Genomic DNA, 55,681 nt, shown 5'->3' on the forward strand with positions numbered 1-55,681 from the left:
ACCGTGGCCCTCCCGCCCGCGCCCCCCGCGCCGCCCCTGCCGGAGACGGCGGACACGCTGGAGGTGGTGGACGGGGACACCGGCGAGTTCGTGCCCATCCTCGCCAGCGACCCGGAGCCCCTGCTGTGGGTCACGTCCGGTGGTGGGCTGGTCTGGCGCCAGAAGGGGACGGCCTCCCCGTGGACGCCTGGCGCCTATGTGATGGAGGACTTCGCCAGTCCCCGCGTCCAGCTGCGCGCCGCCAGCGGGGGTTCGTGGCTGTTCGAGCCCCTGGGCGGAGGGTCCAGCGCCGTCAACTTCCGGCTGGAGTGGCGCACCGGCGCCGAACCGCTGCCCGCGGGGACGCTGCGCCCGCTCAGCCGCGGCGCGACGTGCGAGCCGTCCTTTCCGGATGTCTGTCCATGGACGGATGGCCTGCTCACGCCGGTGGACTTCTGGGAGAAGGAGACCGACCCCCGCTTCCACAGCGTCGTCATCACCCTGCCCCAGCCGGGCCTGCCCCGCCGCGCGGTGGTGCGCGGGCTGAACTACGCGCAAGGCTGGGGTGGCAAGGATTGGCTCGTCCTGGAGGGCAGTGCGGACGGTGAACAGTGGCAACCGCTGGCGCGCGTCATGCTTCGGGACATGAGCTCGCTGGAGATGTCCCTGCGCGATGCGCGGTTCGGCTTCTTCCTCGAGGCGCTCGGCGACGAATCCCCCTATGGAGACGGGCCGATCCGTCTGGGCGTCCTGGAGCCGGCCTTCCAGGACGTGCCCCTGTCCAGCGTGGGGCCCGTGCGCTTCGTGCGGCTCTCCGTGGAATCCCTTAGCTACGACGGCACCAGCCCACCTGCTGAGTTCTATACCCTCTCCGAGGTGTCCATCTTTGAATAGTCTTTGCGGGAGTCAATCCAACCCATGGAGATTGCTTGGGTGGGATGAAGCCTGGGAGTCCTGCCCAATCAAATAAATCAAGAAATAAAGGGCGAACCGTTCTTCTCGTGTAGCACCGCTCATTCGTGCCCGAGGAGGGCCCCATGATTGCGCTGACCTGGACGTATGGGCAGCTCCTCAAGGGACTGACGGAGCGGGTGCGCCGGGTGTTGCTGGTGCAGGTGCTCATCCTGGCGCCGAGCTTCGGGGTGCTGGAGCTGAACCCGGTAGGTCCTTCGCACCACGGGCTTTCACTGACACGTCTGGCGCTGTGGGGCTGCGCCGTGGGGCTGTTGTGGACCCTGCACCGGTATGCCTTTGGACGCTCACGGGTGGCGTCGTGGCGGCGCGTGCTGTGGGTGACGGGGCTGTGCTGGCTGGGCCAGTGGATGGGGGGCTACGTCGCGGTGGAGGCGCTGCCGCGCTCGCTCCAGCAGTGGTCGGCGGCACGGTGGATCCACGTGGGCTTCAGCGTGATGTTCTTCTGGGCGGCGACCGCGCTGCTCTACCGGCTGGCCGCTCCGGTCCCCGAACCTGACGTTGTTCCCGCCGCTCCCGACGCGGCATCCGCCAAGAAGGGCTTCACGCGCGCGGGCCGTCCAGCGGGAGCCTGAGCCTCGCCCGGCAGCCCTTGCCGCCGGTGCGGTTCTCCAGGCGCAAACCGCCTCCGTGCGCTTCGGCGATCTGCCGGCTGAGCGCCAGACCGATGCCATTGCCCTGCGGCTTGGTGGTGAAGAAGGGCACGAAGAGGTTCGCGGTGTCCGCGAGGCCGGGGCCTTCGTCCTCCACCCAGACCTCCACGGCGCCGGGCGTGTGCACCGCCCAGGAAACCCAGACACCGCCCTGGCCGCCGTCCTCCGACAGGACCGCGTCCACGGCGTTGCGCACCAGGTTGATGAGCAGTTGTTCCAGCTGATCTCCATCTCCGGACACGGTGAGGACGGGGCCGGGGCGCACGGCGACGGGACGGCGCGGCTCCAGGGCCACCACGCGCCGCACCCAGGGCTCCACTTCGACGGGCCCCAGGGTGGGCGGGGGCAGGCGCGCGAGCCGTGCGTGCGCTGACATGAAGCGTGAGAGGGCTTCCGCGCGGCGGGCGATGATGCCCAGGCCGTGACGGGTGTCCTCCTCCCAGTCAGCGGGGCGCGGCACCTGGGCGACGGTGTCCCGGAGGGCGTCCGCGATGGATTGGATGGGAGTGAGGGAGTTGTTGATTTCGTGGCTGAGCACGCGGACCAGCCGGCGCCAGGCCTCGCGTTCCTCCTCGCGCAATGCCAGACGCAGGTCGGTGAGCACGATGAGCTGGTGAGGCTGGCCGCCCTCGCGGAAGGTGCCTCGCCACAGCTCGTAGGGGCCGCCGTCCTGTTGCGCGAAGACGCGGGTGAGGCGGCGGGGGGCGGGGCCTTCCAGCAGTTCGCCCCAGCCGAGGGTTTCCGCGCGCTGGCCCAGGAGCTGTGCGCGCGGCAGGCCCACGAGCCGGGCGCCCGCGCGATTCACCAGCTTGAGGGTGCCGGTGGCGTCGAAGGCGAGCACCGCGACATCAATGGCTTCCATCACCTGGCCCAGCAGCGCGCCGGCCTCCAGTGCACCCAGGCGCTGTTCGCGCAGGGTGTCGCCCAGGGCGTTGACCTCCAGCAGCACCTCACCCAGTGGGTCGCCCGCGCGTCCGCCCCGGCCGCGCACGGAGTAGTCGCCTTCACGCAGGGCGGCCAGCAAGCCCGCGACGGTGTGCAGGGGCCGCACGACGCGCTCGCGGACCGCGAGGCAGGCTGCGGCGTGGACGCCCACCACGAGGACGGACAGCGTCCAGCGCACCTTCGCGGTGAAGTCCCCCGTCCAGAGGAGCGCGAGCGACACGAGGACCGCGGGCAGTCCCGCGAGGACCGCGAGCCACATCACGCGCAGGTCGTGCGGCACGGGCGTCTTCTGTTCGTGCGCGTGCTCTGTGCCGCGCGGGGCGTGCGGCACCGAGGTGCTCTGTTCGTGCGCGTGCGCCGTGACGCGAGGGTCGTGCGGCGCCGGCGCCTGCTGTGCCTCCGCGTGCTCCGTGACGCTCGGGTCGTGCGGCGCCGGGGGACTGCGTTTCACCGTGCGCCCTTGATGCCGTAGTACTGGAGCCGCCGGTAGAGCGCGCTGCGCGACAGGCCCAGCGCCTTCGCCGCTTCGCTCACGTTGCCGTCATGCCTGCCGAGGGCGCGCTCGATGAGGTAGCGCTCCACCTCTTCCAGCGTCATCTCCTCCAGGCGCGTGGTCCCCCCACTCGCGGGCCCCATCCGCTTGAGCAGCAGGTCCTCCGCCTCCACCCGGTCCCCCACCGCCATCAGCAGCGCGCGCTCCACCGCGTGCTCCAGCTCTCGCACGTTGCCCGGCCAGGGATACGCGATGAGCGCCTCCAGGGCTCCCGGCGCCAGGTGGATGTTGGGACGTCCGTAGCGCTGGCCCTGCGCCGCCAGGAAGTGCGCCGCGAGCAACGGGATGTCTTCTCGCCGCTCCCTCAACGGCGGCAGCTGCACCTCCACCGTGTTGAGCCGGTAGAGCAGGTCCTCGCGGAACCGTCCCTCCACCACCGCCCGGCCCAGGTCCACGTTCGTCGCGCTCACCACGCGCACGTCCACGCGCCGCGTCCGCGATGAGCCCACCGGGTGCAACTCCCCCGTCTGGAGCACCCGCAGCAGCTTCGCCTGCTGCGCGAGCGGCATGTTTCCAATCTCATCCAGGAAGAGCGTGCCGCCGTCCGCCAGTTCGAAGCAGCCGATGCGGTCCGCCTTCGCGTCCGTGAAGGCTCCCTTCACGTGGCCGAAGAGCTCGCTCTCGAAGACACCCTCGGACAGGCCGCCGGAGTTCACCGCGACGAAGGGCCGGTCCGCGCGGGGGCTCGCCGCATGGAGGAGCCGCGCCACCACCTCCTTGCCCGTGCCGTGCTCCCCCGTCACCAGCACCGGCGCGGAGGACGGCGCCACCCGCTCGATGAGCCTGCGCACCGGCTGCATCGCCCGCGACTCGCCCACCAACGGAGAGCGTCCTCCCTGCTCGCGGCGCAGGTGCTGGTTCTCCTCCTCCAGCCGCCGGCTGCGCTGCAACGCGCGGGACAATTCCAACTGTGTGCGCAGCGTGGCCAACAGGCGCGTGTTGTCCCAGGGCTTCTGCACGTAGTCGCGCGCGCCCAGGCGCATCGCCTCCACCGCGCCCTCCACGCTGCCCCACGCCGTCATCACCACCACGGGCAGCAGGGCATCCCGCGCTCGCAGCGCGCCCAGCAGGTCCAGGCCCTCGCGCCCGGACGTCGTGTCGCGCGCGTAGTTGAGGTCCATCAACACCAGCTCCACGTCCTCCGCGTCCAGCGTGGCCTTCACGCCCGAGGGAGACTGCGCGCTCACCACGGTGTAGCCGTCGCGCTTGAGCAAGAGCCGCAACGCCTCCAGCACGTCCGGCTGGTCGTCGGCGACGAGGATGCGGGTGGGACGCGGAGGGGAGGCGGTGGGCTGGGACACGGAGGACACCACGGCGCGGAACTGTGCCAGAAAGGAGGGACGTCAGTCGGCCCGGAGCGCGATGATGGGGTCCACGCGCGTCGCCCGTCGAGCGGGCAGCCACGACGCCCCCAGCGCCACCCCGGTCAGCAGCAGCGCGACCCCGCCGAACGTCCACGGGTCGTCCACCGACACGCCATACAGCAGCGCCCCCAACAACCGCGCCAGTCCCAATGACAGGCACAGCCCCACCGCCACGCCCGTGAGCGACAGCCGCAGGCCCTGCGCCAGCACCAGCCGGAGCACGTCGCCTCGCGCCGCGCCCAATGCCATGCGGATGCCCAGCTCCCGCGTGCGCTGGGTCACCGAGAAGGCGATGACGCCCGACAACCCCAGCGCCGCGAGCAGCAACGCGACGCCCGCGAACAGGCCCATCACCAGCGCGGACAACCGCCGGGGCCCCGTGGCCTGGTTCATCCGCTGCGTGAGCGGAGACACGTCGAACAGCGGCAGGTCCGCGTCCACCGCGCGCACCTCCGCCTCCACCTGCGCGCGCAGCGCCTCCGGGTCACCCGACTTCACGCGCACCGCCAGACCCATGTACACGGACGGCAGCTGCGGCAGCGAGTAGTACGCGGCCGGGCGCGCCGGCACGTCCAGGCCCCACTCGCGCAGGTCGTCCACGATGCCCACCACCGTGGCCCACTGCATGTCCTGGCCGTGCAACTTCACCCGGTGCCCCAGGGCGTCGCCCTTGGGCCAGAAGAGGTTCGCGAAGGAGCGGTTGATGACCACCGCCCAGGGCGCATCCGGCCCGTCCGAGTCCTCCAGCAGCCGGCCCTGCCGCAGGTGGACGCGCAACGCGTGCAGGTAGCCGGGGGTGGCGGCGCGGAACTCCACCGCCTTCCACAGCTCGCCCTGCTGGCGCGGTCGTCCGTCGATGTCGAAGCTGTTGTCCATGGAGCCCCCCAGCGGGAGGACGTTCGTGAGCCCCGCGGACTCCACGCCCGGCAACACCTGGAGCCGTGGCAGCAGGGCCTGCTGGAAGGCCGCCTGTTTCGCCCGGTCCGGGTACTGCACCCGGGGCAGCGCGAGCGCTCCCGTCAGCACGCCGTCCGACACGAAGCCCGCGTCCACCCGCTGGAGCGCGAGGAAGCTCTTCACGAACAGGCCCGCCCCCACCAGCAACACCAGCGCGAGCGACACCTGCGCCACCACCAGCGCGGCGCGAATCCGGCCCGTGCGGTGGCTCCCCGTGGCGCGTGCGCCCTCGCGCATCGCCGCGTGCAGGTCCACGCGGCTGGCCTGGAGCGCGGGCACCAGCCCGAAGAGCACGCCCGTGAGCACCGACACCGCCAGCGTGAAGAGCACGGAGGCCACGTCCAGCTTCACGCCCTGGGCGCGCGGCAGGCTCTCACCCACCGTGGCCACCAGCGCGTCCGTACCCCACAGCGCGAGCAGCAGCCCCACCGCGCCCGCCACCAGCGACAGCACCAGGCTCTCCGTGAGGAACTGCGCCACCAGCCGCATCCGGCCCGCGCCCAGCGCCGCGCGGATGGAGACCTCCCGGCCCCGGGACACCGCCCGCGCGAGCAGCAGGTTGGCCACGCTGGAGCACGCCACCAGCAGCACGAACCCCACCGCGCCCCAGAGCAGCCACAGCGTCTCGCGGACGCCGCCCACCACCTGGTCCTCCAGAGACTTCACGCTCATGGACCACCCCGCCTGCCGGTACTGGTCCACCAGGTCCGGAGTACGCGCGTTGCCCAGGCGCACCAGGTCCGCTCGCGCCGCGTCCAGCGTCATGCCCGGCTTGAGCCGCGCCATCACGCTGAGGAAGCGGTTGCCGCGCCGGGACTCCTCCTGCTGCTGCGGCGTGGGCGCGAAGGGCAACACCGCCTCCGTGTCCTCCGGGTAGACGCCGCCCGGCGGCAGCACCCCCACCACCGTGTGCGGCACCCCGTCCAGCCGCAGCACGCGCCCCAGCACCTCCGGGTCCTTCGCGAAGTGAGTGCGCCACGCGGCGTCCGTGAGCACGACGACCTGGTCCTTGCCCGGCGTCTCCTCTTCTTGCGTGAAGCCCCGGCCGAGCACCGGCGCGACGCCCAGCGTGGGCAGGAAGGACGCCGTGGCGATGACGACGCGCAGGCGCCGGGGAGACTCCCCACCCGTGAGCGTCATGTCGTCGGGCCGGAAGGCCGCCAGCGACGCGAAGGCCTTCGCGTGCGTGAGCATGTCCCGGTACTCCGGAATCGAGTTCGACACCTCCTTGAGTCCGAAGGCGTCGAAGTTCGGGGCCAGCAGCACCAGCCGCTCCGGCTGGGCGAACGGCGGCGGCGTGAGCAGCACGCCCTTCACCACGCTGAACACGGCGCTGTTCGCGCCGATGCCCAACGCCAGCGTCAGCACCGCCACGGCCACGAAGCCGGGGGCGCTCTTCAGGGAGCGCCACGCGTAACGCAAATCGCCGAGCAGGTGTTCCATGGTCATGTTCCCCGTGTCAGCGAAGCTGTTCGTCCTGCACGACGCGGCCGTCGAACAGGCTCACCGTGCGCGTGGCGATGCGCGCGTGCGCCGGGTCGTGCGTCACCATGCACAGCGTGGAGCCCGCCTTGTGCAGGTCGGACAGCAGCTGCATCACCGCCTCGCCGTTCTTCGAGTCCAGGTTGCCCGTGGGCTCGTCCGCCAGGAGGATGAGGGGGTCTCCCGCCACGGCGCGCGCCACCGCCACGCGCTGCTGCTGGCCGCCGGACAGCTGCCCCGGCAGGTGCCTCGCCCGGTGCGCCATGCCCACGCGCTCCAGGGCCCGCTCCACGCGCTGCTTGCGCTCCTGCGCGGGCAGCCCCCGGTAGGTGAGCGGCAGCTCCACGTTCTCGAAGACGGTGAGGTCGCCGATGAGGTTGAAGCTCTGGAAGATGAAGCCGATGTGCTGGTTGCGCACCTTCGCCCGGTCCGTGGGCGACAGCTCCAGCACGCTCCGGCCATCCAGCAGGTAGCTGCCGCGCGTGGCGGTGTCCAGGAGGCCCAGCACCGCGAGCAGCGTGGACTTGCCGGAGCCGGACGGGCCCACGATGGCCACCCATTCGTTCTGCCGGATGGTGAGCTGGATGTTGGAGAGGGCGTGCGTCTCCACCTCCTCCGTCTCGAACACCTTGGTGAGCCCGTCGAGCTGGAGCAGGGCCCGGCCCGGCACCGCGCCAGGCACCGCGCCCTTCGCCTCGCTGTCGTTCGTCATCGTCGTCATCATCGCAGCCTCACGCGCTCCACCGCATCCCACGCGGTCATGTCCGACAGCACCACCTGATCGCCTTCTGAAAGTCCCTGCACGACCTCCACCGCGTTCACCGAGCCGCGGCCCAGCTTCACGGGGATGCGCACCGCCTCGTCGCCGCCGGGCATCAGCCGGAAGAGCGCCAGCGTGCTCTCCGCCTGCGCTCCCGCCGGACGGCCCACGGACAGCACGTCGTCCAGCCGCTCCAGCTCCACGGTGCCCTCCACGGTGAGGTCCGGCCGGGCGCCCTTGGGCAGCGCGTCCGGCAGTGACACCTCCACGCGCACCGTGCCCTGGCTGGCCGCGGGGGCCACGCGCGCCACGATGCCCTCCACGATGCCGTTGCGCGTGTCCACCTGCGCCTTCAGGCCCGGGAGGATGTCGCGCGCCTGCGTCTCCGCGATTCTCAGCTCCGCCTTGAGCCGCTCCGGCTTCACCACCTTGGCCAGGAGCACGCCGGGCGTCACCCACTGGCCCAATTCCAAAGGCAGCTCCTGGAGCACGCCGTCCTCGCCCGCGAGCACCTTCATGGACTCCACCTGCTGGCGGCGGAAGCGCGCCACGGCCTTCAGCCGCTCCACCTGTTCCTGTTGTGAAGCCAGACGCTGGCGCAGGCTCTGGGACATGACGTCCAGGCGCTGGCGCTCCAATTCCAGACGCTGGCCGGCCTCCTGCGCCTTGTCCTGGGCCTGGCGCGTCTCCAGGTCGCCGGCGAAGGACTTCTGGAACAGCGCCGTGTTGGCCTGGGAGCGGCGGGTGGCGTCGGCGGCCTCGGCGGTGAGGGCGGCCACGGTGGCCTGCTGGGACAGCCGCTGCGTCTGGAGCACCTCGCGCAGCTCCAGGAAGTCGCCTTCGGCGCTCGCGAGCTGGCGTTCGGCCTCCAGGGCCTGGAGCTGCACGTCCGGGTTGGACAGCTCCAGGAGCAGCGTGCCGGCGGTGACGGTGGCGCCGGGCCGGACGTGGATGCGCTCCACGCGGCCGGCGGTGTCGGCGGTGAGCCAGCGGATGGACTCCGGCACCAGCGAACCGGTGCCCTTCACCTGGCGCACCAGCGGGCCGCGCTTCACGGTGTCCAGCCACACCGAAGCCTTGTCCACCGTGGGCGCCGCGGGGCGCAGCCGGGACAGGCCCACCGTCACCGCCACGAGCAGGGCGAGGCCCAGGGCGGCCAGGAGATAGGGTTTGCGGCGCGGGGTGCGGGCCTTCGGGATGTCCACGTCCCGGGCCATAGCGAGCCGTGTGCCAGCGCTTCGAGCCGGGGCAAGCGCCCGGAAACACGGGGATGGCGGCGGGAAGGCTGGCCGCGTTGACCGCTTGCGCGAAGGGCGCGTCCCAGGAACGGACACCGCGAAGAAGTGTGCTGGTGTTGAATAGAAACAGCGTCAGGCCGTCTGCCTGCCCGATTCAATTCCCACACAACTTCAAGGAACACCCCGATGCGCTCCACCGCTCTCCGGATGCGCGCCAGCATGCTGCTGGCCGCGACCCTGCTGCCGTTCTCCGCCCTGGCCGACACCGTGTACCTGCAGCTCAAGGACGTGGGCAGCGACGTGGATGCAGCGGGCCTGGCCGCGGCCACCGTGGCGGAGCGGACGCGCTACGGCATCGAGGAGGCGCTGAAGACGTCCTCCACGCAGGCCATCCTGATGGATCCGCAGCACGAGGGCGCGCCGGACCTGACGCTGAGCGCGAAGGTGACGCGCGCCGGGGAGAAGTACCGGCTGACGTATCTGCTGAGCACGACGCATGAGCCCGTGCGCACCAAGACGCTGTCGTACGAGTTCGTCAATCCCAGTCTGAGCGACCGGGGCTCGGTGGCGATGGCGCAGGCGCTGCTGAGCGAGGCCCAGAAGCTGGAGACCGCGAGCCAGGAGACGCCCGTGGCGGCGGCCGGGACGGAGGAGGTGCCCCTGGTCCAGGCGGACGCACCCGCGGCGGAGGGGCCCGGCCAGGACTCGACGGGGCGCGAGCTGGAGAGCGAGGCACCGCGCCGGGGCGGTGGCCGGACGAACCTGGACCTGGGTCTGGCGCTGGGCTTCAACAGCCCGTCGGGCATCTTCGGCGGTGAGCTGGAGTTCCGGGTGGTGCCCAAGCTGGGGCTCAACCTGAGCGCCGGCACGGGCGCCTGGGGCTTCCGCGTGGGGCCGCTGGCGCGCCTGTATCCGCTGGGCGAGGCGCGCACGAGCCCCTTCCTGGAGGCGGGCATGAGCTTCAACATGGGCACGAAGTCGACGAGCACGCTCACCTTCGACGGCGAAACGGAGGAGTTCACGACGGAGAAGCTGCTCACGCCGGTGGCGACGCTGGCGGTGGGCATGCGTCAGTCGATGGGCCCCATGTACCTGGGGCTGCGCGTGGGTTGGGGCTTCCGCCTGCGTGAGGACAACTGGCGCACGTCGGACGGCCGCGACCCGAACCTCTTCGATGCGCTCGATATCGGCACCAGCCAGCACGGCGGCTTCCTGTGCAGCGTCACGCTGGGCGTGTCGGTGTTCTAAGGCGCCCACGGCCTTCAGGGCACGGGCGCCCCGTCCTCCAGCAGCCGCTCGCGGACCGTGTCCCCGGAGCGGCAGTAGCGCAGCGCCCAGTAGAACATCGCCCACGACTTGCCCGCCGGCATGGGCCACTCGTCGAGCATCTGCAGGCCCAGGTGCATCCACTGCGCCAGGGTCTCCGAGGCCGCGCTGTTGCCGTGGGCCAGGCCCTCGTGGAGGACGTACTGCCAGGTCCCGGACTCCATCACCGTGTCCGCGTGGACGCGGTAGGCGAACGCGTGGGTGGACTCCAGCTCGACGCGCAGGTGCTGGTGGATGGGGATGTGAGGCTCACCCGCGGCGGCGTAGGGACCGGAGGCGTCCCACCCCCACAGGTGCTTCTCCTTGTCCGACGTCGGCAGCCAGCGCCAGTGCATGTGCAGGCAGTCGTGGATGCAGAAGGGCGCCATGGCGATGCTGTCCAGGTGGAACCCGGGCTTGCCGTAGCGCTCCCGGATGCTCTGGGGGGCCTTCATGGGCGGCGCGATGTGGATGTTGTCGAAGTAGCCCTGGCGGCGATTCATCGGCTGCGGGTACGCGACGTACTCGCGGCCATTCCAGAGGCGGGACACGAAGCCGGGCTTGCCCGGGTCCTGGGACAGGTCCGGCGAGGCCATGAGGTAGCTGGTGCCCGCCGGCACGTTCGTGCGCACGCGCGAGAACATGGAGCTCCACAGCGGCGGGCCGGACAGGTTCGCGAGGTTCTGCCAGGACACAAGGCCCACGTTCGAGTCCGACCAGAACCCGGTGGCCATCTCATGCACCATCAGGTCCGGATCGTTCGGGTCCCCGGGCGACCCCGGCCCGGGGGCCGGCGGCGTGGTCGGAGGGATGTCCATGGCGTGCATGACGTGGCCGTCGTGCGCGCCGTTGCCGTCATGCGCGCCGTGGCCGTCATGCGGACCGTGGCCGTCGTGCGGCGCGTGGGGGTCATGGGGCTCACCCGTGGGAGGCGTGGGACCGGTCCCCGGGTGGGCCATTCCGGACACGGGCGGACGGCGGATGCTGATGGCCGCGGCCATGCGCTCCAGCGGCCGGTTGCAGATGAACATCAGGTGGGGCCGGAAGCGCGAGGTGGCCGCCAGGCCATGGGGTGTGTAGTCGTTGCGTTCGGTGCAGCAGACGAACTCCGCGCAGACGAGCACGCGCAGCGGGATGAGCTGGAGCGTGCCCGTCTCCGTGCGCTTCACCTTCATCTCGCCGGGCGCGGGGGGCGTCGCGCACGGTTCGGGCATGAAGTCATCGCGCTCCAGCACGTCGCGCGGAATGGGCTCCAGGGTGACGGTGCCGGGCGCGGCGCGCAGGTTCACCTGGAAGCCGAAGACGAGCAGCATGCTCCGGTCGATGTCGGCGGGGATCCAGTAGGAGGACTGGCCCTGGGTGATGGAGCCGCGGGACGCTTCGTACCGGCGCAGGAGGAATTCCTCCGTCAGCTCCAGCTTCAGCGCCGCGCCCCGGTGGACGAGCTCGATGGGGTGCCAGACCAGCTCATCCAGGACGGGGAGGGTCTGCGCGGGGAACCAGGGCGTCTCGCGCAGGCGGTGGGTGACGTGCGTCACGCGGTCGGCCTGTTTCGCGGCGTGGGTCCAGCCCCAGAAGGCGCCGGTGCCAGACGTGGAGCCCCCGGCACCGCGTGAGGCGCCCTTGTCGAAGGACTGGAACTTCGCACCGGGAGCCGCGGTGAGCAGCATCGTGGCCTTCAACAGCGTGTCGAGGTTCGGCATGGGGTCGGAGAGGTGTCGTGCGGGGAGAGGAGGTCAGACCCGGTCCGGAACGGTATCGACGGTCCAGGTGCCCGGGATCGCGGCGGACTGGGGCGCCCGGTCGTCCAGGACCTCGAGCAGCGTGTAGACGTCCTTGGTGCTGGCGCGGGGGATGAAGATGTCGCCGGCCTCGTCGGATTCGAACTCGCGCGTCGCGCCGTCCGGGCAGAGGACGCGCACGCGGCAGTGCGGAATGGGGTTCTGGTCCAGCGTGTCGTCCGCCAGGTGGAACACCGGGACGTCAGGCGTGAGGCGCAGGAGGCCGGACAGGCGGACCTCGCAGCGGGAGTCGCAGCAGGAGAACGGGGAGCCGATGAGCGACTTCTCGAACGCGTCCAGCCGGACCTGGCCGGGCGTCTTGGGAAGGGTCAGGGACAGCATGGCGTCGACGTTGAACTCTTCGTTGACGTGCCCCTGGGCGGGCTTGGGCGGTGAGGTATCCCAGACATCGATGCGGTGCTTCAGCGTGAACGGGCCCATCGAACCCATCCGGAGGTAGGCCTCGTGCTTCTCCTCCGTGGTCAGCTCCAGGTTCACGTCGGAGGGTTGGGTGACACCGCCGAAGGTGGAGCGGCCTCCCCGGCGGATGGTCTCGCCGCCGCCGCCCTGGAACTCGAGCTCGTTGAAGATCCGCGCCTGGACGCGGAGGGTCACCTTCTCGTTCCGGAAGTAGGGCCTGTCGCCGTGCGCGGCCACCAACTGGAACGTCCCGACCGCGGACAGCGTGACGTCGTGGGTGGTGTAGCCGTGGATGGCGGGCATCGTCTCCTCGCGCGACCGGTGCGAGGCGCTCAGGTGCACGCGGCAATACAGCGCGGGGACGTTGAACCAGGGACTGGTCATGGAGACAGGACTCGGATGTTCGGGCGCGGAGCGGCGTGAAACGTATCACACGCATGCGACCTACTGACGGGGCACGGGAGCCGGTGAGCCCGCGTCCTGCCAGGAGAGCGGCAGGAACGGCGAGGGCCCGTCGTTCAGCGCGTCCGGGGACGCACTGCCGGGCTCTCCCAGCGTGGAAGGCACACCGGCATCCGCATGCGCTGAGACATCGGGCTGGCCGTCGATAAGCCGCCGGAGGATCCGGCCGTCCCGGTGGATGGCGTAGCTCGCCCCTGAATCCAGCGCGGGCTGCGTGCGGCCACATGCCCTTGGGTCTTCGTCGATCCGGATGAAGATGAGGTCTCCCTGACGGACGACCCGGTACTGCTGGGACTCCCAGCGGCTTCCACAGGACACGGTGGTGTCCTGGGATGGAAGCAGATCCCGGGTGGCGACGGTGAGCGCCCGCAGCGTGTCGCCATCCAGCTCGTACACCGTGCCTTCTGTCCCTAGCGGGACAGCGGGCTGAGAGAAGAACGCTGGAAAGAGGATGGAGGGGTCCTCTTCCACTTTCGTGGGAGGGGGTGAGGAGGCCCTCAAGCAGCCCGTCAACACGAGCACGGAGGTCAGGATGGAATGAGTCCTCTTCATGAAGCGCTCCTGGCTGCTACTTCTGGTCGATCCGGTAGTGCATCTCATCCTGCCAGGTGACCGTACCCAGCACTTCCTGGCGCCATCCAGTCCTGGCTCCTCCAGTCCACCTCTTCAGTTCGCCCGTCACCGGGATGTACTGGAAGAAACCGTCGCACGAGGGATGGTCCAGATCATCGGAGTTCGAAAAGAACGCGACGATCGACAGAGGAACCTTCTTCCCGCCTATCTCCATGACCCATCCATGCACACGCCCCATGGAGACGATCATCCGGAGGTCTCCATCCGAGAGATGCCCCTCGTAAGGATGGTTGTGCAGGGCGAAGACGTACTTGAGGCTTCCTGCCGGAAACCGGGCATCGTCGACAGTCTCGGGCAGCAGACAGCTCTTCCGGCGGTCCAGATCATCCAGGGCTGACTGGTCCGTCAGCATGCTCATCTCGTACTTGCCGGCTGGCGTGTAATACAGCCAGGCGCAGTACTCCTTCGACACGCGCCAGCGGACATCGAAGTCCTGGGCGCCCTTGCGTCCCGCGGTCGCGTGGGGCCTGGAAAGAATCACGGGGCACGCGGCCATCAACGCGTCGGAGAAGGTATTGAACGGACCGAAGCCAGGCATCGGTCCCGGAAGACTGGCCAGCCTTTCGCCGGGTCTGCCCCGGACGACGCCGGGCGTGGGCTGTGGCGCGGAACACGACAGGCTCATGAGCAGCCCTGTGACCCGCAGCAACCGCCGACGTACGGACATGCGCCCAGCGTATCCCGTCCCGGGTAGGCTCGCGCGCCATGCCGGCCTCCCTGCTCGAAGTGTTCCTGGACCACGCCCGTCACGAGCCCGCGCGGCCGCTGCTCTCCTTCGAGGGCAAGCGCTACACGCGCGGCCAGCTGGCGGAAGCCGTCACCGCGTTCGCTCGCGGCCTCAAGGCCCGGGGACTGGCTCCGGGTGACCGCGTCGCCCTCTTCCTGGAGAACAGCGACGCGTTCGTCATCACGTGGCTGGGTGTGCAGGCGGCGGGCTGCGTCGCCGTGCTCGTCAACACCGCGTACCGCCAGGTGGAGCTGGCCCACATCCTCTCCGACGCGGAGGTGAAGGTCTGTGTCACCGGCACCTCCGGCGCCTCGGAGCTCGCGCCGCTGCGCGACCAGCTTCCATCGCTGCAATGGCTCATCACCGTGGAGCCGCCTCCACCGGGGCTCCCCGCGTCACTGCCCACCGTGGCCTTCGACGCCATCATGGAGCAGGGCACCACCTCCACCGCGTCCCTGCCCCTGCCGCGCGCGGAGGACCTCGCGGTGCTGGGCTACACGTCTGGCACCACCGGCCGCTCCAAGGGCGCCATGCTCCAGCACCGGCAGCTGCTCGCCAACGTGCGCGCCGTCACCGAGGCGTGGCGCTGGACCGACGCGGATCGGCTCCTGCTCACCCTGCCGCTCTTCCACACCCACGGCCTCATGGTGGGCCTGCACGGCACGCTCTTCACCGGCGCCAGCGCGGACCTGCGCCGCCGCTTCGTCGCGTCCGACGCGCTCACCGCCCTGCGCGACGATGCGTCCCTCACCCTCTTCTTCGGCGTGCCCACCATGTACGGCCGCCTGCTGGAGGAATCCCGCCGCACCGGCGTGACGCCGCGCCGCTTGCGCCTCTGGGTCTCCGGCTCCGCCCCCCTGAGCCCCCAGCTGTGCCTGGACATCGAGGCGCGCTTCGGCGCCCGCATCCTGGAGCGCTACGGGATGACGGAGACGCTCATGAACACCACCCAGCCCTACGACGGCGAACGCCGCCCCGGCACCGTGGGCATGCCCTTCCCCGGCCAGGAGGCCCGCGTCGTGGACGTGCGCTCGCGCCAGCCCCTGCCCCGTGGAGAGACGGGCGAAATCGAGGTCCGCGGCCCCCACGTCTTCACCGGCTACTGGCGCCGCCCGGACGCCACCGCCGAAGCCTTCGACGCCGACGGATGGTTCCGCACCGGCGACCTGGGCGAGTGGGACCCCGACGGATTCCTGCGCATCACCGGCCGGGCCCGGGAGCTCATCATCAGCGGTGGCTTCAACATCTACCCCCGCGAAGTCGAAGAGGTCCTCACCGCGCACCCCGCCGTCGCCGAGGCCGCCGTGCTGGGCCTGCCCGACCCGGACTTCGGCGAACAGGTCGTCGCCGTCATCGTCCCCCACCCCGGCGCCCCCACCGACGCCCAGGCCCTGGTGGACTGGTGCCGCGAGCGGTTGGCCGCCTTCAAGAAGCCCCGCCGCGTCGTCTTCACCGACGCCCTGCCCCGCAACGCCCTGGGAAAGGTGCAGAAACACGTCCTCAAGGAGCGCCTGTCGGCCTCCTAGGGACACATCCACCGCCATCCGCTCAACAGAAACCACACTGTCCCCTGGCCGAAATGGCGGGCAGCCCTACCTTGTCCGGCAACAGAAACCGGAGCCACCGAGTGAAGTCCCATCCCGCCCACATCCCATGCGACATGCCCCTGGCCTCCTGGCCGGCGGGGATGCCGTGCGACGTGCGCGCGGTCGAGGTGGCCCCCGCATGAAGCGGTTGCTCATCGTCGACGACGAGCTCGCCATCGTGGAGGCGCTCGAGGACATCCTGTCCCTGGAGGGCTACGACATCGTCACCGCCTACAACGGCGACGAGGGCCTCCAGCGGCTCCTGGCCTCCAAGCCGGACCTGGTGCTCCTGGATTTGATGATGCCGGTGATGGACGGCGGAGAGCTCTTGCGCCGCATCCGCGCCCACCCGGACCTGCAGGACCTGCCCGTGGTGGTGATGAGCGCGGGCCGCCTCACGGACGAGGAGCGCCGCGCCAGTTCACACTTCCTGGCCAAGCCCTTCGAACTGGACGACCTCTTGGGCACCATCGCGAAGCAGCTGCCCGCCGAAGAGGCCCGCGCGTAGCGCGCCTCCCCGTTCAGCCCGGCGTCGCGCGGAAGAGGATGTCCCGGTAGTACTGCAGCTCGCTGATGCTGGAGCGCAGGTCCGCGAGCGCGGTGTGCCCGCTGGGCGGCTTGCGCGGCTCCACCAGCGCCGGGTACCAGGCGCGCACCAGCACCTTGAGGCTCGTCACATCCACCATGCGGTAGTGCAGGTAGCGGTCCAGCATGGGCATGTGGTCGATGAGGAAGCGCCGGTCCGTGTGGATGGAGTTGCCCGCGAGGATGCCCTCGCCCAGCTCGCAGTACTCCGCGATGAAGGACGTCACGTCGCGCTCCGCCACGCGCAGGGACGTGTTCGACGCGCGCACCTTCTCCAGCAGGCCGTTCTTCGTGTGCATCTCGCGCACGACGGGCTCCATGCGCTGGAGCATCTCCTCCGGCTGCCAGATGACGCGCTCGAACTCCCCCAGAGGGCGCAGGTCCGGGCCGGTGACGATGACGCCCACCTCGATGATGCCGCAGGTCTCAGGGTCCAGACCCGTCATCTCCAGGTCGAGCCACACAAGGCGGGGTTCACGGGAAGGCATGTCCGAAGGATCCTGGTCGCGAAGAGAAGAAACGTCCCTATAGCAGCCCAGGGCCCCGGTGCACTCACTCCGTGGATGAATCGTCCCGCCGCGTCCGCACGTCCACCTTGGATTCGAGCGTGCGGTGCACCGGGCACAGGTCCGCGATGCGCAGCAGCTGGGCCCGCTGCTCCTCCGTCAGGGGACCCTCCAGCCGGACGAGCCGCTCCAGCCGGTCCACGCGCCCCACCCGCGACTCGCACTCCGCGCCGTCCTTCGCGTGCACCTTGTCGTGCGACAGGCGCACCCGCACCCGGGTGAGGGGCCAACCCTGACGGTCCGCGTACATGCGCACCGTCATGGACGTGCACGCGCCCAGCGCCGCCGCCAGCAGCCCGTACGGCGTGGGCCCTGAGTCCTGTCCGCCCAGCGTCAGCGGTTCATCCGCGCGCAGCCAGTGCGGCCCCACGCGGATGTCCTGGGCCAGCCCGCCCTCGGATGCCTCGCGCACCTCCACCTGCCCCTCCGGCAGGGGCTCCGTGCGCTCGCGCAGCGGCGCCACGTGCCGCACGGCCCACGGGCCCAGCACGTCCGCCGCGTAGCCCGCGTCCGCCTGCCGGGAGAGGAAGTGGTCCGCCCCGTCCAGCATCACGAGGCTCGCGGGCCGCCGCCGCGCACGTCACCAGCCGGCGCGCGTTGTCCAGGCCCACGTGGCGGTCCTCCGGCGCGTGCATCACCAGCAGCGCGCCCGGGAACGCGCCCAGCGCCTTCGACACCGCGCTGGCGTCGATGGCGGTGAGGAAGTCGCGCTTCAGCTTCAGCCGGCCGGGCTCCAGCCGCAGCTCCCCTTCCCCCGCCTCCCGCTCACGCGGGGACAGGAGCGCGAGCACGTCCTTCGCGCCCGCGGGGGTGTTCACCAGCGCGACGGCCGCCACGTTGGGCAGCCGGGGCAGCGCCGCCGCCACCGCCGTGCCGCCCAGGCTGTGCCCCACGAACAGGCGGGGCACGGGCGCTCGCATGGAGAGCCACGCCGACGCGGCCACCACCGTGTCCACGCTGGGCAGGGTGTCCGGGGGCGCGGCCGCCGTGGCGCTGGCGGGGACCTCCGTGAAGTCCAGGCGCAGCACGGCGAACCCCCGTGACACCAGCGCGCGCGCCAGCCGCTCCGGCCCGGGCGAGTGGCCCAGGCACGCGAAGCACGACACCAGCACCGCGGAGGCCGCGGGGACGCCCGGAGGCAGCTCCAACCGCCCCGCGCCGCCGGGGAAGGAGACCGCCCGCGCGGGCATCTAGAAGTCCACCAGCGCCTCGGCGGTCCACACGCCTTCCGGCCCCTGGCGCACGGAGACCTGGGTGAACGACGCGCCCGTCACCGCCACGCTGGTGCCATGGCGCGCCTGCCCCGCGCGCTCGCCGAAGCCGTGGCCGAAGAGGTTCAGTCCGTCCAGGCGCACCACGAAGCACTGGAAGCGCAGGCGCCGTCCGGCCATCGCGCCCACCACCTCCCGCAGCCAGTCCGCGAGCAGCTGGTCATGGTCCACCGACTGGCAGTCCACCTCCAGCTCCTCGTGCGCCTCCACGCTCCGGGGGTCCGTCACCAGCGCGCACAGCCCCAGCGCCGCCATCTCGAAGGCCTGCTCCATGGAGCGGCCCACGCCCCGCACCCCGAGCAGCTCGTCGCGCGTGAAGTGTTCCCAGTGCGTCCGGGGCCTGCGGTCTTCCGCATGCACGGTTTCCACGTCCATACCTCCTCCTCGGGTCCTCGTCGGTCCCTGTTCGTTCCCTCGCGCCCGTCGCGCGGTCCGTCAGAACCACCACCCGCCCGCCACGTCGGGCGCCACGCCCGCGGCCCGCTTCGGTCCGGCCTCCCGGGCGCGCAGGAGCCAGCGCCGCAGCTCGTCCTGGGTCAGCGCGGGGAAGGTGTCGTAGGCCTCGGAGACCTCGCGCAGCGTGGGGTCCAGCGTCAGCGTGTGCACCGCGTCCGCGCGGCCCCGGATGAGCTCCAGCGCCCTGGGCGTCGCCACGCCCACCGCGACGACGCGCTGACGCGCGCCCTGCTGCTTCAGCGCCAGCAGCGCCGCGGCCACGGTGGCCCCCGTCACCATCCCGTCATCCACCAGCAGCACCGTGCACCCGCGGATCCGCGGCGTGAGGCCGCCTCGCAGCTGCCGGGCCTGCCGCTCCACGTCGTCCACCTCGTCATGCACGAAGCGCTGGAGCGCTTCCCCCGGCAGCTTCGCCTGGCGCGCGGCCTGGGGGTCCAGGTACAGCCCGCCGCCTTCCGTCACCGCGCCCAGCGTGAGCCGGCCCCCCGGCACGTGCATCCGGCGCGCGACCCACAGGTCCAGGGGCTTCTCCAGCGCCCGGGCCACCTCGTACGCCACGCGCAGCCCCCCGCGCGTCAGCCCCAGGACGCACACGTCCCCGGCGCGGTAGGGCGTCAGCACCCCCGCGAGCTTCTGCCCCGCCTCCGCCCTGTCCCGGAAACGCATTGGAAAGCCTCCACCTCCGGAAGGTGTTGTTGCTTCCAGAACGCGGCGGCGGAGGCGCGGACAGTGGCTCTCCTGGCGGGATGCCCGGGAGGCCAGGGCACCGCGAGCAGATCCCGCGCTAGGGTGCGGTCCATGACGCCATTCGCCCTCGTCGTCGGCAGTGCCAGTCCCCACCTCGGCCGCGCGCTCGCCCAGGCGTCCGGCACGGAGCCGGTGGGAGTGAAGCGGGAGCGCTTCCCGGATGGGGAACTGCACATCGAGGTGCCCCCCGAGGAGGTGCGAGGCCGCCGCGTCGTCGTCCTCCAGTCCTCCACCCCGCCCGTGGGGGAGAACCTGCTGGAGCTGCTCCTGCTCGCGGACGCGTGCTGGCGGGCGGGCGCGGCCTCGCTGGAGGCGGTGATTCCCTACGTGGGCTACGCGCGCCAGGACCGGCGGGCCCGGGCGGGCGAGCCCCTGGGCGGACGTCTGGTGGCCGACATGGTGTCCCATGGCCGCTTCTCCCGGGTGTTCACCGTGGACCTGCACAACCCGGCGTTGGAGGGCTGCTTCGGCGCCCCGCTGGAGCACCTGTCCGCGCTGCCGCTGCTGGCGGACGCGCTGCGCCCCCACGTCACCGACAAGACCGTGGTGGTGGCGCCGGACCTGGGCGCGGTGAAGCGGGCGGAGGCGCTGGCGAAGCTGCTCGGCCGCCCGTGGGCGGTGGTGCACAAGGCGCGGCTGAGCGGCAACGACGTGGAGACGCTGGGCCTGCTGGGCCAGGTGCGCGGCATGCGCCCCATCCTGGTGGACGACATGGTGTCCACCGGCGGCACGCTGGCGGCGGCGGCGAAGGAGCTGAAGGGCGAAGGCTGCGTGGACGACTTCATCCTCGCCACCACGCACGCCCTGCTGGTGGGCCCCGCGCTGGAGCGCCTGCAGGGCGTGCCGGTGAAGCGGCTGGTCAGCACGGACAGTGTGGAGCCCCGCCTGGAGCTGCCCTTTCCCCACCAGGTGGTGACGCTGGCCCCGCTGCTCTTGCGCGCACTGCGGCCCGACGCGCGTTAGTCTGCCCGGCCATGTCCGACACGCTTCTGACGCAGCTCGACGCCGGGGTCTTCACCGTCACCTTCAACCGGCCGGAGAAGAAGAACGCCTTCACCCACGCCATGTACGAGGCCGCCACCGCCGCCCTCCTGGAGGCGGACCGCCGCGACGACGTCCGCGTGGTGCTCCTGTCCGGCGCGGGCGGCGCGTTCACGGCGGGCAACGACATTGGCGACTTCCTGGAGCACCCGCCCACGGGTGAGGACAGCGCGGTGTTCCAGTACCTGCGCGCCCTGGCTGGCCTCTCCAAGCCCGTGCTCGCGGCGGTGGAGGGCGCGGCGGTGGGAATCGGCACCACGATGCTCCTGCACTGCGACTACGTGGTGGCCGGGGAGAAGGCGCGCTTCAGCATGCCCTTCGTCAACCTGGGCCTGTGCGCGGAAGGCGCCAGCAGCCTGCTCTTGCCGCGCATGGCGGGCTTCGCGCTGGCGTCGGAGCTCTTGCTGTTCGGCGACCCGTTCGACGCGGCCACCGCGCTGCGCGCCGGCATCATCAACAAGGCCGTCCCCGAAGCGCAGCTGAAGGAGGTGGCCACCGAGCGCGCCCGCGCCCTGGCCCAGCGTCCCGCCCAGGCGCTGAAGGTGACCAAGGCGCTCATCCGCGGCCCCCTGCGCGAGCAGGTGGACGCCGCCCTCAAGCGCGAGGGCGCCGAGTTCGTCCAGCGCCTGGCCTCCGACGAGGCGAAGGAAGCCTTCATGTCCTTCATGTCGCGCGGCCGGAAGTAGTCCCCAGCCCCTTCGCGACGAAGGCCTCACCCCCGGGTCCGCGTGCATGTCACGCGGACCCGGTGCCGCTTCAAGCGCCTAGCGCGGAGCGGGCGGCGCCTGCGGCGTCTTCGCCGGCTTGCCGGACAGGAAGGCCCCGATGCTCGCGCCCTGGGCCTCCTTCAGCGCGACGCACTGGTCCACGATCTCCAGCACCTGCCGCAGCACGCGCTCGGAGCCGGGCACCTTGTCCGTGCGCGGCTCGAAGAAGGCGGCCACCTCCTGGCGCTTGCCCGCGTCGCAGTAGCCGGAGGCCATGTACGGGAGGCGGGAGCCCATGCCCTCCGGCATCAGGCCCGGCTTGTCGCCGGTGCCCACCAGCGCGTCGAAGTGCGTCTTCACGAACTCCACCGCGGTGTCACGGGTGCGCGGGTCGCGCGACGCGCCGAAGAGCAGCCACAGGTTCTCCCGCATGTCCTGCTTCGGGTCGAGCAGCAGCTCCAGGTTCGCCTTCACGAGCTTCGGGTCCGTCACGTGGGACAGGCCGCCCAGCAGCTGCTGGCGCTGGTAGCGGTCCTTCTCCCCGCGCAGGGCCTCCATCAGCTTCGCGTGCAGGGCCGCGTCTCCGTGCTCCACCGCGATGGCGAGCACCGCGCCCACCACGTCCGGGGCCACCGCCTTGCGGTCCTTGAGCCACTGGTCCGCCAGCGTGCGCGCCTCGGCGACGAGCTTCGGGTCGTTGCCCTCGTTGCCGGCGAGCTCCAGCAGGTTCGGGCGGAGCAGGCGCACGTCCTCGCTCTCACCCGTGCGCGGCTTGAAGCCCAGCTTGCGCGCGCGCGGCCCGAAGGTGTCACGGACGTAGCGGGCGCGGTCCGCGTCCTGCGCCTCCGTGAGCAGCCGCGACGACACCAGGTCCATCAGCTCCAGGCCCGCCTCCAGCACCTGCCGGTCCGGGTCCTCCGCCACGCCCGTGAGCAGCGGCAGCGCGTCCGCCGCGGGCAGCAGGCCCGCCTGCGCGAGCGCCAGCGAATCCCCCAGCAGCACCACGCGCTCCGCGCGCGACAGCTTCGTCAGGCCGGACTTCATCAGCTTCGCGCGCGTGTCGTCGGCCAGACGCAGGCGGTAGTAGCCCGCGCCGTCCGCGTTGGGGAAGACCCACGCCGGGCACGCCTTCGCCTCCGGCAGCGCGACCTCCGCCTTCTCCTCCGTCATCAGCGTGCACGCGGTGGCGTCCTTGCCGGCGCCCGGGTACTTCACGCACACCGGCACCTTCCACGACTGCGCGCCCGGCGCATTGGAGCCCAGGCGCATGTAGCGCTGCTGGGTGAGGGCCACGCGCGGCTTGCCGCCGTCGCACAGCAGGGTCGCGGTGATGAAGGGCGCGCCCGTCTGGTCCAGGAAGCTGTTCATCACCTGGGCCACGTCCTTGCCGGACTCGGCGGACAGCGCGGCCAGGAAGTCCTTCGCGGTGGCGTTCTTGCCCGCGTGCGCGCGGATGTAGCGCTGGATGCCCTTCTGGAAGACGTCGCGGCCCAGCCACGTCTCCGCCATGGCCAGCACCGCGCTGCCCTTGCCGTAGGTGATGCCGTCGAAGGCGTTCTGGATGTCGCCCGCGTTCTGGATGGGCTGGCGGATGAAGCGCGCGGCCACCAGGCTGTCCGACTCCAGCGCGCCGTTGCGGTCCTGCACGCGCTCCACCGGCGCGTCCCACGTGGGCTGCCAGGACTCCACGATGCGCGGGGTCATCCACGAGGCGAAGGACTCGTTGAGCCACAGGTCGTCCCACCACGCCATGGTGACCAGGTCGCCGAACCACTGGTGCGCCAGCTCGTGCACCTGCGTGTTCGCGAACGCGCGCTGGCGCCACAAGGCGTCCTCCTCCGGCTTCGCCAGGATGAGGCGCGAGTTGAACGTCACGAGGCCCGGGTTCTCCATGGCGCCGCCCATCAGCGGCACCGCGAGCACGTCCAGCTTCTCGTACGCGTACGGGATGCCGAAGTACGCCTCCAGGCGCTCCAGGATGTCCGGCGTCACCTTCGCGGCCCACGCGCCTTCGCTGGCCCGGCCGCGCGGCGTGATGATGCGCGTCTTCACCTGCTTCTGCCCCGCGTCGCGCGCGGGCAGGAAGTCGAACGGGCCCACGCCAAAGGCGATGAGGTAGCTGGGCAGCGGCTGCGTGGGCGCGAAGCGGTAGATGTGCCAGCCGTCCGCGCCCTTCTCGTCCGCGAGCTGCGGCGTGTTGGTGACGGCCACGTTGCCTTCGGGCACGTGGAAGGTGAGCTGCCACGGCACCTTGAAGCCGGGCTCGTCGAAGGACGGGAAGGCGCGGCGGGCGCCCAGCGGCTCGAACTGCGTGTAGATGTACCAGTCACCGCCCTCGTTGACGCGGAAGGCGCCGGACGTCTCGCGCTCGGACGCGGTGCCCGTGTACGTGAGGTGCAGCTTCGCGCCGCCCACGACCACGGGCTTCTCCAGCGTCAGGCCCAGGAAGTCCTCTCCGGCGGAGGAGGCCTTGAGCGTCTGCGTGACGCCCGCCTGCTCCAGCGTGGCCTCCTTCACGATGAGGCCCTTGCCGTGCATCCACACGACGTTCGTGGCCTTGGCCACCTCCAGCATGACGTCGACGGTGCCTTCGAAGGACTCGGCCTTCGGATCCATCTTCAACACGATGGAGTACTTCGTGGGCCGCACGGCATCCGGCAGCCGCAGCGTGGGAGGAGTGGGCGCGGCGGCGGCCTGAACGGCAGGCCGCGGTTCAACGGCACCCGGAGCGGGAGCGTTGCCCTGTCGGGCACCGCATGCCGCAAGGAAGGTTGCGGTGGCCAGGGCCACCGGACGGAGCAGGTTGGGCATGGCCGCGCAGTGTGGACCAGAGCAGCCTGCCAAGGTAGCGACGTGCGAGTGACGCGTGGCCTTGCTGTCAGGTCCTGTTCGCGATGGAGTGCGCCGCCGTGTCCGCTCCCCTCTCCTCGCATCCGCTGCCATCGCAAACGAACACCCCTCCCGAGGGGAAGAAGCCGCCGGAGCACCTGCGCCGCATCATCGGTTCGCCGCCGGGCCCCATCGTGGCGTTCCTGACGCGTGGCGTCTGGGCGCTGCTCACCGCGCTGTCCCCTTCCGCGCGGGATGCGCTGGCGCGCTTCGTGGCGAGCCTGGCCTACACGCTGGGCATCCGCCGCAAGGTGGCGTTGGACAACCTGGCGCAGGCGATGCCGGAGAAGAGCGAGCAGGAGCGCCACGACATCGCGCGCGGCGCGTACCTCACCATGGCGCGCGTGGTGGTGGAGTCCCTGCCGTCCGGGGACCGCATGACGCCGGACTGGGACCAGCAGGGCATCGACGGCGAGGAGGCGTGGGCGGCGCTCAAGGCGCACGTGGCCACGGGCAAGGGCGCGCTGCTGGTGACGGCGCACTTCGGCAACTGGGAGCTGGTGGGCCAGATGCTGATCCGCTGGGGCGTGCCGCTCAACGCGCTGGTGCGTCCGCTCAAGGGCGCGCTGAACACGCGCATCGCGGTGAACCGGCTGGGCGCGGGCGCGGGGCTCATCTACCCGAAGGGCGCCATTCAAGAGATTACCGACGCGGTGAACCGGGGCGAGTCCGCGTACATGCTGCTGGACCAGGCGCTGCCCGCGAAGTCCGCGGTGTTCGTGCCGTTCTTCGGCCGGCTCGCGTCCACGACGCCCGCGATGGCGGTGGCCGCGGAGCGCACGGGCGTGCCGGTGTTCGTGGTGATGGGCGTGCGGCCCCCGGGCCCGGGCGCGCGCTACAAGCTGGAGGTGGAAGGCCCCATCCTCCCGCCACAGCCCGGCGAGTGCGCGGACCCCATCACCGAGCACACCGCGCGAGTGACGGCGGCCCTGGAGCGCGCCATCCGCCGGCATCCGGAGCAGTGGCTGTGGCTGCACCGCCGCTGGAAGGTGCAGCCCCCGGCGGTCGTGACGGCGCCGTCGCCAGGCCTCACCGAAGGCCCCAAGTAGCGAGCTACTCCACCACCACGCGGCGCAGGTGCGCGCCCAGGCGTGTCACCAATTCGTAGTGGATGGTCTGCGCCCAGCCGGCCAGGGACTCGGCGGACACGGACTCCTCTCCGTCGCGTCCCAGGAGCGTGGCCGTCACGGGACGCTCGTCGGACGTGGCGCGCGTCACGTCCACCATCAGGTGGTTCATCATCACGCGGCCCAGCACCGCGCACCGCCGCCCGTTCACCAGCACGTGCGCCTTGCCGGACGCGAGGCGCGGGTAGCCGTCGTAGTAGCCCACCGGCAGCACCGCGAGGCGCGTGGGTTCCGGGCAGCGGTACGTGCAGCCGTAGCCCACGTAGGCGCCCGCCGGCAGCCACTTCACCACCTGGCTCTTGCACCGCCACGACAGCACCGGCTTGAGCACCGGCAGCTCGCCCAGCACCAGCCGCGCCGACAGCCGCGTCTCCGGTGAAGGCCACAGGCCGTACAGCGAGATGCCCACCCGCGCCGCCTCGTAGCGCGCCCGGGGCAGCACCAGCGCCGCGGCGCTCGCGGCGATGTGCCGCTGCAACGGCTTCGCGGGCTTCAGCTGCGCGGTCAGGTGTCCCAGCGCCGTCTCGAACGCGTCCAGCTGCGCCAGCGCGTACCCCTGCTCCGTCACGTCCTCCGTGTTGGCGAAGTGGCTGAGCACGCCCACCGGCTCGAACACGTCCGGCGCGTCCGCCAGGAACTGTGTCTCGCGCGGGAGCTGATCCAACGTGAAGCCCTCGCGGCCCAGCCCCGTGTCGATGTGCACGTGCACGCGCAGGGGGCGCGTCAGCTTCGCCGCGCGCAAGGAAGGCACCGCGTCCGCCCAGGAGCGGTCCGCCACCACCACGTCGATGCCCTCGCGCGCCAGCACGACGGCCTCCTCCGGGGCCACCGCGCCCAGCACCACCACCTGCCGCGCGGGCAGCCCGTGCGCGGATTCGTGCGCGCGCACCGTGAGCGCGTCCTGCGGGGCGATGAAGTAGAGGACGTCCACGCCCGCGTGCACCAGGGGCAGCACCTGCTGAAGCCCGTGGCCGTAGGCGTTGCCCTTGAGCACCGCGCCCAGCGCCCGGGGCGTGGGACCGGAGGACTCCAGCGCGCGGAACGCCGCCACGTTGTGCCTGATGTGGGACGCGCTCACCTCCAGCCACGAGGAGTACACCGCGTCACCGGGCCCGGCTCCGAGCCCCACACCGACTTGCTCCACGTTCACACCTCCGCACCAGCCAACGTCCTCCCCGCCTCTACCAGCAAAGCGCAGGCCATGGGCGGCCGTGGCCGGAGGGCCACGGAGGGCCGGACGCCGGCTGGATGCCGCTCGGGCGGACGAGGGCGGACGGGGGCGCCCCACACGGCCAGGCGGGCGTGCGCGGGTGGACACGCGCGGCGTGGGAGCGTGTCCCGGGGGACACCTGACGGGTGGGAGTTCCGGCGCGACATGAAGGGTGACCCGGCGTCGCGACAGGGGCCGGTGGTAATGTCCCCTATCGTGGCAGCCCCGGAATTGCCCCTAGCCCAGGCCTTCATGACCGCCCGAGGAAGGACGGAGCCCGCAGGCACCGTCCCCGCCCTCCAGGAGCGGCTGGCCCAGGCTCTGGATGCGGCCCGGCAATCCTGGCCGGGCATCCCGCTGGAGGGCCCGCGCTTCGCGGCGCACCTGGCGCGGCTGGTGCCCGCGGACGGCCACGAGGAGGCCTGGGGCAAGCTGCACATGGCGGACGTGTACCTGGCGCGGGCGGCGGCGGACGGGCTGCCCGCGGCGCTGACCACGTTCGAGGAGCGCCTGATGCCGGAGGTGGACGCGGCGGTGGCGCGGCTGAAGCTGCCCCCGGCCGGGCTGGACGAGGTCCGTCAGGCGCTGCGGCAGCGGATGCTGGTGGGCAGCGCGGAGGCCCCGGCGCGGCTGGCGGCGTACCCCGGCACGGGGCCGCTGGCGGGCTGGGTGCGCGCGGCGGCGCTGTGGCTGGCCCTGGACTGGCAGCGGCAGCGCTCGGGGCAGGCGCAGTCGGAGGACGGCGACCTGTCCATGCTGGTGGCGCCAGGGGACGACCCGGAGCTGGCGTACCTCAAGCAGACCTACCGCGCGGAGTTCACCGCGTCGTTCCAGGCGGCGCTGGCGGCCCTGTCCGTGCGGCAGCGCAACTTCCTGCGGCTGAAGTACCTGGACGGGCTGGGCATCGACCAGCTGGGAGCGCTGTACGGCGTGCACCGCTCCACGGCGGCGCGGTGGGTGGTGGGCGCGCAGGAGGAGCTGCTGGATGGGACGCGGCAGCGGCTGACGGAGCGGCTGCGGCTGACGCGCTCGCAGCTGGACAGCGTGCTGCGGCTCATCTCCAGCCAGCTGGACGTGAGCCTCAGCCGGCTGTTGCGCACGAAGGCCGAGTAGTAACGCGGCGCGCGAGGCCCCGTCCGCCCGCGAGGGCCCCGAGAAACCGGGCAGGGCATTCGTGGACAGTGCGTTAAAGAGTGGGGGAGATGCGAACGCTCTTCATCGGAGATGTGCACGGCTGTTCCGCCGAGCTGGATGCGCTCCTGAAGGCGTGTGACTGGAAACCTGGCGACCGGGTGGTGCTGGTGGGCGACCTGGTGGCGAAGGGGCCGGACTCGGCGGGCGTGGTGCGGCGGGCGCGCGAGCACGGCTTCCAGGCGGTGAAGGGCAACCACGACGCGCACGTGCTGCGCTGGCACGGGGGCCACGCTTCGAAAGGCAAGAAGCTCAAGCCGGAGCACCGGCAGGTGCTGGACACGCTGACGGCCGCGGACTGGGCCTGGATGGAGAGGCTGCCCTCCTACCTGCGCCTCCCGGACCTGAACGCGCTGGCGGTGCACGCGGGGCTGGTGCCGGGGGTGCCGCTGACGGAGCAGAAGGAGGAGTTCCTCTTCAACCTGCGCAGCATCGCGACGGACGGGACGCCGTCGAAGCGGCTGGAGGCCGGCGCGCCGTGGGGCAGCCTGTGGAAGGGCCCGGAGCTGGTCATCTTCGGCCACGACGCCATGCGCGGCCTGCAAAGGCATCCCTTCGCGGTGGGGCTGGACTCCGGCTGCGTCTACGGCGGCAAGCTCACCGCGTACGTCCTGCCGGAGGGGAAGTTCTACTCCGTGCCCGCGGCCCGCGCGTACATGTCGCTGTAGGCGCGGACCGGGCCACCGTGCGCCGCTTTCAGTACGGCAGCGCTTCGCCGCGCGCCTGGACGGAAGCCACCAGGTCCTGCCGCGCGGAGCCGTAGAGCCCCGCGTCCAGCACGCTCGCGCCGGTGTCCAGGAGCCACAGCTCCAGCGCGCCCGAGCCTCCGGACACCGCCGGTGCCGCACCGGCCACGCTGGCGGCGCCCAGGCCCATGGGCACCACGGCCGCGACGGCGGTCAAACCCATCGCCTTGAGGAAGTTCCGGCGGTTCGAGTCTTCCGACATGACACGCTCCTTCGCTTGAAAAGCCCCGCCCGTTCCGGGCTTCAGGGTTGAGCAGCCTGCACCTGTGACGCCACCGCCTTGAACAGCTCCGGATCCAGGTGCGCCCTGGACCCCAACAACAACCGCTCCTCCACCGCCCGCGGCGCGTCCTCGCGCAGCTGCGTGCGGCCGCCCGACACGAACTCCACGACGGCGCCGTGCACCGTGGCCCGGGCGCCATCCGCCCACGTCACCGTGAAGCCCCGGTAGCCCAGCCCCACGTCGGGCAGGGGCCGCGTTCCTTCCGGCAGCGCTTCCACCGCCTCGCGCAGGGCCCGTGACTCGTCGTCGGACAGCGCCCACGTGGGCGCCTCCCGGCCGCTGAAGACATCCACGCTCGCCCGTGCCGCTGACGCCATGGCCTTCTCCTCCGCGCCTGGCGCGTCCGCCGGAGCACTGCCCGTCGCGCAGGCCCAGGCTCCCAGAAGCCCCAGGCCCAACGCCAGCCACGCGCCTCGCAGTGACCGCTTCATGACACCGTCACGTTGTAGCCGCGGTAGTAACCGCAGAACACCGTGTAGCCGCCGCGGTCGGCCGTCTCCGGGTTCAGGATGAGCTGGTTTGAGTTGTCGTAGTTGCGCGCCGCCGTCTGGCCCGGCTTGTGGCACCAGTGGCTGTTCGCGCAGTAGCGATACCAGTGGTAGTCGTAGTTCGGCCAGATGACCAGACAGACATTGTAATTGGCGTCCGCCCGGCACGCCGTCAGCCATCCGTCCCGCACCGCCCCGCCGCCCACCGCCGCGCAGTCGATGCTGGCGTAGATGGCCCCCGACGCGCGCCCCGGCTGCGCGAAGGTGTTGGTGCGCAGGTTGCTCGCGAAGTTGTAGCAGTTGTTGTAGCGGAGGTTCGCGGCCCCGTTCCAGAAGCTGAAGTCCGTGTCGCTGGTGAGCGCCGCCGGGCTGCAGAGGGTCATCACGCCCTGCACGTCCAGGGACTGGAGGATGACGGACTCAGCCTCCGCCAGCACCGGACCCGGGTCGCGCAAATCCAACCGCGCGCCCTCCGCCGAGTGCAGCAGGAAGCGCGAGCTCTCCGCCGCCCCCGGCTGGAACGCGCCGCCCAGGCGCACCACCGGCGGCAATCCCAGCCGCTTCCAGTCATCCGCCATGCCGGTGTCCTCGGCGCGCACGATGAAACCCCGGTAGCCCAGGCCACCCGTGTCGGCGTCCAGCGGCAGCAGCAGCGACGGGTCCGCGCGGATGCGCTCCGTCAGCTGCCGGGCCTCGCGCTCCGTCAACGCCCACCGCGGATTGGGACGCCCCGAGAAGATATCCAGCTCGACAGTCACCATGTGACACCTCTGGAGACGCTCGCGAAACCACGGGCGGGCGCCAGGGAAGGCGGGAGGGATGTCTGTATGGGATACGACCAAAGCCTCTCAAGCGTCCATAGTGGAAATCCCTGTTTCCTAGAATTTACGCGATGACGCGATATAGCAATTAAGATGCTATTGAAGGATTGCAGGCGTGCTGGCCGCGGCCGCATGGGCGGCATGGCGATTCAAGTCCTTACTTCCCCATCGCTATGGTTCTTCCATGAGCCCACGTCCCTCCTTCGCCTTGCCTTCGTCGCGGCCCCTGCTGGGACGGCGCGCATTGCTGGGATGGATGGGAGCCCTCGCCCTCTCTGGCTGCTCCCGGGAGGGAACGACGGGAGCGCGGACGAAGCCGCTTCAAGGACCTGCCCCCGGGTGGCGTGGATTGCTGTACCTCAAGCAGGAGCGTCCGGGTTCGCGGCGTGACTTGTGGATTCAATCCCTTGATGGGCTGCGGCACACCGCGCTCACGGACAGCGGGCGGCTGGCGGGCTGGAACCGTCACCAGGTGGAAGGCCCCCTCAACGGAGCATGCATCTCGCCGGATGGAACACGCGTGGCCTATGCGGAGCGCCATCCCGTCGCTTCGGACAGAGCGGGCCTCGCGCCCGTGCAAGCATGGAACGTGCTGCTCGTGGTCAATGCGGATGGCACGGGCCGGCGCATCCTCGTGGACCTGCGTGACCTGCCCTCGCTGCCGGAAGGAACCCGGGCCAGCTCGTTCAGCTGGTCCTCGGACGGAAATCAGCTGGCCTACGCGCTGGAGCTGCCCGGCCCTGGCTGTGAGCTCCTGAAGCTGTACAGGGTGGATGCCGGGTCTGGCCAGGTGACTGACGTCCCGCTCAACCCCACCCAGGGAAAGTCCCAGCTGCTGGTCTGGTCCGCGCCCCGGAACGAGCTCGTGCTCACCCTTCAGTGCGGCTCCACCGGAGCGCAGCGCCTCGGGGTCCTGGATGTATCCACGGGCCATCTGCGGGAACACCCGGCGGAATGGCCCGCCGTTTCGCCTGACGGCGCACATGCCCTCGTGGCAACCCCTGCTCCCGCTGGAAGAAAGGCATCACTGCTCACCCTCGATGACGCCTTCACCCCCGAGTCGTCATTGGGGACCTTCACGGGAAGGCTCAACTGGTACAACCAGCGCCCGGGGGGACTCTTCACGGCGGTGACGCCCGAGCCCCCGACGACGGAGTGCGCGGGAGTGACGCCCCCACCGCGGCGCTTCCATCGATGGGACCCCCAGACGCGCACGCATCCGCTGGTGCGCCAGGACGCAACCGCGTTCACGGTCCTGGCCTTCTCGCCTGACGACACCCAGGCCCTCGTGAACATCCTCGTTGGCCGGGACGACTCCCAACCTGGCTTCTGCGGTGAGGGCTGGCTCCAGCGGCTCCACCTCGTCCAACGGGACGACCTGGAGAGCGACCTTCCGCGTGAGCAACTCCTCGCGAGAAGCACGCCGCTGGGCCCCTCGACGCCGTGGCCGGGACCTTCCCATTCCTCCTACATTGGCTGGCTGCACTGATTCGCGTCCTGATGATCACGGAACGCCAGCTTCAGGTTGGCCCAATCGTCATGGCAATCATCGACCCTCCGCCATGTCCAGACATGGCAACCCAAGACATTGCCTTTCTCCTCCCCACCCAGACAGTCCAACGGGCACCGCGGCCCTTCAATCACTTCGGGTGAACGGGCCCCTCCCCGTGTGGGCTCCAGGTGTCTTCCGCACGCACCCGGGGCTCTGCCATATTCCGTGGAGGTCGTCTTTTTCCGGGAGGAGTTCAACATGGTCCGCACCTCGAGCCTCTTCAGCGCCCTGCTCCTCGTGAGCGCCTGCCAGAAGCCCCCGGAGGCTTCCCCGGCCGCGCCTGCCGCCGCGCCGGAGGTGGCGCGGGTGAAGGTGGCGCCGTTCTCGTTGTCGGTGCTCCAGGACGCGGCGCCGTCGGGCTGTACGTGGCTGCGCCTGGAGTCGGACGGCAGACGCAGGGCGCTCGTCACGGTGGATGCGGCGTGTGACGGGCTGCAGCTCGCGTGGAGCGCGGATGGGAAGCACGCGGCGGTGCGCGACCCGGCCGGCAGCGCGCGGGGGCCCGGGCGCGTGTGGACGGTGGACCTGACGTCCGGGCAGGGCGCGGCGCAGCTGTTGCCCGAGGAGGGGCTGACGGGCGCGGTGGGGTTCGATTCGGTGGGGCGGCTGGTGGCGTTGACCGCGCACACGGGCGAGCTGGTGCGGCGCGACGACGCCTTCCTCTTCGAGGGCCGGCGCATCCCCCTCCCGGAGCTGGACGAGGGCGCGGGGCTCGCGCACGCGTACCGGCTGGAGGCAGGGGCCTGGAAGCGCATCGAGACGGTGGCCACGCGCGGTGACGCGGACGCGGTGTTCGCGCTCGCCACGGCGGAGATGCTGGTGTCCTCCACGGTGGCCGGGGACCCGGATGCGCTGGCGGCGCAGGGCCTGGACGAAGGCAGCCAGGACGCGGCCCGGCTGGACGCGGTGGTGCCGCACCGGGGGCATGACGTGTTCGGCGGCTGGGCGCGCGTGGAGTCGCGGGGCGGCCCGCTGTTCGCGTGGCAGACCGCGGGCGAGCAGACCGCGCTGATGATGCCGGTGCGCTGGGAGGTGGAGGACGGCCACCTGGGCGAACCCGAGGGCCTCGCCCTGCCCGCCCAGAGCCCCGTGCGGGTGATGGCGCGCGGGGACCTGCTGTTGCTCGCGGGCGCGACACAGGCGCGCGTCTACGACCTGGGCTCGCGGCGCCTGGCGGAGTCCTTCGATGGGTTCCGGGGCGCGCGCTTCTGGCCGGAGCCGGGTTCGCTGGTGCCGCACGGTGCCACCGCGGCGTCCGTGCAGCAGTAGGCGCGAAGCTCAGGGGAAGGTGATGACCACCTTCCCGAACTGCGCGCCGCTCTCCAGGAACGCGAACGCGTCGGGGGCCTGCGCGAAGGGGAACACGCGGTCCACGACAGGATGCACGCCGTGCACGGTGAGGGCTCGGGCCAGGGCCTCCAGGTCGTCGCGGCTGCCCGTGGACACGGCCTGCAGGCGCACCACGCGGCTCAGCGCGGGCCGGATGTCGAAGCGCACGGTGGCGCTCTCCAGGAAGCCCACCAGCGTCACGGTCCCGCCCATGCGCACCGCCTCCACCGAGCGCGCCACGCCGTCGCCGCCTGCCACGTCCACCACGTGGTCCGCGCCCCGGCCGCCAGTGAGTTCGCGCACGCGCGTGGCCCAGTCCGGATGGGTGCCGGTGTGGATGCCTTCCGCCGCGCCCAGCGCCAGGGCCCGGCCGAGCTTCGCCTCGCTGCGCGACGTGACGAGGACGCGAGCCCCCGCCATCCGGGCGAGCTGGACGACGAACAGGGACACGCCGCCGGTGCCCTGCGCCACCACGGTGTCCCCGGGCCCGACGTGCGCCTGGGTGAACAGGGCGTGCCACGCCGTCACCCCTGCGATGGGCAGCGTCGCGGCCTCCGCGTCCGAGAGGTGCGGTGGGGCGGCGATGCCAGCGTCCTCGTGCACGCAGGCGTATTCGCGCAGGAGTCCATCCAGCGGGCCGCCCAGCCGTCGCCGCGCGGTGTCCTCGCGAGGAGGGCCGCGAATCCAGTCCGGGACGTAGGAGGGAATCATGCGGTCGCCCACGCGGAAGCGCTGGACGTCCGAGCCCACGGCGACGACTTCGCCCACGCCGTCGGAGACGGGCACCAGCGGGCGGGAGAAGGCACCGTAGGTCCCGCGCAGGATGGCCACGTCACGGTAGTTGAGCGACACGGCGCGCAGGCGCAGGAGCACTTCACGGGGACCGGGCTCAGGCCGGGGCCGCTCCGTGAGCTGAAGGGCGCTCAAGTCGTTTCCAGGGTTCAGGACGTAGGTCTTCATGGCGCTCAAGATGCACCTGGGACGGGACTGCGGAAACGAACGTCGGTGCAGTCCGGACGTGCGGGAATGCACGGCATGCGGGCCAACCCATGCGGCGGGATGGGCCTGCCGCGCGATGGCACTCGAGACGTTGGAGGACGCAAGGCGCCTGGGGATGCGGCGGGATTCATCAGCCTTCGCCGCTGACATCCGGCGCCAGGCGTGACGGAGGCAACGAGTGGAGACGCGAACCGGCCCCGCGCATGCCCGGCACGAGGTGAACCGTCACGGCGTGCCCGGCTCGCGTGGCGATGGCTGCGGGAATGAACGTGGGCACCTGCCCACCGTGCGAGGATGCACGGCATGCTGGCCTGGGACGACCTGCGCTTCTTCCTCGCCGTGGACCGCCACGGCACCCACGCGGCGGCGGGACGCGCGCTTCGCGTAGCGCCCACCACCATTGGCCGGCGGCTGGCCGCACTGGAGGACGCGGTGGGCGTCCGGCTGCTGCGGCGCACACCCGAGGGACTGGTGCCCACCGAGGCGGGACTGCGCCTCCGGGTCCATGCCGAGCGCGTGGAGGCGGAGGTGCTCGCGTCGGAGCGGGAGCTCACCGGCGCGGACCAGCGCGTGGCGGGGACGGTGCGCATCACGTCCGGAGATGGCCTGGCGGCGTACGTGCTCGCGCCCCGGCTGGTGGAGCTGCGCGACCGGCATCCGGACCTGGGGGTGGAGCTGCGCGCGGAACTGCGGGTGCTGGACCTGTCGCGCCGCGAGGCGGACGTGGCGCTCCGCATGTCCCGCCCCCGTGAGCCGGCGCTGCTCGCACGGCGGCTGTGCGACTTTCCCTTCCGCGTCTACGGGAGCGCGGCCTACCTCTCCCGCCGGGGACGTCCCGCGACCGTGAAGGAGCTGGCGCGGCATGACTGGGTGCGGCCGGATGCCACGCTGGAGGGGACGCCGCAGGAGGCCTGGCTGGAGCGGCACGTGCCCCAGGCCCGCACGGTGCTGCGCGCCAGCAACACCGTCACGCTGATGGCCGCGTGCGCGGCGGGGCACGGGCTCGCGGTCCTGCCGGAGCTGTTCGCGCCCCATGAGCCCCGGCTGGAACCCCTGCTGCCCCGAGCCACGGGACTGCCCACGCGCGAGCTGTGGGCCGTCACCCATCCCGACCTGCGCCACAACGCCCGAGTGGGTGCGGTGCTCACGTGGCTGGGGACACTGTTTCCCCGGCCCCGAGGATGACGCTCAGAGTTGCCCTGTGCTCTTGATGGCCGCGAACACGATGGCGCCGTAGACGCCGCCGCAGAGGCAGCAGGAGAGCACGGGCACCAGGAGCGCGCCCGCCAGCGCCGTGCCCCAGCTGGTGCGGTGCAGCGTGCGGTAGGTGAAGGCGCGCAGGCCCATGGCCCAGAAGGGCGCGGCGTACACGGCGACGAAGGGAATCACGCCGACGATGTACGGAGCCTGGGAGATGGCGTGCGCGCGCATCGTCACGGAGAAGCCGCGCTCCACGCCGCCCATGCGGAGGATGAGGTGGTCCAGGCCCGCGTTCACCAGCGTCATGCCGGTGCTGAACAGGGGCATGAGCACCGTCCAGGCCGCCATGCCCACCGTCATCCACAGCTTCACGGTCTTCGGATCCGCTCCGCCCGTGTCCGTCTCCGGGACGAACCCCATGATGATGCCGATGATCGCGGTGTAGACGATGCCCGTGGTCAGGAAGCCCGCGATGGCGGACAGGAGCACGAACATCATGGAGCTGCCCACGGGCGCGTCGGGGTTGACGCCCCGGAGCGTCTCCGTGGGCCGCATCAGCATGCCGAAGCACGTCCGCCAGAACGCCTTGAGCGTTCCCAGTTCCTCGCGCTGATCCCACGGCAACTGGCCCAGGGGTTCACGCTCGAGGCAGGTGGCGCAGACGGCGCCCTCCGGGCCCTGGCGCAGACAGCGGGCACAGGCGAACGCACCACAGCGCGGGCACGTGGCCACGCTCCGCCACTCGGGATGCACGGCGCAGACGGGCTCGGCGCCACCGGGAGCCGGGGCCACCAGCAGCGAGGCCCCACACCGCGCGCACGTCTCCGCGCCGGGGGTGAAGGGAGCCTGACAGGAAGGACAGGAAGGCGTCATCGCCGCGCATCCTCGCACGGCTCGGGCACCGTCACGCGGGCGGCAGTGAGGACCCAACGCACCTCACGGGCAGACCGGTTCTCCGGCCCTGGCGAGGACTCCAGCGCTACCGGTTCCCCAAGCCCCCGGACCTCCATGAGGTCCACCTCCCGCCCGACCCGGCCCAAACCTGTCCGACTGTCGGACCAGTTTCCTCGGCCCGGATGGAGCGGAGGCATCCCCCAGCCATGACGGCTCTCCAAACCTGTCCGACTGTCGGACCGGTTCGTAAGGTGCGCCGCGGACGGGGAGCCCCGGCGGGGTTCTCACCTTCTCATCCACGGGGACAGGCCTCATGTCCGAGGACCGGGAAGACATGCGTCCTCGCGACGCCCGGTGCGCGAGCGCGACCTACGGCTCCGGCGAGGACTCCGGATCCACCGGCACCGAAGGGGACGTGCTCCCGGCCTTGTCCTGGGCCGGCGCGCTCCCCGAGGGTGCCACGACGCCCGTTGATTTCGGAGCCCGGGCCTCCTGCGCGGCCCGGACCTGACGGGCGCGCTTCGCCTGGGCCAGCGCCGTCTTCGCCGCGCCCGCGTCGCCCAGGGCCCGCTCACGCTTCGCCAGCGCGTCCCACAGCTCCGGCGCGTCCGGGTGCAGCGTCACCGCCGCTCGCAACAGGCCTCGCGCCACCTTGGGCGAACGCGTGTCCAACAGCCGCTTCAGGAAACCCGCGGGCGACAGCACCAGCGACCCCTCCGGCGTCTCGAACGCCTCGCGCACGTGGGGGATCGCCTCTGGCTCCCGGTCCGCCTCCATCAACCCCACCGCCTGCGCCAGGTGCGCGTCCATCGACTCCGGATGCAGCTCCGTCGCGCGCTCCAGCCAGCGCATCCGGTCCGTGGGATTGCGCTTCGCCCGGTCCGCCAGCGTCAGCAGCTCGTCCGTGTAGTCCGGCCGCACCGCGGGGGCGCGCACCGCCGCCTCCTTCAGCGCGGGCCACAGCCGCTCCGGATCCTTCATCGCCTCCAGCCGGCTGCGCTTCAGCGCCGGCACCTCCGCGCGCTTCCACCCCGCGACGAAGCGGGCCACGTCGCTGCGCACGGTCGGGCTGAAGCGCTCCGCCTCCGGACACTTCAACGTCTCGCACGCGGCCAGGTAGTCCGCGAAGAAGCCCGCGGCGCCCTGCGTCCGGTACGAGCGCAGCCGCTCCGCGCCCATCGCCCGCTCCACCGTGGCCGCCATGTGCGCGCCCACGCGGATGAAGAGCGACTCGCCGCGCGGCTCGTGCGCGCCGCGGATCCGCTCCATCGCGCCCCGGCCATCCCGGGCAATGGCCGCCCGGTCGAAGAGCGAGGACACCTTCGTGAACGCCCCCGCCAGGTCCGTCTCCGCCGGCAGCGTGCCCGGCCCGCGCGTGGCCCAGTCGTGGTACGCGAGCCCGTAGCTGGCCAGCCGCCCCATGCCCTCGTACACGACCGCGTCCACGGGGTCCGTGAAGTGGCCGCCCCGGGCCGGCGCGCCCTCGTCCAGCGCCGTCTCCATCAACCGGATGGACAGCCGGCGCAGCCGCTTCGCCTCGTCCTCCACGTTGGTGGCGAGCGCGATGGCCGTGTCCTCCGCCGGCAACAGCACCAGCAGCGTCGTCGTCTCCGGCTGCCCGCCCGCGTGCGCCACGATGTAGTGGCCCCGCAGCGGATAGGTCGCGAAGCCCATGCCGTAGTCGGTGATGTGCCCGTCGCGCGTCACCATCGTCGCCTGCATGCGGCCCATCGTCTCGCGCGTCACCAGCGTGTGGTCCAGCACCGCTCGAGCGAAGCCCAGCAGGTCCTCCACCGTCGCGCGCGTACCGCCACCACCGAAGCGGCTGGTGACGTCCAGGAAGCGCGACGGCTTCAGCGCGGCGCCCGCCACGCGGTAGCCCACCGCCTGCTGCGCGTCGCGCGTGCTCATCTCGTCCAGGTCCGCGTGGCTCATGTTCGCGGGCCCGAAGACGTGGTCGCGCAGGTACTCGCGGTAGGGCTGGCCAGAGGCCGTCTCCACCGCCGCGCCCAGCAGGTTGAAGCCCCACGTCGTGTACAGGTAGCGCGTGCCCGGCTCCGACATGAGCGGCCGGTCCGCGAACAACCCGATGGCCTCCTTCGTCGTCACCGGCTTCGTGTTGTTGCCGGCGCTCGGGCTGTCGTAGGTGGGCACCCCGCCCAGGTGGCCCAACAGCTGCCGCACCGTCACCGGCCACTGCTTCACCGGGTACTCGGGCACCAGCGTGTGGATGTCCGCGTCCAGGTCCAGCTTGCCCGCCTGCGCCAGCTGCATCACGGCCACCGCCGTGAAGGACTTGGTGATGGACGCCATGCGGTACGTGGTGCGCACCGTGGCCGGCAGCTTCTTCGCCAGGTCGCGGTAGCCATAGCCGCTCATCCACCGCTGGCCGCCCCGCATCACGCCCACGGACAGGCCCGCCGTGGGGCCCTGCTTCAGGTCCGCGCGCACCAGCGCGTCCAAAGCGCGCTGCACCTCTGGCGGGAACTCGGAGGCCTTCGTGCCCGGCTCCGGCGCGACCTTCGCGCTGGACTCCGGCGGAGACGCGGGCTTCGCGCCGGGCTCGGACGGCACGGCCTCCGGCTTCGCCGCCGCTTCTGCCTTTTGCGCGACGGCGGGCTCGCTCGACGCGGGAACGGACTTCGGCTCGGACGCGGCGGGCGCCTGCGCGAACGCGGGCCCTGCCGCCAACACCCAACACAGCGCGACAAAGAGCCGCTTCATGGCACCGCCTCCGCGGTCTGACGGGCTTCACCGCCGGCCGGTGCATCCTCGCGCGAGGACGTGAGCGCCGGTGCCGGCACCGCGCCCTCGTTCGCCCATCCCGCCAGCAGCGCGTCCGAGACCAGCTGTCCCAGCAGGTCCAGTCCCTGACCGCGCGGATGCACCAGGTCCTCGTGCATGAACCCCGCCTGATGGAAGCGCGCGAGCGAACCCGCTCCGCCCATCGCCGTGTAGAGGTTGAAGAAGCCGCAGCCCTCGGCGAGCGCCACCTCGCGCTCGGCCTGGATGGCGGCCTCCAGGAACGGCCGCTGCGTCAGGGGCTTGCCCTTCGCGTGGCCGTCCTGCACCGCGTCCATGGGGCCCACCACCAGGCACGCGCTGCCGGGCGCGGCGGCGCGGGCGCGGCGCAGGAGCGCGGTCAGGTCCTGACGCACGGTGGGCAGGTCCGTGCGCTTCCACTCCAGGCGCTTGGACTCATTGCCACCCAGGAAGAAGAGCAGCAGCTTCGGGTCGCGCTGCTGAAGTTGCGCCTTCAGCGCGTCCTCCTCCAGCCGGGCGTACAGCGTGGCATCCGCGGACGGCACGCCGAGCATGTCCAGCACGATGCCGGACGCGTCCTGCTGCAGCACCACGCCCTGCACGATGGCGCCCTTGCCTTCCGCGGTGACGTCCAGCCACTTCGCGCCCGCGGGCAGGTCGAAGGAGGTGGTGCGGCTGGCGCCGTCCCCTTGAGGCTCCGTGCGCGCGAGCACCGTCCCGTCCACGGACACGACGAGGCGGCCCGCGCCCTTCACGTCCTTCCACCAGAGCGTCCCGCGCGGCTCGCCCTCCAGCTTGAAGCGGCCGCGGGCGCGGTTCTCCGTGGCCAGGTGGTACACGCCGGTGATGCCGAACGGGTGCGGCGGCGCGTGCAGTTCGCCCAGCGTGCGCGGCTGCCAGCCGTTGCTCACGGCGGCCGTGCGCGACCGTCCGCCATAGGGGGCCATGCGGTCCACCAACAGCACGCCCCGGCCCGCGTTGCCAAAGCCCGCCGCCAGCTCGTCGCGGACCACATCCACGATGCGGTCCCCCGCGATGAGCGAGTTGCCGAACGCGGCGACCACCGTGGGCGCCTTCGACGTGCCCTCCAGCAGCCCGTCCAGCGCGGCGAAGAACGGCGCAAGCGCGGACCGCGCACAGCCGGTGTCGGCGGGCTCCAGGCACGGCTCTTCCACCGTGCTGCCCGGAGCCTGCAGGCGGGTGGCCAGCGCGTGCAGGTGGCCGGCGCGCTCGGTGGTGGGCGGCAGGGCCCGGAACGCGGAGCGCCCGGCCGGACGCGGCGTGTGTCGCACCGGCGCGGGCAGGTTCGCGGAAGCGGGCACCACGGGAGGAGCACCCGCGCCCGTCACCGTGCGCTCTGCCTCGGCGGACGCGGACCGCACGGAGGGCGCTCCAGCCTCGGACGAAGGCTCCGCGGAGGTCGCGCCCACGGAGGCGGGCTGCGTGGAAGCCGTCGTCTCCACCGGAGCGGGACGCGCGGCACCCGGTTCCGGCGGCGGGACGGAGTCCGTCGCGGGAGTCGTCGTCAGGGGGAAGCGATGAGGGGGTGTGCGGGACTCGCACCCGGGGAGCAGGGCCCCCGCCAGGACAGCGAGCAACCACGCCCGCCGGAGCCCCCGCGAGACATCGGGAACCGTCATGTGGCCGGCGAGCGTAGACGAAACCCCGGGGTCGCGCATGTTCTGGACCCCACGCTCGGCCGCCTTGCGGGCCGCCCTGGCGTGGCTTCCCGGACATCGCATCCGTCCTTCATTACACGCCCCGCCCGGACGCCCGACAGGAAGAACGGATTTTCCCGCACCCCAGCGCAAATGCAGGGTCCGGCCGCGAACAGGGTCCCTTCACATGGCGCGGAGCGCCCCCAAATTATCCGCCGCGATTATGGCGAAGAACCGGCTCACAACGTGGACGAAGCTCCACCGGCGATTTGGCGACCATGTGCGCCGCATGCGCAACAACCGCGCGCTCACGCAGGAAGCCCTCGCCGAACGCAGTGACCTGTCGGTGGATGCCATCCGCCGCATCGAGCGGGGCGCCTTCTCTCCGTCGCTCGACACGCTGGGCAAGCTGTCCGGGGGACTCGACGTGTCGCTCAAGACCCTCTTCCACTCCTTCGATTCGGAGCGCACCGACGGCGTGGCGGAGATCTGCGACTACCTCGCGAGCCGCTCCGGCTCCGAGCTGAAGCTCGCGTGGCGCGTGCTCCAGGCCATGTTCGACGAGCGCTGAAGCGCACGCACCACGCTACCGGTCGCACCCGGCAGATGTTCCCTGTCACCCCGGATGCGTTTGCCCTATGCGTCGGGCGAAATGAGCCGCGCTCCTCCCACCCTCCTCCTCGTCGAGGACGACAGCGACCTGCGCGACGCGCTCGTGGAGATCCTCCACACCGAGGGGCACACCGTCGTCGCCACGGGGACCGGTGACGAGGCCCTCTCGTGGCTGGAGCTCCATCCGCTCCCCGCGCTGGTGCTCGTGGACATGTGGACGCCGCGCAAGGACAGCTGGCGGCTGTTGGACACCCTGCACCGCGAGCCCCGCTTCGCGGACATCCCCGTCGTGGCCATCAGCTCCAGCGAGGAGCGCCACCCCGCCATCCGCGAGGTGCTCTCCAAGCCCTTCGACCGCGAGGCCCTGCTCGCCGGGGTGCGCAGGTTCGTGCACCCGCTGCACTGACCGGCGTTCAGCCGCCGGTCGTCCGCTGACTCAGCCGCCCCGCCACGCCCGGGTCCAGCCGGAACGAGTCGAAGAAGCGGTCCGCGTCCTGCGGCGCACGCCCTTCCGGGTGCAGCAGCAGCTGCTGGTACAGGCGCGGGCCCACCATGAAGAAGCGGCCCCGCAGGCGGCGCGGACCGGACAGCCCGCCCACCTCCTGGCCCGGGAAACCGCCCTCCATCTCCAGCGGCTTCGCGGTGATGGCCGTCGCGCCCAGGGCCTCCAGCGCGCCCTGGCTGGCGCGGTCCACCACGTCGCGCGGGCTCACCTGCGCCACGGCCGCGAGCGGGAAGTCCGTATAGGAGACGTAGTAGGCGGTGTCTTCCTGCGTGCGCGCGGCGATGAACGTGTGCAGCGTCACGTCGCCCACGTCCGTGGGCTGCACGCGCCGCTCCTCGGTGACGGGGCCGGGGAACGTCACGCTGAAGCCACCCTCCTGCGACTGGACGACGGAGGACGGCGACTCCCGCACGGGCTCGGCGGCGGACACGGGGGGCTCGGTCTGCGTGCGCCCCGCGCACCCACCCAGCACCAGCAGGGCGGCCAGCGGCACGGCCCGGCAAGAACGCTTCATCATCCAGACGGCTCCTGACATGGGGCCGCAAGGTACGCCCTGCCCCGCCCGAGCGCATCCCTCCGCGTCATCCGGGCACGCTTCAGGCAACGGTTGCCCCCGTCCTCAGTGCATCGCGCCGGAGCCCACCCCGGCGGGCTCCTCGTCGTCGGAGGGCGCGGGCGGCTCCGGCGGTCCCGAGGCGGACACCCGGGCCAGGTGGACGCGGAACACGGAGCCCTGGCCGGGCCGGCTCTCCACCTCGATGCGGCCGCCGTGCGCCTCGATGATCCGCCGCGACACCGACAGCCCCAGCCCCACCCCGGGGGCGCGCTGCTTCGCGTTGCCCGCGCGCTGGAACGGGACGAAGAGCCCCTTGAGCTCCTCCGGCGACATGCCGATGCCCTGGTCCGCCACCGCCACCACCACGTGCTCGGCGTCCCCGCCCACGGACACCTCCACGCGGCTGCCCGCGGGGGAATACTTGAGCGCGTTGCTCACCAGGTTGTTCAGCACCTGCTCCAGCCGGGAGGGGTCCGCGCGCACCAGCACCGCGGTGTCCGGCACCACCAGCTCCAGCGTGTGCCCGGAGTCGCTGGACTGGTACAGCTCCACCACGGAGCGCGCCAGCTCGCGCGTGTCGCGCACCTCCGGCTGGAGCTCCAGCTTCCCGGCCTCGATGCGGGTCGCGTCCAGCAGGTCCCCCACCATCCGGTCCAGGCGCGCCACCTGCCGGCGCACCAGCGACAGCGTGCGCTGCATCCGCTCCGGCGTCACCTCTCCGCGGCCCGTCAGCGACGTGGACAGCTTCAGCGCGGACAGGGGGTTGCGCAGGTCGTGCGCCACGCCGGCCAGGAACGCCAGCTGCTGCTCCTGCTGGTGGGTCAGGCTGTCCGCCATCTCGTTGAAGGTGTGGGCCATGTCGCGGAGCTCCAACGGGCCCTCTTCCGGCGCGCGCAGGTGACGCCCGCCCCGGCCGAAGCCAGCCATCGCGCGCCGCAGCTCTCCCACCGGGCGCAGCGCGAAGCGCCGCAGCCAGAAGACCACCAGCCCCAGCGACGCCATCAGCAGCAGGCCCAGCACCAGGCCCAGCACGTTGGCCATCTCGCTCCAGTACGCCGCGCTCTGCCGGGCCGCCTGCGCCTGGTCCACGTTGATCTGGATGAGCCGCTCCAGCGAGCGCAGCGCCAGGTCCAGCGACGACACCGCCGCCGCATCGTGCTGGGCCGCGGAGAGCCCCTGACGGAGCGGCGCCTGCTGCGCGTGCAGGTAGGCGTACACCTCCGTCTGCACCTCCGCCACCATCTGGCGCTCCTCCTGGGTGGAGGCGGTGCCATGCATCTCCACCAGCTGGCGGCGCAGGTCTGACTCGATTTGCGGCGGCGTGCGCCCGCGCGACGGGTCCGCGAGGATGGGAGCGCCCGGCAACGCCACGAGGCGCGAGTGGACGAGCAGGTCCACCTCCAGCTCCTCGGCCTGCCGGACGCCTTCCACGGATTCACTCAGCGTGGAAGCCATGCGCTCCAGGGCGGTCGTCAGCACCACGAGCAGGGTGGCGGCAATCACCGTGAGCAGCACTAGGCCGCCCACCACGGTGGAGAAGAAGGCGCGCAGGCTCATCGCGCCTCCTGTGCGAGCCTCCAGCCGACGTGACTGGTCATGTTCGGGCATCCTCCCTCCGGGCTCGCGCCAACCCTCGTGGTCGCCGCCCTCTTCCTGAGGAAAGCAACAAGCGTCCGATATCGTGGATTCGCACCCCGGATGCGGGCAGGCCCAAGGCCGCCACCGGCCTCAAAAGGAGCCGGCCTCTCAAGGCCCAGCCATGCTAGTCAGCACGGACACGCGGCTCGATGCGCCCTCCCCCGGACTCCGGGCGCCCGCCCTGCTTGAAGAGGTCACCCGATGGATCTGCTCGCACCACCGGCCCGCACACTGAACTTCGATGCCTTCTGGCGTTGGCTCCAGGAGCACACCAACTGCATCCTGCGCTGTGGCTCCCCCGACATGACGCTGTTCGACCATGACGACTTCCACTGGATGCTGATGGAGGAGGAGCGCCAGCACGTCCTCCAGCTCATCAAGGGCAAGTCGCTGGTGGGCGAGATGGTGATGGTGGGCCGCGAGGTCTCCGAGGTCACCATCTCCCCGGATCCGGACGCGGATCCGCAGGCGGGCCACTTCCTGGCGGAGCTGATGGGAGGCCCCAAGGAGGATCCGCAGGTGCTCTACCACTTCATCATGGCCCACGGCATCGAGCCGGCCGCCGGCCACCAGGGCTTCAAGCACTAGCCCTGCCGGAGGGGTTGAACGCCGTCGCAGGGGCACCATGGCAGCGCTTCATCCGCGGCGGGTTATGGTGCCCGGCACATCGGGCCCTGCGGCTCGCGGAGGCCAGCATGGCGGGTCGTTCAAGGAAGTGGCTCTGGGCAGCCGGCATCGTCGCGGCGCTGATTGTCGTGCCCACGGCGGTGTTCTGGCCGCAAATCTCGATGATCCTCATGTTCATCCAGGCGAGCAAGCCGCCGGCGACGCCCTTCGCTGACACGCTCCAGCCGCCAGCCCCCGACTATGGCTCGCCCGCGAGCTGGGCCGCGCTCCCCGACCGCAAGGACGACGCGGACGTGGTGCCCGCCATGGACACCACCGACGGTCAGGCGGCCGCGCCCGTGGATGTCTTCTTCATCCACCCCACCACGTACTTCAGCAACAAGACGTGGAATGCGCCGGTGGATGAGCCGACGGCGAAAGACATCACCGACCAGGACATCCTCCGCAACCAGGCCAGCGCCTTCAACAAGTGCTGCCGCGTCTACGCGCCGCGCTACCGCCAGATTGCGTTTGGCGCGCAGCAGGGGGCACCGGAGGAAGCGGGCAAGGGGTGGGACCTGGCCTACAGCGACGTGCGCGCCGCCTTCGAGCATTACCTCCAGCACTTCAATCACGGCCGGCCCTTCATCATCGCCTCCCACAGCCAGGGGACGATGCACGCGCTCCACCTGATGGAGGACCTCCTCACCGGAAAGCCGCTCCGGGAGAAGCTGGTCGCGGCCTACCTCATCGGCATCCCCATTCCGACGGATGTCTTCACCCAGACCCTCCCGGACATCCCGCTCTGCGCCGCTCCCGAGCAGACCGGCTGCGCCATCACCTGGAACGCCATCGGCCCCTCGGCGGACACGAGCCTCTTCCACAGCATCCAGCACCGCTACCCGTCCGGGCAGAAGGCGTCCATCGTGGGGAAGGCGCTCGCCTGCACCAACCCCTTGGGCTGGAAGACGGATGAGGAGCCTGGAGCGCGCGCGGCCCAGCTGGGAGGTGTGCGGTTCGCGATGGGGACCGGTGCGCCGCCCAAGCCCGACCCCGCGCTGGTGGACGCGCAGTGCCGCAAGGGCTGGCTCGTCATCTCCACGCCAGCGCCCAAGGCCTACCGGGAGGTCCTGCTCGGGCCCGACATGTATCATGTCTATGATTACAGCCTGTTCTACGTGGACATCCGGGAGAACGCGCAGACCCGCGTGAAGGCCTTCCTCCAGACCGTCTCCCTCCCGCCGCCGCACTGAAGCGTTCAGGCCCCGGCCTGGCGCGCCACGCGCTCGATGGCCTCCACCGCCGCGTGGACGCCGTTGACCCAGGCAGCGGGGCGCGCGCGAGTCCCCTCCTGGAGCAGGAGCGCGACCTTCGCCTCCAGCTGCGCCGCGTCCCCCACCCGCTCCGCCTCCCTCAGTCGCAGGGCCTGCCGGTCGTAGAGGCGGGGCCGAGCCCAGGCCACCAGCGGCGTCCCGGTGGCCCGGGCCTCCTGCACGGTGTTGTAGCCGCCCGCTCCCACCAGCACGTCCACGCCCCGCATCACCGCGAGCGCCGGCCAGACCGCCTGGCCCGATGCATGGGCCGTGGGAACGAGCCACCCCACCGCCGCCCGCTCCCCCAGCGACACGCGCAGCCGGTCCGCCGTCTCCCCGGCTTCCGCCACCTCCTCCGGGCGGCCGCACCCCATCACCGCCACCACGGGCCGCGCGTCGCCGTCCTCCATGCCCAGCTGGCGCCGGGCCTCCTCGCGGGACACCAGCGCGTCCGCGTCCAGCAGCAGCCACGGCGCCGTGCGCACCGCGCGCGGGTGGTGCGCGAAGGGCGCGTCCTCCCCGGGCACGACGAGCAGGTCGAACGCGTCCACGGCGTGGGCCACGTCGAAGCGCTCCACGTAGACGGGGTTCAGGTCGCGGTGCACCAGCACGCGCGGCGCGCGCACCGTGGGCAGCAGCGCCACCAGCTCACCGGCGAGTCCCCGGGGAAAGGTGTCCACCACCAGCACGTCCGGCGTGGACCCGGCGAGCCACGCGCCCACCGCCGCCACGGTGGCGGCCTTGTCCAGCCGCGCGTCCACGCGGTGCACGGTGGCGCCGGGGCCCAGCCACGACTCCAGGGGCAGGCCGGGGGCGAACGGGCTGTTGGTGAGGACCTCCACCGCATGGCCCCGGGCCACGGCCGCGCGGGCCAGGGCCGCGGCGCGCGTCAGGTGCCCCAGGCCTCCGCCCAGAGCGTAGAGGCGCCAGTGCCGGCGTCGCGCGGCCACGCTCAGCTACCGCCCAGGTCCTCCTCGAAGGAGGCGTCATCCTCGCGCCGCACGCTCTCGCCGTCGGCCTCGGTGAAGTCGTTGGTGTCGTGGCCCGAGGACGAAGACGCCGACGACCCGGAGCCGCGCCACGCGTCGCGGCCGTAGTAGCCGTAGTCCTCGTAGTAGTAGCTGGGGTCGTCCTCGTCGGTGCTGGTGTCGGATCCGTCGCGGTTCTCGTCGCCGTTGTCGGCGGCGCGCGCGCACGTCACGCAGACCGTCTCCGCGCCATCGAGCACGCGCATGTGCAGCGCGCAGATGGGCTTCTGGCAGCGCGCGCACTGCGTGGACGCCCCGCGCTCACAGGGGTGGGAGAAGAGGAAGCCGGAGGTCTCCAGGCACTGCTCGGCGGAAGCGAAGGAAGGGGACATGGCTTGGAAGGCTCAGGGCGACGCGGGGGTCTGGAGGCGGAAGAGCAGGGCCATGCGCAGGGGCAGGTCCAGCGAGTCGAAGCCCAGGCACGCGGCGGCCTCTGGCGACACCGGTTGCTTGGTGGCGAGCACCGTCTTGCCGGACGGGTCGCGCAGGGACAGCTTGCCGTCGCGCACCTTCACGTGGAGCGCCTCCGCGCCGGACGCGCCCTTCACGGACGCACCGCCGCCGTCGTGAACCACGGTGTAGAGCACCGCGCCCTGGGCGTCCGTGAGCTTCCACCCGGTGCCCTCGCGCGCGAGCGTATAGCGCACGGCCGAGCGCGCCGCGTCCTTCACCTGGAACGCGTCCGGGCCGCCCGTGACGTAGGCCAGCACCGCGTCGTCCGGACCGGACACCTTGAGCTCGCCGCCCTTCCACTTGTAGCGCGCGACCTCCTGGTCCTCGCCGTCCACGAGCTTGGCGCCGTCGTCCTTGGGCTTGAGCGAGAAGCGCTCGCGGTCGTCGCCATCCTTGAACTTGAGCTTGGCGCCCGCCTCCTTCGGCTCGGCGGCGGAGGCGGCGGCGGTGGCGGACATCGCCTGGGTGGGCGGCGCGCTGGAGGCGGGAGCGCCCTGCGAACAGGCCGACGCCCCGAGCATGCCGAGGCCCACGAGGAACAGGACACGAAGCTTCACGACGTGGACCTCACGTTCCCGGGCTGGGCCTGGGAGCTGGAGTGGTTGAGCACCTGGCAGAGGCTCAAGAGCATCATCGTCGCGGTGCGCGACGCATCCGGCTTCGGGGCGTCCGCCTTCCGGGCCTTGTCTGGCAGCACCTGGGACGGGTCCGGGGCCTGGGCCACCCAGTCCTCGTCCAGCAGGACGCGCAGCTCCACCCGGTCCTCGGCCACGCGCACCCGCTTCAGCGTGGCGCCATGGGGCAGCCGCACGGCGTCCCGCGCGCGCTTCTCCAGGGCCGCGAGCCCCGGGTGGCGCTCCGGCTTCACGCGCAGCGCCACCTGGATGAGGCTGACCCCGCGTCGCTTGCTCCGGGTTTTCACCTTGCGCGGCAGGTCCTTCGTGCGCTGGAACATTCGCGCCACATCCACCACGGACAGATGCAGCCGCGTGCCGTCCGCGAGCCGGCCCTGCAACGACAGCCACGGGTTGGCGAAGTCCTCCTCGCGGATCCCCGTGCCGTAACTCCCCAGGTGGACGCGCTTGCTGGGATCCAGGGAGGACGAGAGGTCCAGCGTCACGTCCACGGGCGTGTCATCCAGCAGGTCCAACTGGAAGCGCTGGAGCAGCGTGGCCAGCAGCAGGCGGCGCTGCTGCTCGTACGGATCCACGAACCGCTCCTCCAGCAATGATGATGACACCTCCATCGGGGGACGCCCCCCCACCCATGACGCGATGAGCGCCAGGACGCCGCCGAGCCCCATGAAAGAACCGAAGAAGAGCAGCAGGGCGAAAACCCCTCCCTTCTGGTCCAGGGGCACGAGCAAAAGGACCCCGATGCACACCCCGGCGGCGAGGAGCAGTCCCTTGCCCAGACGCCCCATGCCGTCCGTCTGACGACTGGCGTGCGTGGACAGCGATTCCGGGGCGCGCTGGGACCGCGGGTCCAGGGCATGCAGGTCCTCCAGCACCTCCGCCACGGTCGCGCGCCGCTGGTAGACCTGGGTCTTCTGGAAGGCTGCGAGGTCGAGCGGCACGGGAGGGAAACCTTGTTCGGCGGGAGCTGGCCGCGACCGAGCGTAGGAGGCGCCTCCGGACAGGTCAAACCGGCTGTTGGCGAGCCGGTGAGGGGCTCCGCCGGCGCGTGGCGCCCAGCACCTGGTAGAGGCTCAGGAGCATCATCGTCGCGGCGCGCGCCGCGTCCTGGGACGCGGGAGGCGTCAGCCCCTTCGGCGCCGTGCCGGCCGGCGGAGCGGGCTTCGTCGTCACGACACTCCACTCCTGATCCAGCACGGCGCGCAGCGACAGGCGGTCCTCCGCCACGTCCAGCCGCGACAGCACGACGCCCGCGGGGAGCCGCGTGGCCTGCTTCGCGTCCGCGCGCAGGCCGGACAGTCCGGGGAAGCGCTCCGGCTTCACGCGCAGCGCCACCTGGAGCAGCGTCTTGCCCTTGCGCTTGGTCTTGAGCTTCGTCTTGCCGCTGCTGCTGCGGCCGTAGCGCCTGCGCTTCTGGAGATGATCCACGACGGACAGGTGCAGGTGCGTGCCGTCGGCGAAGCGGCCGTGCAGGGACAGCCACGCGTCGGTGAAGTTCTCGCAGTCCCACCGGCCCCGCTTGAGCTTGCCCACGCACTTGCGCGCGTCATCGCGCGGGGACAGGTCCAGCTTCACGTCCACGGGCGCGTTCACGTCCAGGTCCACCTGGAAGCGCTGGAGCAGCGTGGCCACCAGCCCGTAGCGCCGGTTGTCCAGGTCCGTGCGGCCCGCGCGCGCCCGGATGATGAAGAGCACGATGCCCGTCGCGAAGCTCGCCACGCCCACGAGCAGCGGCATTCCCGCCATCGCGTCCTGCTGCTCGAACGACAGCTGCCCCACCGCGACGGACAGCAGGGCACAGCCGGCGATGCTGAAGACCATGCAGGCCCAGGCGGCGATCCACAGCGTGCGCCGCTTCCGCTCCGCCTTCGCGTCCAGGTCCGCCAGCGCCTTCAGGTCCGCCAGCACTTCCGGCACCGGCGCGCGGGTTTCGTAGACGTACGTCTTCTGGAATTCGGAGGGGTCGAGCGCCACGGAGGGAGCGTAGAAGTCCCCTCCAGGCAGGTCAAACCGACTCGCGGCGTCCGCGCGCCGCCTGCTGCCTCGCGCGCCTGCGGGCATACCCCAGCACCTGGTAGAGGCTCAGGAGCATCATCGTCGCGGTGCGGGACGCGTCGTCCTTCTCCAGCGCCTGCCGCCAGAAGGCCGGCGCCTCCGGATCGTCCAGGGCCTTCTCCGGCCGAGCCACCCATTCATCGGACAACCGGGCGCGCAGCGACAGCCGGTCCACGGCGACGCGCGTCCGCTCCAGTTCGACGCGCCGGGGCAGGCGCGTGGCGGCGGTGGCGCGGGCCTTGAGCTTCTCCAGGCCTGGGTAGCGCTCCGGCTTCACGCGCACGGACACCTCCAGCCGGGCGAAGCCCTTGCGCTTGGTCTTGGTGCGCGTCTTGCCGCTGGCGCTCGTCTTGGAGCGCTCGCGCTTCTGGAGCCGCTCCACCATGTGGATCCGCAGGAAGGTGCCGTCCGCCAGCCGGCCCTCCAGCGTGAACCACGGGTCGACGAAGAAGTCCGTGTTCCACCAGCCCACCATGTCCTGCTTGACGCGCTTCTCGCGCACGTCGGGCGGGCGCAGGTCCAGCTTGAGGCGCACCGTCGCGTCCGGGGCCAGGTCCACCTGGAGCCGCTGGAGCAGCACCTGGGCCAGGCCATAGCGCCGGTTGTCCAGGTCGCGCACCTTGAGCACGACCCGCCAGAAGAACAGGCAGAGGCCCACGGCGAGCAGCGTCCCACCCACCACGCCCACGGTCTTCAGGAGCTGAGCGCCCGCCTCGGAGAACCGCTCGTCGGCGTTCACGGCGCCCGCCCACACGCCGTAGGCCAGCAGGGCCATCGCCCCGCCGGGAATCACGGTGAGCCACCCGGACCACGCCAGCGCGCGCCGCTGCGCCTCCGCGCGGGCATCCAGTCCGGCCAGCACCTCCAGGTCCGCCAGCAGCTCCGGCACCGGCGCGCGGGACTGGTAGAGGAAGACCTGGTGGAAGCGGCGGATGTTGACCGACACGGCGGTGGACTCCCTGAGACGGCCCGTCGGGCGGACCGCGCGCGAGCGTAGGGGCCCGCGCGAACGACGGTCAAACAGCCTTGCGGCCGCGCCGCTTCCGGGTGCTCCGCTCCGGCTTCGGGAGAGGCGCGGGGACGGCCTTGGGCGCTGGCGGAGGCTGCGGTGGCTGCGGAAACCGGGCGACGTGGAGCATCTGGTAGAGGCTCAGCAGCAGGCCCGTGAGCATGCGGGAGGCATCGAGCGGGTCCGCCCGCGCCCGCCAGAAGGCCGCCTCGGCGACGGCGAGCTTCCGTTCCGGACGGGAGGAGATGCTCCGGGGAATGCGCGCGCACCAGGGCTGCCGTACCTGGATCTGGAGCCGGAGCTGGTCCGCGGACACCCGCAGCCGGCGGAAGGTCACGCTGTCGGGCAGGCGCACGCACCTGCGGGCCTCGGCCTCCGTCAAGGTCGCGAGCTCCGGGTGCCGGCGGGCCTTCACCCGCAGGCGCACGTCCACGTGCAGCACGTCCCGGTACTTGAGCCGGATGCGCGTCGCGTTCGGGCGCGACAGCTTCACGCGGGACTGGCACCGGCGCTTCTCCACGATGCGCAGCCGCAGGTACGCGCCGTCCGCCAACCGCGTCTCCAACGTGAGCCACGGGTCGACCAGGGTCCAGGCCGTGCTCTTGCCCATTCCCGCCGGACTGAACCGGGAGCCGGGGCCCCGGTCGATGGGCCGCGAGCGCAGCTTCAGGGTCACCCCCCCGTCCGCCGCGAGGTCGCGCTGGAGGCGCCGCAGGAGCACGGCCACCAGCTCCGGTCGGCTGGCGCGCTCGTTGATTTCCACGAGGGGGTCCTCCCGCGAGAAGCGCAGGGAGAACCGGAACATGGCCAGCCCGCATCCCATCCAGAACGCCATGAACCCGGCGATCTGGGGCACGGGCTCCGGATAGACGAGGCACAGCACCCCGCACATCAAGATGAGCCCCGAGACCCCGAGCGTGACCCAGCGCCCCGCGTCCCAGCGCACCGCCCGAAGCGCGCGCCGCGGGAACGTGTCCAGGAGGCGCAGCACCTGGTCCACCGGAGCCTGATGGAGCTCGTGCAGGGGCATGCGGGCCATTTTACCAGAGGTGAACCGCCGGCCGTGCAGGCAGGCCGGGCGCCGGGAAAGGCAGGCCGTTAGGTAGGATGGAGCGGCCCCAACGGCATCGGGCGCGAGGTGGACCGTGGACGAAGTGAGCCGGAGAGCGGCGTTGAAGCTCATCGCGGTGGCGGGAGTCACCACCGCCGCGGGGTGCTCACGCGGTTCGGGAAAGGCAGAGGAGTCGAAGATGAGTCAGCAGCAGGCGCAGCAACCGGAAGCCATTGTCCGCGTGGATCCGCTCGGGCCATCCCCCACCCCGTGGCGGACGCCGGATCCGTTCCTCTTCTGCGTGCACCACGACGACCGCTACCCCCAGGGCAACGAACAGCTGGGGCCGAAGGCGTCGCTCGCGGGCCGTGACATCGGCCAGGACTTCGCGGGGCGGGACGGCTGGAACATGTACCACGGCACCGTCGTGCCGGGCTTCCCGCAGCACCCGCACCGGGGCTTCGAGACGGTGACCATCGTGCGCAACGGGCTCCTGGACCACTCGGACTCGCTGGGCGCGGCGGCGCGCTTTGGCGGGGGCGACGTGCAGTGGCTCACCGCGGGCGGTGGCATCAACCACTCGGAGATGTTCCCGCTGCTCAAGCAGGACCAGGGCAACCACATCGAGCTGTTTCAAATCTGGCTCAACCTGCCGCGCGCCAACAAGATGGTGACGCCGCACTTCTCCATGTTGTGGAACCACGTCATCCCGCGCCACGTGGCGAAGGACGACGCGGGCCGCGCCACGGACATCACCGTGGTGGCGGGCAACCTGCGCGACGTGAAGGCGCCGCCCCCGCCGCCCAAGTCCTGGGCCGCGAACCCGGACGCGGACGTGGCCATCTGGACGTTGAAGATGGAGCCGGGCGCGCGCTGGACGCTGCCGGCGGCGGTGCGTGGCACGAACCGGATGCTCTACTTCTTCCTGGGCTCGCGCCTGAGCGTGGGTGGCAAGGCCGTGCAGGCGCGCAACGCCATCGAGCTGCGCGCGGACGTGGACGTGGTGCTGGAGAACGGCCCGGAGACGGCGGAGCTGCTGCTGCTCCAGGGCAAGCCCATTGGCGAGCCGGTCGTGCAGTACGGCCCGTTCGTGATGAATTCGCGGCAGGAGATCCAGCAGGCCTTCGCGGACTACCAGCGCACGGGCTTCGGCGGCTGGCCCTGGCCCAGCCACGACCCGGTGCACGCGAAGGAGGAAGGCCGCTTCGCGCGGCACGCGGATGGCCACGTGGAGCGGCCGGCCTGATCAGGGCTTCTTCGGTTTGGAGCCTTCCCACTCGAAGCTCACGGAGGGCGCCTTGACGGTCTTGGCGTCCTTCATGAGGAAGCCCTCCTGGCGCGTGCTCGCGCGCTCCAGGGCGGGCTTCAGGGATGCGGGGATGGGCAGCAGCACGCCCACCACGAACATGTTCCCGCGGCAGGATTCGTTGTCGTAGCCGAACGCGATGCGCACGGCGACCTTGTCGCCTTCGACGTGGTGGAACGCGACGGAGCGCTTCACGTTGTCGAGGCCGTACTGGAACCCGACGCAGTCCTCGCCGGGCTCCAGGCTCTCCAGCATGGCCCCCACGGTCTTCGCGTTCTTGAAGGCCTCCGCGTCGCCGGCGTGCTTCTTCACGAAGCCGTCCGCCTTGAGGGCCTTGAGGACCTCCTTCTCCGGGAACACGTCCAGCAGGGAGAAGGCGCCCTTGTCCTTCGTCACATCCCAGGTGACGTAGGAGGAGTGCGCGTACGGGTGCGCGCCGCCGGTATAGCCGGAGCTGGATTCCTCGTAGCTCACCCAGGGGCCCACGACCGACAGCACCTTGAAGGACTGATAGGCCTCCCAGTCGGAGGGGTCCCGGGTGTCCTCCGGGTCGGGCTCGAAGTTCTCGAGGAAGTCCTTCTTGCGTGACTGGAGGCCGAAGACCTCCTTGCCGCCGCGCAGGGCGCGCACGTCCTTGTCGGACATCTCGAACGTCACGTCGGATCCGGTCACCTTCCACGTGAGCGGCTGGGACTTGGGTGCGGGCGCGGCCGAGAGCAGCGCCGCCACCACCACGGAACTCATGAGCATGCGCGCCATCCTGCCCCAACTCCGGACCGCCCCGTTTGCCGCCGGACCGCTGTCGCGGTAGCACCGGGCCGTGGGCACCTCCGGCATCGTCTACGCGTCCTTCGACCGCTTCCCCGCGCCCAAGGGCGCCGCCGTGCACATCCGCGCCTTCGTGGAGGCGCTGGGCGCCGCGTTCGGCCCGGTGGACCTCGTGGCCATTGGCGACGCGCCGGGCGCTCCCCCGCCTGCCCTGCCGCCCTACGTCACCTACCACCCGCTGGGTGCCCGCGGGAAAGACCTGGTCGCCCAGGCGCTGACGTTCCGCTCGCACCTGGGTGCGTGGTGGCGGGGCCGCCCGCGCGCGAAGGTCGTCCACGTCCGCTCCATCTTCGAGGGCTACCCCATCGCCCGGCGCAAGGCCGCCCTCACCGATGCCCTCGTCTACGAGGTCAACGGCCTGCCCTCCATCGAGCTCAAGTACCACCACCCCGACGTCGCCGATGACGCGGAGCTGATGCGCAAGCTGCTCGCCCAGGAGGAGGCCTGTCTCCAGGCCGCGGACCTCCTCGTCACCCCCAGCGCCGTCACCGCCGAACACCTGGTGTCACGCGGCGCGGATCCGAAGCGCCTGCGCGTCATCCCCAACGGCGTCGACCTGGACGTGTTCCGCTCCGCGATCCCACGCCCCCCCGAAGCCGGCCGCCCCGTGCGCCTGCTCTACAGCGGCACCATGACCGCGTGGCAGGGCGTGCACCACGCCATCGACGCCTGCCGCCTCCTGCGCCGCGACCTGCCCGTGACCCTCACCCTGGTGGGCCCCCTGCGCAAGCACGCGCGCCGCGCCCTCCTGGACCGCTGCGGCGACCTGGTGCTCCAGGGCGCGGTCGAAATCCTCGAACCCCTGCCCCAGGAAGAGCTGGCCCGGCTGCACCACGCCTGCGACCTCGTGCTCGTGCCGCTGCCCGTGAACGACCGCAACTGCGTGCAGGGCTGCTGCCCGCTGAAGCTCCTCGAAGCCATGGCCACCGGCACGCCCGTCGTCGTCAGCGACCTGCCCGTGGTGCGCGCGCTCGCGGAAGCCACCGAGGCCTACCGCGTCCGCCCCGGCTCGCCCAAGGCCATCGCGGAGGCCGTGAAGGACCTCATCGCGAACCCCGCCCTCGGCGCCGCGCTGAGCGCCAACGCCCGCGCGCGCATCGAACGCGACTTCCCGTGGGGCCGCGCGCAGGAGGCCCTGGTGAACGCCTACGCGGACGACCTGGGGATCGCGCGCGCCAGCACCCGCGACAGCACCGCCGCCTCCGCGTCCGCCTGAAAGCCCGCCTCGATTCGCGCCCGCGCCGCCGCCCCCATCGCCGCGCGCTTCGCCTCGGGCATCCCCAGCACGTCCAGGCACGCCTGCCCCAGGTGGTTGAGCAGGGCCTTCTCCACGAGGAAGCCATTCACCCCGGACTCCACCGCCTCCGGGATGCCGCCCGCGTCGCTGGCGATGACCGGCCGCGCGCACGCCATCGCCTCCAGCAGCGCGTTGGGCATGCCCTCCCACAGCGACGGCTGCAGATACACATCACACAGCCGCAGGTGCTCCGCGATGAGCGCCGGGGACTCCAGCGCGCCGGAGACGATGATGCGCGCGGCATCTTCCGGATGCTCCGCCCGGTAGGCCACCAGGTGCTCCGCGTCCCGGGCGCGCACCTCGCCAATCACCAGCAGGCACGCGGGCCGCACGCGCCGCACCTCGGTGAGCGCGGACAGCAGGAACGGCAGCCCCTTCTTGTGCCGCAGCTCCCCGGAGAAACCAAGCACCGCCTCGCCCGGCAGGATGCCCAACCGCTCGCGCAGGGC

General features: G+C 71.6%; 53 protein-coding genes (1 of these 53 cut by a window edge). 20 read left to right on the forward strand and 33 right to left on the reverse strand.

Features of this window, described 5'->3' with window-relative positions; all coding sequences use genetic code 11:
- A partial coding sequence (locus tag D7X32_RS14600) for a hypothetical protein (protein WP_120603152.1) occupies window positions 1-873 on the forward strand: 873 nt, incomplete at its 5' end.
- 143 nt (window positions 874-1,016) lie between these two features.
- On the forward strand, window positions 1,017-1,526 hold the full coding sequence (locus D7X32_RS14605) for a hypothetical protein (RefSeq protein WP_120603153.1): 510 nt from the start codon (window positions 1,017-1,019) through the stop codon (window positions 1,524-1,526).
- On the opposite strand, the gene D7X32_RS14610 is transcribed toward D7X32_RS14605, so the two are convergent.
- The 5 genes from D7X32_RS14610 to D7X32_RS14630 all read right to left on the reverse strand — a co-directional run bounded on the left by D7X32_RS14610 (window position 1,495) and on the right by D7X32_RS14630 (window position 8,870).
- On the reverse strand, window positions 1,495-2,808 hold the full coding sequence (locus D7X32_RS14610; protein WP_120603198.1) for a sensor histidine kinase: 1,314 nt from the start codon (window positions 2,806-2,808) through the stop codon (window positions 1,495-1,497). The genes D7X32_RS14605 and D7X32_RS14610 overlap by 32 nt on opposite strands.
- Before the next feature lie 188 nt (window positions 2,809-2,996).
- Window positions 2,997-4,415 carry a sigma-54-dependent transcriptional regulator gene (locus D7X32_RS14615; RefSeq protein ID WP_120603154.1) on the reverse strand — a complete coding sequence of 473 codons (1,419 nt, stop codon included), beginning with the start codon at window positions 4,413-4,415 and terminating at the stop codon, window positions 2,997-2,999.
- Between the two features lie 30 nt (window positions 4,416-4,445).
- Entirely contained in the window at window positions 4,446-6,866 is a 2,421-nt protein-coding gene (locus tag D7X32_RS14620; protein WP_120603199.1) for an ABC transporter permease, read from the reverse strand.
- 16 nt (window positions 6,867-6,882) lie between these two features.
- Entirely contained in the window at window positions 6,883-7,626 is a 744-nt protein-coding gene (locus tag D7X32_RS14625; protein WP_438359003.1) for an ABC transporter ATP-binding protein, read from the reverse strand.
- The gene (locus D7X32_RS14630; RefSeq protein ID WP_120603201.1) at window positions 7,626-8,870 is read right to left on the reverse strand and encodes an HlyD family secretion protein; all 1,245 of its coding nucleotides are present in this window, start codon (window positions 8,868-8,870) and stop codon (window positions 7,626-7,628) included. The genes D7X32_RS14625 and D7X32_RS14630 overlap by 1 nt, the downstream gene beginning before the upstream one ends.
- A 219-nt stretch (window positions 8,871-9,089) precedes the next feature.
- Between D7X32_RS14630 and D7X32_RS14635 the strand changes: the two genes are divergently transcribed.
- Window positions 9,090-10,151: a hypothetical protein gene (locus tag D7X32_RS14635; RefSeq protein WP_147450148.1), complete on the forward strand. Its 1,062-nt coding sequence runs from the start codon at window positions 9,090-9,092 to the stop codon at window positions 10,149-10,151.
- 14 nt (window positions 10,152-10,165) lie between these two features.
- Here the strand turns inward: D7X32_RS14635 and D7X32_RS14640 are convergent, their stop codons facing one another.
- The 4 genes from D7X32_RS14640 to D7X32_RS14655 are packed head-to-tail and all read right to left on the reverse strand — an operon-like array spanning window position 10,166 to window position 14,171.
- Window positions 10,166-11,911 carry a hypothetical protein gene (locus tag D7X32_RS14640; RefSeq protein ID WP_120603156.1) on the reverse strand — a complete coding sequence of 582 codons (1,746 nt, stop codon included), beginning with the start codon at window positions 11,909-11,911 and terminating at the stop codon, window positions 10,166-10,168.
- Between the two features lie 33 nt (window positions 11,912-11,944).
- Complete coding sequence (locus D7X32_RS14645; protein WP_120603157.1) at window positions 11,945-12,793, reverse strand: hypothetical protein; 849 nt, start codon at window positions 12,791-12,793, stop codon at window positions 11,945-11,947.
- A 60-nt stretch (window positions 12,794-12,853) separates the two neighbouring features.
- Window positions 12,854-13,423, reverse strand: a complete 570-nt coding sequence (locus tag D7X32_RS14650) for a hypothetical protein (protein WP_120603158.1) — start codon at window positions 13,421-13,423, stop codon at window positions 12,854-12,856.
- Window positions 13,424-13,439: 16 nt separating this feature from the next.
- A complete protein-coding gene (locus D7X32_RS14655) occupies window positions 13,440-14,171 on the reverse strand; it encodes a hypothetical protein (RefSeq protein WP_244239010.1) in 732 nt (243 codons plus the stop codon).
- A 38-nt stretch (window positions 14,172-14,209) separates the two neighbouring features.
- Between D7X32_RS14655 and D7X32_RS14660 the strand changes: the two genes are divergently transcribed.
- Both D7X32_RS14660 and D7X32_RS14665 read left to right on the forward strand, forming a co-directional pair.
- Window positions 14,210-15,757, forward strand: a complete 1,548-nt coding sequence (locus D7X32_RS14660; RefSeq protein ID WP_120603160.1) for an AMP-binding protein — start codon at window positions 14,210-14,212, stop codon at window positions 15,755-15,757.
- A gap of 199 nt (window positions 15,758-15,956) precedes the next feature.
- Window positions 15,957-16,325, forward strand: coding sequence for a response regulator (locus D7X32_RS14665; protein ID WP_120603161.1), 369 nt, complete (start codon window positions 15,957-15,959; stop codon window positions 16,323-16,325).
- Window positions 16,326-16,338: 13 nt separating this feature from the next.
- Here D7X32_RS14665 and orn read toward each other — a convergent pair whose 3' ends face one another.
- Both orn and D7X32_RS46725 read right to left on the reverse strand, forming a co-directional pair.
- The gene (orn, locus tag D7X32_RS14670; RefSeq protein WP_120603162.1) at window positions 16,339-16,890 is read right to left on the reverse strand and encodes an oligoribonuclease; all 552 of its coding nucleotides are present in this window, start codon (window positions 16,888-16,890) and stop codon (window positions 16,339-16,341) included.
- 64 nt (window positions 16,891-16,954) lie between these two features.
- Window positions 16,955-17,518, reverse strand: a complete 564-nt coding sequence (locus D7X32_RS46725) for an OsmC family protein (protein WP_244239011.1) — start codon at window positions 17,516-17,518, stop codon at window positions 16,955-16,957.
- A 47-nt stretch (window positions 17,519-17,565) separates the two neighbouring features.
- Between D7X32_RS46725 and D7X32_RS46730 the strand changes: the two genes are divergently transcribed.
- Complete coding sequence (locus tag D7X32_RS46730; protein ID WP_244239012.1) at window positions 17,566-18,162, forward strand: hypothetical protein; 597 nt, start codon at window positions 17,566-17,568, stop codon at window positions 18,160-18,162.
- Here the strand turns inward: D7X32_RS46730 and D7X32_RS14680 are convergent.
- Window positions 18,159-18,614 (reverse strand): archease, encoded by a 456-nt coding sequence (locus tag D7X32_RS14680; protein WP_120603163.1) that lies wholly within the window; start codon window positions 18,612-18,614, stop codon window positions 18,159-18,161. The two genes, D7X32_RS46730 and D7X32_RS14680, sit on opposite strands and share 4 nt — an antisense overlap.
- Before the next feature lie 60 nt (window positions 18,615-18,674).
- On the reverse strand, window positions 18,675-19,361 hold the full coding sequence (locus tag D7X32_RS14685; protein WP_120603164.1) for a phosphoribosyltransferase: 687 nt from the start codon (window positions 19,359-19,361) through the stop codon (window positions 18,675-18,677).
- Window positions 19,362-19,484: 123 nt separating this feature from the next.
- On the opposite strand from D7X32_RS14685, the gene D7X32_RS14690 reads away from it, so the two are divergent.
- Entirely contained in the window at window positions 19,485-20,405 is a 921-nt protein-coding gene (locus tag D7X32_RS14690; RefSeq protein WP_120603165.1) for a ribose-phosphate diphosphokinase, read from the forward strand.
- 11 nt (window positions 20,406-20,416) lie between these two features.
- Window positions 20,417-21,169 (forward strand): enoyl-CoA hydratase, encoded by a 753-nt coding sequence (locus tag D7X32_RS14695; RefSeq protein WP_120603166.1) that lies wholly within the window; start codon window positions 20,417-20,419, stop codon window positions 21,167-21,169.
- A gap of 78 nt (window positions 21,170-21,247) precedes the next feature.
- Here D7X32_RS14695 and D7X32_RS14700 read toward each other — a convergent pair whose 3' ends face one another.
- Complete coding sequence (locus tag D7X32_RS14700; protein WP_341868131.1) at window positions 21,248-23,839, reverse strand: M1 family metallopeptidase; 2,592 nt, start codon at window positions 23,837-23,839, stop codon at window positions 21,248-21,250.
- A gap of 260 nt (window positions 23,840-24,099) precedes the next feature.
- Between D7X32_RS14700 and D7X32_RS14705 the strand changes: the two genes are divergently transcribed.
- Window positions 24,100-25,128 (forward strand): lysophospholipid acyltransferase family protein, encoded by a 1,029-nt coding sequence (locus D7X32_RS14705; protein ID WP_438358967.1) that lies wholly within the window; start codon window positions 24,100-24,102, stop codon window positions 25,126-25,128.
- Between the two features lie 4 nt (window positions 25,129-25,132).
- Here the strand turns inward: D7X32_RS14705 and alr are convergent, their stop codons facing one another.
- Window positions 25,133-26,350, reverse strand: a complete 1,218-nt coding sequence (alr, locus tag D7X32_RS14710; protein ID WP_171446974.1) for an alanine racemase — start codon at window positions 26,348-26,350, stop codon at window positions 25,133-25,135.
- 318 nt (window positions 26,351-26,668) lie between these two features.
- Here alr and D7X32_RS14715 point away from each other — a divergent pair, with 318 nt between their 5' ends.
- Window positions 26,669-27,529, forward strand: a complete 861-nt coding sequence (locus D7X32_RS14715; RefSeq protein WP_120603170.1) for a transcriptional regulator — start codon at window positions 26,669-26,671, stop codon at window positions 27,527-27,529.
- A gap of 89 nt (window positions 27,530-27,618) precedes the next feature.
- Window positions 27,619-28,275, forward strand: a complete 657-nt coding sequence (locus tag D7X32_RS14720; protein WP_120603171.1) for a metallophosphoesterase — start codon at window positions 27,619-27,621, stop codon at window positions 28,273-28,275.
- 28 nt (window positions 28,276-28,303) lie between these two features.
- On the opposite strand, the gene D7X32_RS14725 is transcribed toward D7X32_RS14720, so the two are convergent.
- The 3 genes from D7X32_RS14725 to D7X32_RS14735 are packed head-to-tail and all read right to left on the reverse strand — an operon-like array spanning window position 28,304 to window position 29,885.
- The gene (locus tag D7X32_RS14725) at window positions 28,304-28,555 is read right to left on the reverse strand and encodes a twin-arginine translocation signal domain-containing protein (protein ID WP_120603172.1); all 252 of its coding nucleotides are present in this window, start codon (window positions 28,553-28,555) and stop codon (window positions 28,304-28,306) included.
- A 41-nt stretch (window positions 28,556-28,596) separates the two neighbouring features.
- Window positions 28,597-29,067 carry a hypothetical protein gene (locus D7X32_RS14730; RefSeq protein WP_120603173.1) on the reverse strand — a complete coding sequence of 157 codons (471 nt, stop codon included), beginning with the start codon at window positions 29,065-29,067 and terminating at the stop codon, window positions 28,597-28,599.
- Window positions 29,064-29,885 carry a hypothetical protein gene (locus D7X32_RS14735; protein WP_120603174.1) on the reverse strand — a complete coding sequence of 274 codons (822 nt, stop codon included), beginning with the start codon at window positions 29,883-29,885 and terminating at the stop codon, window positions 29,064-29,066. The genes D7X32_RS14730 and D7X32_RS14735 overlap by 4 nt, the downstream gene beginning before the upstream one ends.
- Before the next feature lie 409 nt (window positions 29,886-30,294).
- Between D7X32_RS14735 and D7X32_RS14740 the strand changes: the two genes are divergently transcribed.
- Window positions 30,295-31,434: a TolB family protein gene (locus tag D7X32_RS14740; protein WP_158625681.1), complete on the forward strand. Its 1,140-nt coding sequence runs from the start codon at window positions 30,295-30,297 to the stop codon at window positions 31,432-31,434.
- A 261-nt stretch (window positions 31,435-31,695) separates the two neighbouring features.
- A complete protein-coding gene (locus D7X32_RS14745) occupies window positions 31,696-32,766 on the forward strand; it encodes a hypothetical protein (RefSeq protein ID WP_120603176.1) in 1,071 nt (356 codons plus the stop codon).
- 9 nt (window positions 32,767-32,775) lie between these two features.
- Here D7X32_RS14745 and D7X32_RS14750 read toward each other — a convergent pair whose 3' ends face one another.
- Window positions 32,776-33,786, reverse strand: a complete 1,011-nt coding sequence (locus D7X32_RS14750; RefSeq protein WP_120603177.1) for a zinc-dependent alcohol dehydrogenase family protein — start codon at window positions 33,784-33,786, stop codon at window positions 32,776-32,778.
- A gap of 342 nt (window positions 33,787-34,128) precedes the next feature.
- Here D7X32_RS14750 and D7X32_RS14755 point away from each other — a divergent pair, with 342 nt between their 5' ends.
- Window positions 34,129-35,010, forward strand: coding sequence for a LysR family transcriptional regulator (locus D7X32_RS14755; protein WP_158625682.1), 882 nt, complete (start codon window positions 34,129-34,131; stop codon window positions 35,008-35,010).
- A 3-nt stretch (window positions 35,011-35,013) separates the two neighbouring features.
- Here D7X32_RS14755 and D7X32_RS14760 read toward each other — a convergent pair whose 3' ends face one another.
- The 3 genes from D7X32_RS14760 to D7X32_RS14770 form a co-directional block, all read right to left on the reverse strand.
- Window positions 35,014-35,898: a zinc ribbon domain-containing protein gene (locus D7X32_RS14760; RefSeq protein WP_120603179.1), complete on the reverse strand. Its 885-nt coding sequence runs from the start codon at window positions 35,896-35,898 to the stop codon at window positions 35,014-35,016.
- Between the two features lie 390 nt (window positions 35,899-36,288).
- On the reverse strand, window positions 36,289-38,643 hold the full coding sequence (locus D7X32_RS14765) for a serine hydrolase domain-containing protein (protein ID WP_120603180.1): 2,355 nt from the start codon (window positions 38,641-38,643) through the stop codon (window positions 36,289-36,291).
- On the reverse strand, window positions 38,640-40,064 hold the full coding sequence (locus D7X32_RS14770; RefSeq protein ID WP_244239013.1) for a GDSL-type esterase/lipase family protein: 1,425 nt from the start codon (window positions 40,062-40,064) through the stop codon (window positions 38,640-38,642). The genes D7X32_RS14765 and D7X32_RS14770 overlap by 4 nt, the downstream gene beginning before the upstream one ends.
- A gap of 499 nt (window positions 40,065-40,563) precedes the next feature.
- Here D7X32_RS14770 and D7X32_RS14775 point away from each other — a divergent pair, with 499 nt between their 5' ends.
- On the forward strand, window positions 40,564-40,911 hold the full coding sequence (locus D7X32_RS14775; RefSeq protein ID WP_120603182.1) for a helix-turn-helix domain-containing protein: 348 nt from the start codon (window positions 40,564-40,566) through the stop codon (window positions 40,909-40,911).
- An 81-nt stretch (window positions 40,912-40,992) separates the two neighbouring features.
- Window positions 40,993-41,358: a response regulator gene (locus D7X32_RS14780; protein WP_158625683.1), complete on the forward strand. Its 366-nt coding sequence runs from the start codon at window positions 40,993-40,995 to the stop codon at window positions 41,356-41,358.
- A gap of 7 nt (window positions 41,359-41,365) precedes the next feature.
- On the opposite strand, the gene D7X32_RS14785 is transcribed toward D7X32_RS14780, so the two are convergent.
- A complete protein-coding gene (locus D7X32_RS14785; RefSeq protein WP_244239015.1) occupies window positions 41,366-41,974 on the reverse strand; it encodes a hypothetical protein in 609 nt (202 codons plus the stop codon).
- Between the two features lie 102 nt (window positions 41,975-42,076).
- A complete protein-coding gene (locus D7X32_RS14790) occupies window positions 42,077-43,570 on the reverse strand; it encodes a HAMP domain-containing sensor histidine kinase (RefSeq protein ID WP_120603184.1) in 1,494 nt (497 codons plus the stop codon).
- Window positions 43,571-43,852: 282 nt separating this feature from the next.
- Between D7X32_RS14790 and D7X32_RS14795 the strand changes: the two genes are divergently transcribed.
- Together D7X32_RS14795 and D7X32_RS14800 are read left to right on the forward strand one after the other, a co-directional pair.
- The gene (locus D7X32_RS14795; protein WP_120603185.1) at window positions 43,853-44,239 is read left to right on the forward strand and encodes a serine/threonine protein kinase; all 387 of its coding nucleotides are present in this window, start codon (window positions 43,853-43,855) and stop codon (window positions 44,237-44,239) included.
- Window positions 44,240-44,346: 107 nt separating this feature from the next.
- Window positions 44,347-45,510, forward strand: coding sequence for a DUF3089 domain-containing protein (locus D7X32_RS14800; RefSeq protein ID WP_120603186.1), 1,164 nt, complete (start codon window positions 44,347-44,349; stop codon window positions 45,508-45,510).
- A 5-nt stretch (window positions 45,511-45,515) separates the two neighbouring features.
- Here the strand turns inward: D7X32_RS14800 and D7X32_RS14805 are convergent, their stop codons facing one another.
- From D7X32_RS14805 to D7X32_RS14835, 7 genes are all read right to left on the reverse strand, one after another.
- A complete protein-coding gene (locus tag D7X32_RS14805) occupies window positions 45,516-46,520 on the reverse strand; it encodes a hypothetical protein (protein ID WP_120603187.1) in 1,005 nt (334 codons plus the stop codon).
- Window positions 46,521-46,522: 2 nt separating this feature from the next.
- On the reverse strand, window positions 46,523-46,930 hold the full coding sequence (locus tag D7X32_RS14810) for a hypothetical protein (RefSeq protein ID WP_120603188.1): 408 nt from the start codon (window positions 46,928-46,930) through the stop codon (window positions 46,523-46,525).
- A gap of 12 nt (window positions 46,931-46,942) precedes the next feature.
- Complete coding sequence (locus D7X32_RS14815; RefSeq protein WP_120603189.1) at window positions 46,943-47,608, reverse strand: hypothetical protein; 666 nt, start codon at window positions 47,606-47,608, stop codon at window positions 46,943-46,945.
- Window positions 47,605-48,627 carry a hypothetical protein gene (locus D7X32_RS14820; protein ID WP_120603190.1) on the reverse strand — a complete coding sequence of 341 codons (1,023 nt, stop codon included), beginning with the start codon at window positions 48,625-48,627 and terminating at the stop codon, window positions 47,605-47,607. Before D7X32_RS14820 ends, D7X32_RS14815 begins: the two co-directional genes overlap by 4 nt.
- Window positions 48,628-48,691: 64 nt before the next feature.
- A complete protein-coding gene (locus D7X32_RS14825) occupies window positions 48,692-49,660 on the reverse strand; it encodes a hypothetical protein (RefSeq protein ID WP_147450149.1) in 969 nt (322 codons plus the stop codon).
- Window positions 49,661-49,691: 31 nt separating this feature from the next.
- On the reverse strand, window positions 49,692-50,687 hold the full coding sequence (locus D7X32_RS14830; protein WP_120603192.1) for a hypothetical protein: 996 nt from the start codon (window positions 50,685-50,687) through the stop codon (window positions 49,692-49,694).
- Window positions 50,688-50,757: 70 nt separating this feature from the next.
- Entirely contained in the window at window positions 50,758-51,780 is a 1,023-nt protein-coding gene (locus tag D7X32_RS14835) for a hypothetical protein (RefSeq protein WP_147450150.1), read from the reverse strand.
- Window positions 51,781-52,000: 220 nt separating this feature from the next.
- On the opposite strand from D7X32_RS14835, the gene D7X32_RS14840 reads away from it, so the two are divergent.
- Entirely contained in the window at window positions 52,001-53,047 is a 1,047-nt protein-coding gene (locus D7X32_RS14840) for a pirin family protein (RefSeq protein ID WP_120603203.1), read from the forward strand.
- Here the strand turns inward: D7X32_RS14840 and D7X32_RS14845 are convergent, their stop codons facing one another.
- Entirely contained in the window at window positions 53,048-53,857 is an 810-nt protein-coding gene (locus tag D7X32_RS14845) for a polysaccharide deacetylase family protein (RefSeq protein WP_244239016.1), read from the reverse strand.
- Between the two features lie 70 nt (window positions 53,858-53,927).
- Here D7X32_RS14845 and D7X32_RS14850 point away from each other — a divergent pair, with 70 nt between their 5' ends.
- Window positions 53,928-55,151 carry a glycosyltransferase family 4 protein gene (locus tag D7X32_RS14850; protein ID WP_120603195.1) on the forward strand — a complete coding sequence of 408 codons (1,224 nt, stop codon included), beginning with the start codon at window positions 53,928-53,930 and terminating at the stop codon, window positions 55,149-55,151.
- On the opposite strand, the gene D7X32_RS14855 is transcribed toward D7X32_RS14850, so the two are convergent.
- On the reverse strand, window positions 55,082-55,681 hold the 3' portion of the coding sequence (locus D7X32_RS14855) for a glycosyltransferase (protein WP_120603196.1). It continues 594 nt past the right edge of the window; 600 of the gene's 1,194 nt are visible here — the last part of the coding sequence; its start codon lies off the right edge, out of view; its stop codon occupies window positions 55,082-55,084. The genes D7X32_RS14850 and D7X32_RS14855 overlap by 70 nt on opposite strands.

Source organism: Corallococcus carmarthensis, from assembly GCF_003611695.1.
Lineage (GTDB): Bacteria > Myxococcota > Myxococcia > Myxococcales > Myxococcaceae > Corallococcus > Corallococcus carmarthensis.

What these genes read in the sequence shown, in the direction of transcription:
- D7X32_RS14605 (WP_120603153.1), top strand. Translation starts at nt 1,017, where the DNA reads ATGATTGCGCTGACCTGGACGTATGGGCAGCTCCTCAAGGGACTGACG.
- D7X32_RS14610 (WP_120603198.1), bottom strand. Translation starts at nt 2,808, where the DNA reads ATGTGGCTCGCGGTCCTCGCGGGACTGCCCGCGGTCCTCGTGTCGCTC.
- D7X32_RS14620 (WP_120603199.1), bottom strand. Translation starts at nt 6,866, where the DNA reads ATGGAACACCTGCTCGGCGATTTGCGTTACGCGTGGCGCTCCCTGAAG.
- D7X32_RS14625 (WP_438359003.1), bottom strand. Translation starts at nt 7,626, where the DNA reads ATGACGACGATGACGAACGACAGCGAGGCGAAGGGCGCGGTGCCTGGC.
- D7X32_RS14635 (WP_147450148.1), top strand. Translation starts at nt 9,090, where the DNA reads ATGCGCTCCACCGCTCTCCGGATGCGCGCCAGCATGCTGCTGGCCGCG.
- D7X32_RS14640 (WP_120603156.1), bottom strand. Translation starts at nt 11,911, where the DNA reads ATGCCGAACCTCGACACGCTGTTGAAGGCCACGATGCTGCTCACCGCG.
- D7X32_RS14645 (WP_120603157.1), bottom strand. Translation starts at nt 12,793, where the DNA reads ATGACCAGTCCCTGGTTCAACGTCCCCGCGCTGTATTGCCGCGTGCAC.
- D7X32_RS14650 (WP_120603158.1), bottom strand. Translation starts at nt 13,423, where the DNA reads ATGAAGAGGACTCATTCCATCCTGACCTCCGTGCTCGTGTTGACGGGC.
- D7X32_RS14655 (WP_244239010.1), bottom strand. Translation starts at nt 14,171, where the DNA reads ATGTCCGTACGTCGGCGGTTGCTGCGGGTCACAGGGCTGCTCATGAGC.
- D7X32_RS14660 (WP_120603160.1), top strand. Translation starts at nt 14,210, where the DNA reads ATGCCGGCCTCCCTGCTCGAAGTGTTCCTGGACCACGCCCGTCACGAG.
- D7X32_RS14665 (WP_120603161.1), top strand. Translation starts at nt 15,957, where the DNA reads ATGAAGCGGTTGCTCATCGTCGACGACGAGCTCGCCATCGTGGAGGCG.
- orn (WP_120603162.1), bottom strand. Translation starts at nt 16,890, where the DNA reads ATGCCTTCCCGTGAACCCCGCCTTGTGTGGCTCGACCTGGAGATGACG.
- D7X32_RS46725 (WP_244239011.1), bottom strand. Translation starts at nt 17,518, where the DNA reads ATGCTGGACGGGGCGGACCACTTCCTCTCCCGGCAGGCGGACGCGGGC.
- D7X32_RS14680 (WP_120603163.1), bottom strand. Translation starts at nt 18,614, where the DNA reads ATGGACGTGGAAACCGTGCATGCGGAAGACCGCAGGCCCCGGACGCAC.
- D7X32_RS14685 (WP_120603164.1), bottom strand. Translation starts at nt 19,361, where the DNA reads ATGCGTTTCCGGGACAGGGCGGAGGCGGGGCAGAAGCTCGCGGGGGTG.
- D7X32_RS14695 (WP_120603166.1), top strand. Translation starts at nt 20,417, where the DNA reads ATGTCCGACACGCTTCTGACGCAGCTCGACGCCGGGGTCTTCACCGTC.
- D7X32_RS14715 (WP_120603170.1), top strand. Translation starts at nt 26,669, where the DNA reads ATGACCGCCCGAGGAAGGACGGAGCCCGCAGGCACCGTCCCCGCCCTC.
- D7X32_RS14720 (WP_120603171.1), top strand. Translation starts at nt 27,619, where the DNA reads ATGCGAACGCTCTTCATCGGAGATGTGCACGGCTGTTCCGCCGAGCTG.
- D7X32_RS14725 (WP_120603172.1), bottom strand. Translation starts at nt 28,555, where the DNA reads ATGTCGGAAGACTCGAACCGCCGGAACTTCCTCAAGGCGATGGGTTTG.
- D7X32_RS14730 (WP_120603173.1), bottom strand. Translation starts at nt 29,067, where the DNA reads ATGAAGCGGTCACTGCGAGGCGCGTGGCTGGCGTTGGGCCTGGGGCTT.
- D7X32_RS14735 (WP_120603174.1), bottom strand. Translation starts at nt 29,885, where the DNA reads ATGGTGACTGTCGAGCTGGATATCTTCTCGGGGCGTCCCAATCCGCGG.
- D7X32_RS14745 (WP_120603176.1), top strand. Translation starts at nt 31,696, where the DNA reads ATGGTCCGCACCTCGAGCCTCTTCAGCGCCCTGCTCCTCGTGAGCGCC.
- D7X32_RS14750 (WP_120603177.1), bottom strand. Translation starts at nt 33,786, where the DNA reads ATGAAGACCTACGTCCTGAACCCTGGAAACGACTTGAGCGCCCTTCAG.
- D7X32_RS14755 (WP_158625682.1), top strand. Translation starts at nt 34,129, where the DNA reads ATGCTGGCCTGGGACGACCTGCGCTTCTTCCTCGCCGTGGACCGCCAC.
- D7X32_RS14760 (WP_120603179.1), bottom strand. Translation starts at nt 35,898, where the DNA reads ATGACGCCTTCCTGTCCTTCCTGTCAGGCTCCCTTCACCCCCGGCGCG.
- D7X32_RS14765 (WP_120603180.1), bottom strand. Translation starts at nt 38,643, where the DNA reads ATGAAGCGGCTCTTTGTCGCGCTGTGTTGGGTGTTGGCGGCAGGGCCC.
- D7X32_RS14775 (WP_120603182.1), top strand. Translation starts at nt 40,564, where the DNA reads ATGGCGAAGAACCGGCTCACAACGTGGACGAAGCTCCACCGGCGATTT.
- D7X32_RS14780 (WP_158625683.1), top strand. Translation starts at nt 40,993, where the DNA reads ATGAGCCGCGCTCCTCCCACCCTCCTCCTCGTCGAGGACGACAGCGAC.
- D7X32_RS14785 (WP_244239015.1), bottom strand. Translation starts at nt 41,974, where the DNA reads ATGATGAAGCGTTCTTGCCGGGCCGTGCCGCTGGCCGCCCTGCTGGTG.
- D7X32_RS14790 (WP_120603184.1), bottom strand. Translation starts at nt 43,570, where the DNA reads ATGAGCCTGCGCGCCTTCTTCTCCACCGTGGTGGGCGGCCTAGTGCTG.
- D7X32_RS14795 (WP_120603185.1), top strand. Translation starts at nt 43,853, where the DNA reads ATGGATCTGCTCGCACCACCGGCCCGCACACTGAACTTCGATGCCTTC.
- D7X32_RS14800 (WP_120603186.1), top strand. Translation starts at nt 44,347, where the DNA reads ATGGCGGGTCGTTCAAGGAAGTGGCTCTGGGCAGCCGGCATCGTCGCG.
- D7X32_RS14810 (WP_120603188.1), bottom strand. Translation starts at nt 46,930, where the DNA reads ATGTCCCCTTCCTTCGCTTCCGCCGAGCAGTGCCTGGAGACCTCCGGC.
- D7X32_RS14835 (WP_147450150.1), bottom strand. Translation starts at nt 51,780, where the DNA reads ATGCCCCTGCACGAGCTCCATCAGGCTCCGGTGGACCAGGTGCTGCGC.
- D7X32_RS14840 (WP_120603203.1), top strand. Translation starts at nt 52,001, where the DNA reads ATGAGTCAGCAGCAGGCGCAGCAACCGGAAGCCATTGTCCGCGTGGAT.
- D7X32_RS14845 (WP_244239016.1), bottom strand. Translation starts at nt 53,857, where the DNA reads ATGCTCATGAGTTCCGTGGTGGTGGCGGCGCTGCTCTCGGCCGCGCCC.